General features: G+C 55.8%; 38 protein-coding genes and 1 pseudogene (1 of these 39 running past the window's edge). 18 read left to right on the top strand and 21 right to left on the bottom strand.

The features are described 5' to 3' along the window. Positions 1 to 143: 143 nt before the first annotated feature. From AC13RC_RS27455 to AC13RC_RS27435, 5 genes are all read left to right on the top strand, one after another. Positions 144 to 338, top strand: a complete 195-nt coding sequence (locus AC13RC_RS27455; protein WP_113355773.1) for a hypothetical protein — start codon at positions 144 to 146, stop codon at positions 336 to 338. Between the two features lie 83 nt (positions 339 to 421). Then, positions 422 to 1393 carry a cation diffusion facilitator family transporter gene (locus tag AC13RC_RS27450; RefSeq protein ID WP_488559147.1) on the top strand — a complete coding sequence of 324 codons (972 nt, stop codon included), beginning with the start codon at positions 422 to 424 and terminating at the stop codon, positions 1391 to 1393. A gap of 258 nt (positions 1394 to 1651) precedes the next feature. Beyond that, complete coding sequence (locus AC13RC_RS27445) at positions 1652 to 2218, top strand: HdeD family acid-resistance protein (protein WP_488559130.1); 567 nt, start codon at positions 1652 to 1654, stop codon at positions 2216 to 2218. A 73-nt stretch (positions 2219 to 2291) separates the two neighbouring features. Next, positions 2292 to 2921 carry a nucleotide exchange factor GrpE gene (gene grpE / locus AC13RC_RS27440; RefSeq protein WP_488559129.1) on the top strand — a complete coding sequence of 210 codons (630 nt, stop codon included), beginning with the start codon at positions 2292 to 2294 and terminating at the stop codon, positions 2919 to 2921. Positions 2922 to 3002: 81 nt separating this feature from the next. Beyond that, positions 3003 to 3635 (top strand): DUF1345 domain-containing protein, encoded by a 633-nt coding sequence (locus AC13RC_RS27435; RefSeq protein WP_488559128.1) that lies wholly within the window; start codon positions 3003 to 3005, stop codon positions 3633 to 3635. A gap of 388 nt (positions 3636 to 4023) precedes the next feature. Here AC13RC_RS27435 and AC13RC_RS27430 read toward each other — a convergent pair whose 3' ends face one another. The 7 genes from AC13RC_RS27430 to AC13RC_RS27400 all read right to left on the bottom strand — a co-directional run bounded on the left by AC13RC_RS27430 (position 4024) and on the right by AC13RC_RS27400 (position 20299). Continuing rightward, entirely contained in the window at positions 4024 to 5976 is a 1953-nt protein-coding gene (locus AC13RC_RS27430) for a DUF3857 domain-containing protein (protein WP_488559127.1), read from the bottom strand. Between the two features lie 187 nt (positions 5977 to 6163). Beyond that, the gene (locus tag AC13RC_RS27425) at positions 6164 to 7915 is read right to left on the bottom strand and encodes a rhomboid family intramembrane serine protease (RefSeq protein ID WP_488559126.1); all 1752 of its coding nucleotides are present in this window, start codon (positions 7913 to 7915) and stop codon (positions 6164 to 6166) included. Positions 7916 to 7964: 49 nt separating this feature from the next. Beyond that, a complete protein-coding gene (locus AC13RC_RS27420) occupies positions 7965 to 9443 on the bottom strand; it encodes an HlyD family type I secretion periplasmic adaptor subunit (protein WP_488559125.1) in 1479 nt (492 codons plus the stop codon). Beyond that, on the bottom strand, positions 9440 to 11632 hold the full coding sequence (locus AC13RC_RS27415; protein WP_488559124.1) for a type I secretion system permease/ATPase: 2193 nt from the start codon (positions 11630 to 11632) through the stop codon (positions 9440 to 9442). Before AC13RC_RS27415 ends, AC13RC_RS27420 begins: the two co-directional genes overlap by 4 nt. A gap of 44 nt (positions 11633 to 11676) precedes the next feature. After that, complete coding sequence (locus AC13RC_RS27410) at positions 11677 to 12336, bottom strand: hypothetical protein (protein ID WP_488559123.1); 660 nt, start codon at positions 12334 to 12336, stop codon at positions 11677 to 11679. A gap of 190 nt (positions 12337 to 12526) precedes the next feature. Further along, positions 12527 to 12940 (bottom strand): hypothetical protein, encoded by a 414-nt coding sequence (locus AC13RC_RS27405; protein WP_488559122.1) that lies wholly within the window; start codon positions 12938 to 12940, stop codon positions 12527 to 12529. A 138-nt stretch (positions 12941 to 13078) separates the two neighbouring features. Next, complete coding sequence (locus tag AC13RC_RS27400; protein ID WP_488559121.1) at positions 13079 to 20299, bottom strand: DUF4214 domain-containing protein; 7221 nt, start codon at positions 20297 to 20299, stop codon at positions 13079 to 13081. A gap of 762 nt (positions 20300 to 21061) precedes the next feature. On the opposite strand from AC13RC_RS27400, the gene AC13RC_RS27395 reads away from it, so the two are divergent. Next, the gene (locus AC13RC_RS27395; RefSeq protein ID WP_488559120.1) at positions 21062 to 21325 is read left to right on the top strand and encodes a hypothetical protein; all 264 of its coding nucleotides are present in this window, start codon (positions 21062 to 21064) and stop codon (positions 21323 to 21325) included. Between the two features lie 212 nt (positions 21326 to 21537). On the opposite strand, the gene AC13RC_RS27390 is transcribed toward AC13RC_RS27395, so the two are convergent. After that, positions 21538 to 22176 carry a hypothetical protein gene (locus AC13RC_RS27390; RefSeq protein ID WP_488559119.1) on the bottom strand — a complete coding sequence of 213 codons (639 nt, stop codon included), beginning with the start codon at positions 22174 to 22176 and terminating at the stop codon, positions 21538 to 21540. A gap of 361 nt (positions 22177 to 22537) precedes the next feature. Here AC13RC_RS27390 and AC13RC_RS27385 point away from each other — a divergent pair, with 361 nt between their 5' ends. Continuing rightward, the gene (locus AC13RC_RS27385) at positions 22538 to 23407 is read left to right on the top strand and encodes a helix-turn-helix domain-containing protein (RefSeq protein WP_488559118.1); all 870 of its coding nucleotides are present in this window, start codon (positions 22538 to 22540) and stop codon (positions 23405 to 23407) included. Here AC13RC_RS27385 and AC13RC_RS27380 read toward each other — a convergent pair. Together AC13RC_RS27380 and AC13RC_RS27375 are read right to left on the bottom strand one after the other, a co-directional pair. After that, positions 23394 to 25094 (bottom strand): ATP-binding protein, encoded by a 1701-nt coding sequence (locus tag AC13RC_RS27380; RefSeq protein ID WP_488559117.1) that lies wholly within the window; start codon positions 25092 to 25094, stop codon positions 23394 to 23396. The two genes, AC13RC_RS27385 and AC13RC_RS27380, sit on opposite strands and share 14 nt — an antisense overlap. Further along, positions 25091 to 25618 (bottom strand): putative pterin-binding protein, encoded by a 528-nt coding sequence (locus AC13RC_RS27375; protein ID WP_488559116.1) that lies wholly within the window; start codon positions 25616 to 25618, stop codon positions 25091 to 25093. The genes AC13RC_RS27380 and AC13RC_RS27375 overlap by 4 nt, the downstream gene beginning before the upstream one ends. Positions 25619 to 26259: 641 nt before the next feature. On the opposite strand from AC13RC_RS27375, the gene AC13RC_RS27370 reads away from it, so the two are divergent. Next, a complete protein-coding gene (locus tag AC13RC_RS27370; RefSeq protein ID WP_488559115.1) occupies positions 26260 to 30264 on the top strand; it encodes an NACHT domain-containing protein in 4005 nt (1334 codons plus the stop codon). Between the two features lie 382 nt (positions 30265 to 30646). After that, positions 30647 to 33964, top strand: coding sequence for a DEAD/DEAH box helicase (locus AC13RC_RS27365; protein WP_488559114.1), 3318 nt, complete (start codon positions 30647 to 30649; stop codon positions 33962 to 33964). Positions 33965 to 34037: 73 nt separating this feature from the next. On the opposite strand, the gene AC13RC_RS27360 is transcribed toward AC13RC_RS27365, so the two are convergent. The 5 genes from AC13RC_RS27360 to AC13RC_RS27340 form a co-directional block, all read right to left on the bottom strand. Then, on the bottom strand, positions 34038 to 35009 hold the full coding sequence (locus AC13RC_RS27360) for a hypothetical protein (RefSeq protein ID WP_488559113.1): 972 nt from the start codon (positions 35007 to 35009) through the stop codon (positions 34038 to 34040). Positions 35010 to 35059: 50 nt separating this feature from the next. Next, complete coding sequence (locus tag AC13RC_RS27355) at positions 35060 to 35263, bottom strand: hypothetical protein (protein ID WP_488559112.1); 204 nt, start codon at positions 35261 to 35263, stop codon at positions 35060 to 35062. Between the two features lie 213 nt (positions 35264 to 35476). Further along, positions 35477 to 36655: a T6SS phospholipase effector Tle1-like catalytic domain-containing protein gene (locus AC13RC_RS27350; protein WP_488559111.1), complete on the bottom strand. Its 1179-nt coding sequence runs from the start codon at positions 36653 to 36655 to the stop codon at positions 35477 to 35479. Further along, the gene (locus AC13RC_RS27345) at positions 36652 to 37938 is read right to left on the bottom strand and encodes a hypothetical protein (protein WP_488559110.1); all 1287 of its coding nucleotides are present in this window, start codon (positions 37936 to 37938) and stop codon (positions 36652 to 36654) included. The genes AC13RC_RS27350 and AC13RC_RS27345 overlap by 4 nt, the downstream gene beginning before the upstream one ends. After that, positions 37935 to 39668 carry a hypothetical protein gene (locus AC13RC_RS27340; protein ID WP_488559109.1) on the bottom strand — a complete coding sequence of 578 codons (1734 nt, stop codon included), beginning with the start codon at positions 39666 to 39668 and terminating at the stop codon, positions 37935 to 37937. The genes AC13RC_RS27345 and AC13RC_RS27340 overlap by 4 nt, the downstream gene beginning before the upstream one ends. Positions 39669 to 40040: 372 nt before the next feature. Here AC13RC_RS27340 and AC13RC_RS27335 point away from each other — a divergent pair, with 372 nt between their 5' ends. Further along, entirely contained in the window at positions 40041 to 40952 is a 912-nt protein-coding gene (locus AC13RC_RS27335; RefSeq protein WP_488559108.1) for a DUF4365 domain-containing protein, read from the top strand. A gap of 87 nt (positions 40953 to 41039) precedes the next feature. On the opposite strand, the gene AC13RC_RS27330 is transcribed toward AC13RC_RS27335, so the two are convergent. Then, positions 41040 to 42035 (bottom strand): HNH endonuclease family protein, encoded by a 996-nt coding sequence (locus tag AC13RC_RS27330; RefSeq protein ID WP_488559107.1) that lies wholly within the window; start codon positions 42033 to 42035, stop codon positions 41040 to 41042. Continuing rightward, positions 42035 to 44404, bottom strand: coding sequence for an AAA family ATPase (locus AC13RC_RS27325; protein ID WP_488559106.1), 2370 nt, complete (start codon positions 44402 to 44404; stop codon positions 42035 to 42037). Before AC13RC_RS27325 ends, AC13RC_RS27330 begins: the two co-directional genes overlap by 1 nt. Here AC13RC_RS27325 and AC13RC_RS27320 point away from each other — a divergent pair. Further along, positions 44393 to 45958: an ATP-binding protein gene (locus AC13RC_RS27320; protein ID WP_488559105.1), complete on the top strand. Its 1566-nt coding sequence runs from the start codon at positions 44393 to 44395 to the stop codon at positions 45956 to 45958. The genes AC13RC_RS27325 and AC13RC_RS27320 overlap by 12 nt on opposite strands. A 165-nt stretch (positions 45959 to 46123) precedes the next feature. Here AC13RC_RS27320 and AC13RC_RS27315 read toward each other — a convergent pair whose 3' ends face one another. The 3 genes from AC13RC_RS27315 to AC13RC_RS27305 all read right to left on the bottom strand — a co-directional run bounded on the left by AC13RC_RS27315 (position 46124) and on the right by AC13RC_RS27305 (position 50161). Then, positions 46124 to 47680: an argonaute/piwi family protein gene (locus AC13RC_RS27315; RefSeq protein ID WP_488559104.1), complete on the bottom strand. Its 1557-nt coding sequence runs from the start codon at positions 47678 to 47680 to the stop codon at positions 46124 to 46126. After that, the gene (locus AC13RC_RS27310; protein ID WP_488559103.1) at positions 47677 to 49455 is read right to left on the bottom strand and encodes a toll/interleukin-1 receptor domain-containing protein; all 1779 of its coding nucleotides are present in this window, start codon (positions 49453 to 49455) and stop codon (positions 47677 to 47679) included. The genes AC13RC_RS27315 and AC13RC_RS27310 overlap by 4 nt, the downstream gene beginning before the upstream one ends. A gap of 358 nt (positions 49456 to 49813) precedes the next feature. After that, complete coding sequence (locus AC13RC_RS27305; RefSeq protein ID WP_488559102.1) at positions 49814 to 50161, bottom strand: hypothetical protein; 348 nt, start codon at positions 50159 to 50161, stop codon at positions 49814 to 49816. A 652-nt stretch (positions 50162 to 50813) separates the two neighbouring features. Between AC13RC_RS27305 and AC13RC_RS27300 the strand changes: the two genes are divergently transcribed. The 6 genes and pseudogenes from AC13RC_RS27300 to AC13RC_RS27275 all read left to right on the top strand — a co-directional run. Continuing rightward, a complete protein-coding gene (locus tag AC13RC_RS27300; RefSeq protein ID WP_488559101.1) occupies positions 50814 to 53603 on the top strand; it encodes a restriction endonuclease in 2790 nt (929 codons plus the stop codon). 187 nt (positions 53604 to 53790) lie between these two features. Next, entirely contained in the window at positions 53791 to 54564 is a 774-nt protein-coding gene (locus AC13RC_RS27295) for a phospholipase D family protein (RefSeq protein WP_488559100.1), read from the top strand. Positions 54565 to 54682: 118 nt separating this feature from the next. Then, on the top strand, positions 54683 to 55147 hold the full coding sequence (locus AC13RC_RS27290; protein ID WP_488559099.1) for a hypothetical protein: 465 nt from the start codon (positions 54683 to 54685) through the stop codon (positions 55145 to 55147). Positions 55148 to 55206: 59 nt separating this feature from the next. Next, positions 55207 to 55608, top strand: coding sequence for an SMEK domain-containing protein (locus AC13RC_RS27285; RefSeq protein ID WP_488559098.1), 402 nt, complete (start codon positions 55207 to 55209; stop codon positions 55606 to 55608). Between the two features lie 38 nt (positions 55609 to 55646). Continuing rightward, positions 55647 to 56216 carry a hypothetical protein gene (locus tag AC13RC_RS27280; protein WP_488559097.1) on the top strand — a complete coding sequence of 190 codons (570 nt, stop codon included), beginning with the start codon at positions 55647 to 55649 and terminating at the stop codon, positions 56214 to 56216. A gap of 77 nt (positions 56217 to 56293) precedes the next feature. After that, positions 56294 to 56668 (top strand): annotated as a pseudogene (locus tag AC13RC_RS27275) (IS66 family transposase); the annotation flags it as partial. Positions 56669 to 56689: 21 nt separating this feature from the next. Here the strand turns inward: AC13RC_RS27275 and AC13RC_RS27270 are convergent. Further along, the gene (locus AC13RC_RS27270; protein WP_488559096.1) at positions 56690 to 57067 is read right to left on the bottom strand and encodes a hypothetical protein; all 378 of its coding nucleotides are present in this window, start codon (positions 57065 to 57067) and stop codon (positions 56690 to 56692) included. 336 nt (positions 57068 to 57403) lie between these two features. Here AC13RC_RS27270 and AC13RC_RS27265 point away from each other — a divergent pair, with 336 nt between their 5' ends. Continuing rightward, on the top strand, positions 57404 to 57671 hold the 5' portion of the coding sequence (locus tag AC13RC_RS27265; protein WP_488559095.1) for a type II toxin-antitoxin system Phd/YefM family antitoxin. 23 nt of this gene lie beyond the right edge of the window; 268 of the gene's 291 nt are visible here — the first part of the coding sequence; its start codon is at positions 57404 to 57406; its stop codon lies beyond the right edge, outside the window.

Raw genomic sequence — 57671 nt, 5'->3', positions numbered from 1 at the left:
CTGATCTTTTGGAACTGGCACGACCGTTGCATCAGTCTCGTTGCAACAATCCAGCTGGCCGATGCTACTCTTTACCATTGGCAAGATTTGGGCCAGCAGCAAATTTGCATGAGTTTTGAGGTGGGTTGAAGAGGAGATCCCCCGTGCAAGAATACGATCTTTATATCAACGAAAAGAAGCCGGCCATCGGCCTCTACGTGCGCGCCGGAGCAAGTCTTCCAGACTTTGCCGATCCGAAAGAGTGGATTTTTGACGGCATCGCAGCAGCAGATCTCCTGCCGCCGAGTGTCATCGAAGGAGTAGCTGCGGCCGGCCACGCATTCCGTGACATGGATTAATGCGATCCGATCGTTGATATGATTTGCTGGCGTCCACTTTTTCATAGGAGACGGCGGTGTCCGCAGCGATTTCCGATCCGCGTATGCAAGAGCGACATTCCGCCCGAACAGCCGTATACGCCGCATTGGCCGGCAACATCGCAGTCGCAATAACGAAGCTCATTGCTGCCGTAGCGACCGGCAGCGCGGCGATGTTCAGCGAGGCTGTGCACTCAGTCGTCGATTGCGGCAACGAAGGGCTTATTCTTTATGGATATCATCGCGCCATTCGAAAGCCGGACCTCGTTCATCCCTTCGGTTTCGGTCGTGAATTATACTTCTGGAGTTTCATTGTCGCACTGTTACTGTTTGCGCTTGGCGCCGGCGTTTCGATCTATCAAGGCATACGGCACGTGCTGGCTCCGCAACCCATTGAATATGCTGAGATCAGCTACATCGTTCTAGCCCTTTCTTTCATGTTCGAGAGCGCGTCCTGGGTTGTCGGCTGGCGGGCCTTCGCAAAGGCGCGCGGCGGCCTGGGCTTTTGGAAAGCGTTCCGCCAAAGCAAGGATCCGCCTGCATTCATGGTGCTGTTCGAAGACAGTGCTGCTCTGATCGGCATTGCAATTGCCATGATCGGTATCGCCGCAGCCGAAAAGCTTCAAATACCGGCACTAGACGGAGTAGCATCTATTCTGATCGGCATCGTTCTCGCGATAACGGCGATTCTTTTGGCGATCGAGAGCAAAAGCTTACTCATAGGAGAACGGGCGACCCCGGCTCTGGTCGAGGCCATTTGCAATATTGCGCAGCAACAACATGGCGTCGTGCACGCAAACAGCGCACTGACGGCACAACTCGCTCCCGATCAGGCGATGGTGGCACTTAGTATTGAGTTCGACCCTACCCTATTCACCGAGCAGATCGAGGAATGCGTAACCTTGATCGAGGAAAAGGTCCGCTTAGCACATCCCGAGGTCGTTGCCTTGTTTGTCAAACCGCAGACGCTCGAGCAATTCGAAAGAGCTCGCAGGAAACGGTTCGGCAATTATCTGTTTTCAACGACGCCGCCATAGGGCTGGGATGTCCAGATCAGCCGTCTCGTTCGCAACCGAGAGCTTTTTCCCACTTGCTCATCTGACATGTTGTCTCGGCAGGCTTGGACAATATGTCCCCTTCGTCTTTTGTCGCTAGACCAAGTTGCTGTTTTTACACGTCATTGCATCTGGCACATTCGTTGCCTCTATCCAACATGAGCTTGCAACGGCGCCCGCTCGCCAAACTTGAAGCCGGATTCGAAATCCCTGCCGTCCACGCGGCAAAGGAGGCTGCAGATGACGTCGATCAACGTGATTCCCGCCCGGCGGGAGACATTCGCCAATGCACACATGAAGTGGGGCTGGTTCCTCTTCCTCGGTGTCGTCTTTATCGCCCTCGGCGCCATTGCTGCGGGCAACCTATTCTATGCAACGATTACAGCCGTCTTCTATGTCGGCATCCTTATGACCATGGCAGGGACATTGCAGGTTCTGCATGCGTTCAGCGTCAGGACGTGGGGTGGATTCTTGCTCTGGCTCGTCAGCGGCTTATTCTATGCAATAGCCGGTGCAACTGCCTTCGCCAATCCTGCGCTCGCCTCGGTGATCCTCACGTTGCTGCTTGCGGTGCTCACCTTGTCGGCTGGCGCGCTACGACTGCTTATTGGCATTCGCGCGAAGCCGACAAAAGGCTGGGCATGGATCATCGCTTCCGGCGTGATGACGGCTCTTGCGGGATTGATTTTTCTATTTGGGTGGCCGGTCAACAGCATCTGGCTGCTTGGCCTGCTTTTGGCGATCGACCTAATCTTCCAGGGCATGATGCTCATCGGCTTTGCCTGTCAGCTCGGAACAATACCATGAGTGCTACACCCCTAGGTTCGAGACGCATGTTTCGTTCCCAGCCTCCAGTGACAAATCGTGACAGGATATCGAGATGAGCAACGACAAACGGCAACCTCACGAAAAATCGGCAAAAGCCAGGCAGGACCCGCGCTCGCCGAATGAACCTGTCGAAGGAAATGACAGCCAGCAGGCTGTTGCTACCGACGAGCCTCCCCTCGGGATGGCCTTGTCCGAAAAACTGGAACGCTTGGAGGCGGATAATAAAAGCCTTCAAGATCGCCTGCTTCGCGCTTTGGCGGAGACGGAAAATGTGCGCCGGCGCGCCGAACGTGATGTGAACGACGCGCGGCAATATGCTGTCACCCAATTCGCCCGCGACATGACGAGAGTGGCCGAGAACCTCGCGCGCGCAGTCGGCAGCATTCCAGAGGAAATTGGTCGCGATGACGGGCCTGTAAGGACGCTGATAGAAGGCGTTGAACTTACCGAAAAGGAGCTGCTGCGCTCGCTAGAAAAGCACGGCGTCTCCAAACTTGATCCGCTCGGCGAGGCATTTGATCCGAATTTTCACGAAGCAATGTTCGAGACAGAAGATCCAAGTGTTCCCCATGGCACTGTCACGATGGTGGCTGAACCTGGCTATGTCATCGGAACCCGTCCTCTTCGGCCCGCAAAAGTCTCGGTTTCCCGCGGCGGTCCACCCCGTGGAGCTCAAAGCTGACGGTCTGCTGAGCTCCAATACCGTCTGCGAAAATCCACCACGAACGCGGAAACTTCCTCAGCTTGATCGGCCCTTGCTACAATGACCATTGGTAACAGAATTGCTCCCATACGCTTCCTGGTATTTGTTGTGCTGCTGATCCTTGCGGATGTGATTGCAGCGATGGCGCATGCCGACTGGAACATCGCTCTCCTCATCGGATTCGATACTGCAACATGCGTTTTCATTGTTGGCACTTTTCCACTACTCAATGACAGTCCTGAAGAGATCCGGGAGACTGCGAAGCGCAACGACGCGAACCGGGCAGGCCTCCTGGCAATCACGGTCCTGCTTTGTCTTATCGTTCTGATTGCGATAGCCAGCCTGATCGCGCGACATGCCGCTGCACATTGGACAGACATCGCATTGATCGTCTTCACCCTCATGCTGTCCTGGCTATTTGCAAATACGGTCTTTGCGATGCATTACACCCACCTCTTTTACTCGCAAGCTCAAGGACAGGATTTGGGCGGGCTGCAGGTGCCCAATACGCCCAAGCCGGGCTATTGGGACATGTTTTACTTCAGTTTTACGTTAGGAATGACCTTTCAGACTTCAGATGTGACCGTAACGGGGCGGCATATACGCAAAGTCGTCTTGTTTCAGTGCATTGCGGCATTCATGTTTAACATGGGTATCCTGGCTTTCACGATAAATGCGCTGGGGAGTCTATAAGGAAGTGTCAGTCTTGGCTGTCGGAAAGAATGATTAATGCAAGAATACCTTGCGAACCGGTCCGTGCTTCTTGCTCATGGCGGATTCCGCTGCGAACAACTCCGTCGAGTTCATTGTACAATCAGTGCTCTTGATGAGAATCGAACCCCTGTTTTCGTGTCGCATCCCACATTATCAATGACTTAGGCATCCAATCCGGCATAGTCGGATTTACGGAACTTGCTGAGCTGTTGAATTGCAGCATGATTTAACCCGGGTCATGGACTACCCGCCTTGGATGCCTAAACCGATTCGAACCGCCAGCCCCATGTTCTCTCGGTTCCCTCGTGACATCCGCACCTTAAACCTCAGCAGGAAAGCGAACACCGTCCAACGACGTAGGTTGATCTCACGAATGGCTTTTTCCGTTATCGACATTCACTTCCTTTGGATTGGGATCGGGATTGGCCTGCGTATCGTTCGTTGTGACAATTGCAGTAAAATCGTTCTGTGCAGCGTAAATCAGCCGCTCGAGGTCCTTGTAAGATCCGGCTGCTACCTCTTTGAGCTTTAGGACCAGTCGACGGTGAACTATGAGTTGGTCATCCTCCTTTTCATACATCGAGATGTAAGAGCCGACGTCATTTTGAACGTCGACATTCTTGGGAGCCGTCGCAATCTTGAGTTCCGGTGGGAGGACCAAACGGTAGTTCCAATTGATATCCCGGATAGGCAGCGCCAGGGGCGTATGCCTCTGGGCGTCCCTGCTTAGAAATGCTCTCAACGCATCCATCGAGTCGAAATTCGGCGGTGAGGGCAACACGAAAGCGCCCGCTTCTGGATTGATTCCATAAGGGCTGTGCCAATCCATCGTCAATCTGAACGGACGATCCGTATCGTAAGCGTCGGTCGTATCTAATCGACCAAAGCCGCCTTCGGCGGTCACACGGAGCTTACGATCCATGCGGCGGTTGTTTTCATCGGGGTCCTGCAGAACAGATCGAAGAGACTCCTCGATACTTGGCGACATCGTCGCCGTCGCCTCGCCGGTCACAGTTCCGTCCGAGGCGACGTGGATCGTGCCTTCGGTGACGAATTGCGCGGTTTCAGGCGTGATTTCGGGTGTATGACGCACTTCGCCGTGCGCGCTGGCGATGATGGCGAGTTTGCCGCTTAATCCCTGGTCAAGCACGCCGAACGGTGTGAAGGGACTCGTCGGATTGGCGAAGATGTCGAAGTCAGGCAGATAGACGATCGCGTGGTTGATTTCGTCAGGTGACCAGAGAGGAAGCGGTCTGGCGCGGTCGCTCCAGTCGACAAGGGCCGCCTCGGAGCGAATACCTGCTGCCTTAAGCAGTGCCTGCATCAAAGTTACATGGTCTTTGCAGTCACCGTACCCGTTTTTCAAGACCGTTGCCGCGGAATGGGATTCCCAACCGGCATTATCGCTCATGTAGACCGCGACATAGCGAATGTTTCGAGCTGTCCAGCCGTAAATCGCACGCGCCGCATCGATCCCTTTGCGGTCGCCGACGATGCGCTTGGCGAGCGCGTCGATTTCTGGGGTGACGACCGACTTGTCCCTGTTCAAGCGATTGTAGAGCGAGCCAAGCTCCTCGTAATTTTGCAAGGATGTGGCGAGAAACAGCGGCTCGAACTCCGCAAGCGCGGCCATATGCTGTTCCTTATCTCTTGCCGAGACGCCCTGTAAACGCACATCCGCAACGATATGGCGCATTCCATTCGTTGTCGTATCGGAGACGACAAAACCGCCTTGGCTGGCGACGGCAAGCGGAAGAGCTGCGGGAACGTCAATCACGACATGCTCGCTGGCATTTTGGAACGGATTGAGCCACGCAACCGGATTGAAGCCCATCAGTGGCATCTTGGGCGCCGTCTCTTCAATTTCGTAGTGGACGTGGCTTCCAATCGTAACCTTAGGCATGACGACCGTGGTGGTTACTGACGACACAAATCCGGGTGCATCGCGCGAAGCGGCACTCGGGCGGGTAAAAATGGCGTCAGCAGCCGGCTTGTGACGAACCCCATCGGCGTCTTCGACCCAGCCGCTTACGAAGCGGAAGGAAACGTTCCGAGGATCATAAGTCATCGCCAGTTGCGACGCATCCTTCACCTGTGCCTGCTTTTGCACAAAGGAGTCGATCACCATCGTCAACTTGTAGGAGTAGTCCTTCGCGACCTCGTAACGCAGACTTTCGACCCGCTCGAGAGATTGCTCGGCACAGGCCAAATCACCTAGGATCAGCAACAGGCCTGTAGCGCAAAAAAGCGCTTGAGCAGCGCGCGCGATCATCTGTTTGCCGCGCGCGTTGGGGAATTTCCAAAACAGGCCGCCATCCATTGAAATAACCCTTATCCCTAAAAGCGATTGCCACACCAATTGGTAAATCCTACTGACAGACGGCCGCGGCCTGAGATCCAATGCTGGATTGTTGGCTCTTAAGCATATCGGTAAATCGCTACTTGAGTTCGCATTGATTTTGAAGCTTGAGAGGAGACGAGAGCGCGTCACCAATAAGCGCGGTGTCTCAATGCCGATTAAGCTGCGCCAATTCACCCTGTGCGCCCTCGTACTCCATGAATGTTTTCGGACACGAGAAGAGGGCTGCACTGAACTTTGGAATGGCCTCGGCTGTCTGCCCTCGCAATAGATGCCATTCGCCAACATAGAATATGGCCTCACAAAGACTGTCGTTGTTTGTGGCTTTTGCCGTGACCTCGGCCGGTGTCAATTCTCCAAGGAAGAGCTGGTAGACCGGATAGGGCCACTTGCTTTGATCCATCTTGTCGGCCGCTATTCGGAGGTTCGATGCTGCCTGGCTGTCGTTACCTCGCGTTTGCGCGAGGAAGCGCCAGAGATGGTAATACGGTGCAGCATCTGGGTTCAGTGCAACCCTTGCTTCGAAGTCATCCGCGGCGCGTTGATATTGCCCCTGAAAGTATTGTAGGAAGGGATCCGCAAGATAACCGGCGCGTAGCTGACTGATAGGCCAGATCGATCCCGCCGCAATGATTGCGAAGCCAATGCCGGCGATGAGAGCAGCCGCACTGAAGCGCGGATGTAGCTGGGTGCGTGGCCAGGCCTTTAGCAAACCGAGGGAGACCATTCCTCCCGCAACTGCTCCGCCAAGATGGGCTGCATAGTCGATGTTCATGCCACCGGCGGTCTGGCCGACGAGCGGCAGGATGGAAGGTACGAGGATCTGTATCGCGCCCATCCGCAAAAGCTCTGGTAACGGACCGGAGGGAAAATGATAACTCGCCACCATGACGGCCACAAACAGACCGATAATGCCGCCGGATGCCCCGACACCGACGATGTTGTCGGGGTTGATCAGAAGCGAAGCCACCGAGCCACCCACTGCACTTACGCAAAACAGAGCCGCAAACCAGCGCCAGCCGATCAGGCGCTCGAGTAAAATCCCGGCCCGCCATAAGGCGAAGCAGTTGAAGGCGAGATGAAGGAAATTGCCGTGCAGCAGGGAAGCCGTCACCAGCCGCCACCATTCGCCATAGTACAGGATCCGTTGACGAAAGGTGCCGCCAAGCACCAATAAAGTCTGGGTATCGGGCGTATCGCCCTTTGCCGGAATGACTCCGTATTTAAGCTCTACTAAATAGATGCCGACCAGAATGGCGATCAAAGCATAGGTAAAGATCGGCGGCCCCTTGAGATTAAAGACCGGTTCTGCCGCATCGTCCGCCTCAGAAGCGACAGCGAGGCCTCCGCCTGCCAAAGCCTGCTGCTCACGATCCTTTGCAAGAAATTCAACGCTTCGATCGTATATCCAATCCGGATCGGCTCGCAGCAGCTTCAACGAAATGACAGCCGGAGTGGCTCGTCCTTGCAAGAATCTGGGCAGCCAGCGGACTAGCCCGCGCCTCGTCAAAGTTCGTGCTAGTGCTGGATCCAGATCGACGTAGAGCTGATCGACGCGTTTACGTTGATGTCTGCGGATATTGCGAACAGATCGCCAAGGGATCGTCCCGTCGAAATAGGTTTCGATGTGAATCCCATCTTGCGATATAACCAGGCCAGGCACGCCTCTGAGAGCTTTGGCAAGCAAGATGACACCGACGAGGCCAAAAAACGCGGCCAATGGCCAGCAGAAGATTGCACTCAGGTGTGTGTGCCCTGGCCTGTCGGGGAGGAGCGGGACACCGGCAGTAGCGGCGGTGATGACGAAAATAATAAACGATAGCCAAACGACCTTAGCCTTGTCGTAGGCGACTTCCATTTTCCGCGGTGCCTGTGCATCCGCAGCGAAACTGTCAAGCAAGATCGTATCTTGGTCCATCATCTTCCGTTGTGTACCCCTCAACAGCTCTCTATCTCTCCTGCATCGCCTGCGAGGTTACCTCCACAATCGGCGAGAACAGGTATTCGAGAATGCGACGTTTGCCGGTCTTGATCTCGGCGGTTGCGGCCATGCCCGGTGAAAGCGGCACAATGTGGCCGTCGACGCTCATGGTGCCGGCGTCCAATTCCACGGTGACGGGAAAGACGAGGTTCTGAACGCGCTGGACATTGGTCGTCGGCACGGTCGCCTGCAATTGCTTCGTCGGGTCGCCTTCCACTTGGTTGGCATCGGGTTCCGGGATCGCGTCTCTCGCAACGGCCGTGACATGACCACGGATCACGCCATAGCGCGTGAATGGAAAGGCCTCGACCTTGACCACTGCCGCCTGCCCCACGGACACGAAACCGATATCGCTATTGGGAAGATAGGCTTCGACCTCCAAGGTCGAATTATCCGGCACGATGCGCATAAGTTCGACACCCGTCGTGACCACTTGCCCCACGGTATTGATCGAGGACGACTGCACCGTACCGTCGATCGGGCTTGCGATCGTCATGGATTCTCGCCGCTCGTGCGCCTTGACGAGCTGCCGTTCGAGTTCGTCGGCCTGTCTCGAAGCCTCGCCAGCTTTCTCGACATTGTCGGCAATAAAGGTGCGCAGCGTCTTTTCGCCATCGCTGGTCGTCACGGCAAGGGACGCCTTCGCTTCCTCGAGCTGTCCGGTCTCCTCTGCGAGCGTCGCTTCCTCTTTCTGGCTCGTCTCCTTGGCGTCGATCACCCCTGCCTTGGAACCGGCATCCTGATCCACCAGTGTCGCCCGGATGACGACCCGTTCGTTGAGTGTATCGACCAGCCGCTGCTGTGCCGCCATTGTCTGCTGCAGCCTGGCGACGGTCGCTTGGGCTTGCCCGTGTTGGGCCACGATATTGGCGAGGCTAGCCGCAAGCTGGGAGAGATCGGCCCTAAAAATCGACTGCTCGCGCTCACGAATGCTCGGCGAGACATCGGACGCAAGATCGAGGGGCGCATCCGGGATGGGCTTTTCTCCTTTCCAGATACCTTTCTCCTGCCACTGTTCAACTGTTGCAAGCACGGCCTTACGGCGAACCATTTCGCCCCGATAGGCCTGCAGATTGACCGCGATCGCCTCTTCATCGGACCTGAGCTCGGTGTCATCGAGCTGAACGACAATGTCACCGGCCTTCACCTTTGAACCATTGACGACCGGAATGGACTTGACCTTGCCCACTTCGATCGACTGGATGACCTTGACGCGGCCGGTGGGCTGGATCTTGCCTTGTGCCGTCGAGACGATGTCGAAGGTGCCGAGATAACTCCACAGAAGCGTAGATGCGACGACCACGGCGATGAACCAGATGAAGGCGGTGCGGATCGGCGAGGCCGGTGTCTCCAGGATCTCAAGTGCGGCCGGCAGGAACTCGTTCTCGGTCCTGCCGCGCCGCAGCGGCTTTCCCGGTCGTTTCGGAGGGCGGATGACAGGGTTCATGGCTGATTGAGCCCCGTCTGCAACTGCCAGAGATGGGCATAGAGCCCATTCGGCCGAGCAAGCAGGCTGTCATGCGTGCCCTCTTCGACGATGCGGCCGTCCTTCATGCCGATGATGCGGTCGCAATGGCGCACTGTTGCCAGGCGATGGGCAATGATGATGACCGTCCTGCCTTTGACGATCTCTCGCATATTGCCGAGAATGATGCGTTCGCTCTCATAGTCGAGCGCGCTGGTGGCCTCATCAAGGATCAGCATCGGCGGATTGGTGGCAAGGGCTCGCGCAATCGCCAGGCGCTGCCTCTGGCCGCCGGAGAGATTGGCGCCGCGTTCCTCGATCAACGTATCATAGCCCTTCGGCAGCTTGGCGATAAACTCGTCGGCGCCTGACAGCCGCGCCATCTGCATGGCGGCTGCCCGCGACATCGACGGATTGACTAGGCAGATATTGTCGTGGATCGTCCGGTTGAACAGCATGTTCTCCTGCAGGACGACACCGATGTTCGATCGCAGCCACGCCGGGTCGACCTGAGCGATATCCTGGCCGTCGACGAAGACCTGACCGCGGGTCGGGATATAGAAGCGCTGCACCAGCTTCGTCAGCGTCGATTTGCCCGATCCGGATGGACCGACAATGCCGATCACCTCGCCCGGCCTGACGGAGAACGAGATATCCCGCAGCACCTCCGGCCCGTCGGCGGTGTAGCGGAAGTTGACGCCTTTGAAGGAGATGGCGCCTCTCGGCTTCGGCAGGCTGACGGAGACTTCCGGCCTTGGCTCCGGCGGTGCGTTGAGGATATCGGCAAGACGGGCGACCGATACCTGGACCTGCTGGAAATCCTGCCAGAGCTGCGACAGACGCAGGATCGGTTGTGAGACCTGGCCGGCGATCATGTTGAAGGCAACGAGCGCGCCGACCGTCAGCTCGCCATTGATAACCGCCTGGGCACCGAAGAGCAGCAATGCCGCCGAGGTGATCTTGTTCACATACTGGATGGCGTTCTGGCCCTTGGCGGCCAGCATGGTCGTGCCGAACGACGACTGCACGTAGCCCGCCAGTCGCTCCTCCCATTGCGCCGCTACAACCGGCTCGACGGCCGACGCCTTCAAGGTCTGCACGCCGACGACGGTCTCGACGAGGAGCTGCTGGCTATAGGCGCCGCGCTCGAACTTCTCGTCGATCTTCTCCTTCAGGAACGGCCGCACCAGAAAGCCGATCGCCAGATAGAAGGGGATGGAGGCAACGACGATCCAGGCGAGCTTTGCCGAATAGGAGAACAGCACAACGATGAAGACGATGGTGAAGATGAGATCGAGGCCGGAGAACAGCCCCTGCCCCGTCAGGAAATTGCGGATCATCTCAAGTTCGCGCACGCGGGCGATCATCTGGCCCGTTGCCCGCGTCTCGAAATAGGAAAGCGGCAGGTTCAGCATATGGCGGAACAGCCGCCGCCCGAGCTCGACATCGATGCGGTTGGTCGTATGCGACAGTGCATAGGTGCGAAGATATTGCAGCACGACGTCGAACAACCCGACGGCCGCCAGACCGATCACCAGCACGATCAGGGTCGAATAGCTGCGATGAGCGAGAACCTTGTCGACGACGACCTGGAAGAACAGCGGTGTGACGAGTGCGAAGATCTGGACGATCAGCGAGGCGAGCAGCACATGGGCGAAGGCATGGCGATAGCGCCAGATGGACGGCAGGAACCAGCGGAAGCCGAAGTTGCCACGCGAGGCGCCTGGCCCCGCCAGACGCCGCTGCAGCAGGATGAAATGTCCCGAAGTCTCGGCCAACACCTCATGAGCACCGAGATTGCGGCTGGAGAAATCCGTCGGATCGATGATGCGCCAGCTATTGTCGGGGGCTGCTCCACCAAAGACAGCAAAGCGACCGTCGGTCAGGCAGGCAATCGCAGGTGCCGGCAAAGTCGCCAGCCGCGCGTCCGACTGGATCTCCAGATGCTTGGCCTTGAGCCCGATAAGCTTGGCCGCACGCAACAGGTCACTGCGTCCCGCCGGCTTCGACAAGGCGAGATCGCGGGCCAAGGTGTCCGGGTTGGAGGCGATGCGAAAATAGCCGGCAATCGCCGCGATCGCCGCAAGACCGCTGTCCGGGCGTCGCGCCTCGTCAGCTGATGGCGAGGATGCGGTTGAGGGCTCCGGTTCAACGAGGGTGGCTTGGTTCATGACGTTATGTCCGCCCCTCAAGGACCAAAGCGCACCGTGGATGCCTACCGCCCATCGACATAGGGAACCTCTATCTGCGCTGGGTCATAGCTGTAGACGTCGAGAGCCGTTGCAAACGGAAACTTCCATCGATCGTCTTGAAATTGCCTGCGGACCTTATGGATTCGGTCGTCAGCTGTGGTGATCCAGATGTCGGCTGCGGCCTCGTAAGGAAAGGAACGCCAGGTTGCACCGTAGTGAATTTCGCTTTCGTCGCCGTCGTGATCGCTGCCGATAAGGTGGCAGGCATTCCAGACTGGTCCGCGCTGCCGGACATTGCCCGCGGATCCGTATCCAATTCTCAGCCATTTTGTCGAAAACGCATATTTGCCGTATTCGAACTCGCCGATTTTCCGAAGCTCGTAATGTGGTTTCAGCGTTCCATCCGACTTGGCATTGAAAGTGATGATTGCAACGCGCGAGCTGCGCCAAGTTGCACCAAAAGCATCATTGACACGCTTGCAAGAGATGTCTTCTTCGAATGCATCATTGTTACGCTGTCGATGCGGAGCTGGAGAACTGTCGCCAACCCCGCCGTTCTGCACAGCATACGAAATCGATGGCCAGACCGCGAATGCAAGGATGAGCGCGGCAGGGCGCGAAATCCTTTTCCGTGATACAAGGCGGCAAGGTGAAAAGCCCGGCCTCTGGCCCGAGATGGTCAAACCAGTTCTGACTCTACCGCTATGTTGTACAGCGAAACGCCGAAATCTTTCCTCTATGGTCGTCGCCTGCGTCGACGAGCCTTCGTTCCGCAGCGTACTTTGGAATGGCCGGCCTATAGATCGACAGCACAACGCGAGGAGCGAGAAAACACCTCCGCCGCACGATGCCGCAAGTAAGTCCCTAAGCTTCTCACTGGGCGGCATTTTGGTCAAAGCCGGAAGAATGGTGCCGTTTCGGCTTTGAAGGACGCGATCCGGTAAAGTGCAGAGCTCTCGCAATGCTCGCGGTCATGACATGGCCTTGCGTGAACTGAAGATAATCGTCGTATGGAATGGCGCCCTTGGCATAAGCGGTAAGGATACGGCGGCAATATTCAAAACGGACATTGGACGGTGCCACGTTCATCAGCTTGGAAAGCTTCTGCTGAACCTCCGGCGTGATGCCGGAATGGCTGCAGTGCTCGATATTCCAGTTAAGAGCCTCGGGATTGCTCAGCACGTTCTTATCATACTCGTATCCACCCTTGGTCGTCACAGGGGCGTCGTTTGCCGATGCAGAACAAGCCATGGAAATTGCAGCAAGAATCATGAGGTATTTTTTCATTCTGATCTCATCTGCTCGGTATCGATACGGTTGGCTCACAGATCGCGGCGAGCCAAGGACTGATATTGAGTGGGGGAAGGTTAGCGATCGGGATGCCAAACCCATGTTGGCTTGGCATCTCGAATTCGCTAGTGACCTTTATGCAGCATTCTGTTTCGGGATCGCTGGCTGATAGGCGAGCGTCGCATCCCCGACCAGATAGTGTGCCGTCCCGTCCGAGGTCTGGTACGAACTCGTTCCCGTGATCGCCGACCCGTCGGAGAAGGACTGGCTGCCGTCTGTCGTCGAGAGAAGGTTGATCAGCTTGATGCCCGCTTCCGACATGGTCTGCAGTTCGCCATCGTCAACGGTGCCATTCTGGTTGGCATCGCGCCAGACGCGGAACTCACTCCAGCGATCATCGCTGGCATCGAGCACGTTGTCGTGATTGGTATCGAAGGCCAGACGGAGACCATCGAGGTCGGATACCGAGCCACCATTGGCCGCAACCTGATCGGGTGTTGCCCATTCGGAGAAGGCAAGCTCCCTCGACTGGTCGATGAGGCCATCCGGGCCAGCTTGGCCGTCCTCACCGAGATCGATCGCCAGGAAGCCGTCTTGAGGCCCAACCCAGGCGGTACCATCTCTTGCTCCGTCGCCGTTCCAATCGAAGGTGACGGACGATCCTGTCGCCAGCGCATTGGTGTCGAGAGGTCGCAGGTCGATATGGCCGTCACCGTTCAGATCAAGCAGCACCGGGCCATGGCCGGAATGCGTCTGCGGCCAATAATCGACCATCTTGTAGCCAGTGCTTCCGCCACCGCCACCACTCTGATAGGCGTAACGCTGCCAGGCAATGTTCTTGCCAGAGCTATCGTATTGATAGTTCGTATAGCTGCCGTCGTCATTGTATGACGTCGCGGTATTGATGACGTTGTTCACGAAGTTCTGGACAAATCGTGTCCAGGGAACCGTATTATTAACATCGTAATCAGTCCGGACAAACTTTCCAACCGTGTCGCTATAGATGTTATCCTCGATCATCTTTCCTTGTGGCGTATAGGAATCGACGATCTGTGACCAGCTCTGGGTGTTACCCGGATCATATGCGTAAAGGACCTTGCTGCCATCGTCATAAATGACATTCTGATTGGTCATCTGGCCTGCGGTGTTAAATGACTGGTCGATTTCAGACCATGATTGTGCGTTGGTCGGATCCCACGTCCAGATGCCCTTCGTACCATCGTCGTAGTAAGCGATCTGCGAGACTCGTTGACCGCCGGCATTGTAGTACTGCTCAAGCCGGCTCCATCCTTGAACGTTGGTTACATCATAGTTTGTATCGACCCGTGTACCATCGTCGTTCTGAACCCGCTGAAACGTCATCTGGCCGGCGGTATTGAACGATTGGTCAATCTCTGACCAGGATTGGGCATTGGTCGGATCCCAGAACCAGATACCCTTTGTGCCGTCGTCATAATAGGCTGTTTGAGAGGTGCGTTGACCGCTTGTGTTAAAACTCTGGTCAAGTCGGCTCCACCCCTGAACGTTGGTCACGTCGAAGTCGACACTACCTGTACGCTGCCCCGCCGCATTGTAGTAATCGATGTGCTGCTGCGCGCCAGTCGGTACATAGAAGGCAATTTCTGTTTGAGTACCGTCATCGTTGTTGACCGTCTGATTGGTCATTTGCCCGGCGGAATTGTAGATCTGAATGTAACTCGACCATGATTGCGTATTGCCCGGATCGTAATTATAAACGCCTTTCGTTCCATTATCCATGTTGTTGATTTGCTGGGTTATGCGCCCGGCGCTGTCATAAGAACGCTGAAAACTCGTCCAATCATTTGAGCTTGTCACGTCGTAGTCGATGCTGGCGGTGCGGACACCCGCGGCGTTAAAGAAATCGACGTGCTGCTGGGCATCGGTTGGCGTATAGAAAGTAATCTCCGTCCGCGAACCGTCGTCGTTGAATTGCTTGTCAATCGTTCTGTTGCCCGACGCGTTGAAGGACCGCTCGACACGGGTCCAGGGGTTCGCATTCAGCGGATCGTAGTAAACGGCGAACGTTGGGATGCCCGCCTTGTTGGCATTGATGACGCTCGTCACTTGTCCGCCGGCGGCATTATAGTTCGTCGTCACCGAACTTCCGTCACCGGCGATCGCCAGCTGCGAGGTCTTCCGGCCTTGGCCATCGCTCGTCACGCGCAGCGTCAGGCTGCCCATCGCCGAAACGGTGTCGACGACGGTCTGCGTCACGGCGCTGCTGGCATTGAGATCGACCTTCGTCAGCGTGATCGAGCCGTCATTGTGGATGACGGAGGTTTCAGTATGGTCGATGACACCGTCATTGTTGGTATCCTTGGCTAAGACCGTGATCAGACCATCCGTGCTGGTCGTGATCGTGCCCTTGGCGATCACGCCGCCGCTTGCGTTAGTCTCGATCACCGTGGCTACTGTCGAGCCATCGGCCTGGAGCTGTGATTGCATGACGACCTCGAAAGTGCCGTTGCCGTCGTAATCATACTTCACCGTCTTGGTCCGGCCATCGGCAGAGCTGTCAGTCTCGACCTTGGCGGCAATCGCCTGCTTCCAGTAAACCTTGCCGGCCAGGAGATAGTTCGCCTTCTGCGCGGTGGCATTGTTCGTGACGATCGAGATGGTGGTGCCGGTGGTGTCGGCGGTGAGCGTCTCCACCTGGTCGACCGTGCCATCGCCATCGACATCCTTAGAAGTCGTGCGCACCATGCCGTCGGACGATTGCTGGATGGTCGTCTTCGAAGCGATCTTGTTGGTCGTCAAATCCGTATCGGAGATGACGGTCGTCCTGCTGCCATCGGCATTGTTGGTGTTGACGGTCACACGGCGACGATCGACCGTTCCGTTTCCGTCGAGATCCCAATTTGTGGTGGACTGCAAGCCGTCGGCCGTCGTGGTCGAGGTCGAGCCATCAGCCTTCACGCCGGCCGACTTATAATCAGTGACAGTCTGCGTCACGACACCGGAGTCGGCGGTCACCGTCTGCTGGTGCTGGTCGATGACACCATCGCCGTTGGCATCGCGGTCGATCGTGACCGTCTGCTTGTCGACGCTGGTCAGCGTGATGGTCTTGTCGATGAGCTTGCCGGATGCATCCGTGGTCGCGACGGTCTCGCGCTTGGCGCCGTCGGCCAGGATCTCCACCGTATCGCTGACCGTTTGGGTCGCAAGCCCGGTGCGCTGCTCATTGGTCGAAACGACGAGGCCGTCAGCATTCGTCGTGGTGACGAATTTCGAGATCAGCGAGCCATCGGCCTTCGTACTCGACACCGTGCGCGTCCGCGTGCCATCGGCATTGATGACGGTGACGTCCGTCGAGGTCTGGGCATAGGTTCCAGCACCCGTCGGATCCGACTGCGAGGTGATCGACAAGCCATTGGCGCTGGTCGTGGTCAGATAGCGGCTGGTCAGCGCCGCCCCGGTGAAGTAGCTGACGGTCTCGCTGCGTGAGCCATCAGCATTCAAGACCGTCGCATCGGCGCGGCCCTTGGTAAAGGTACCGGAGCCGGTCTGGTCCCACTTCGTGGTCACCGTCAGCCCATCGGCGGAAGTATCGGTCTGGGTTACGGCGCTCAGCACGAGCGTGCCATTGCCGTTGACGGTATAGGTCTTTTCGACAGTCGTCTTGCTACCATCAGCATTCAGCGTCGTCACATCCGCTATGGTCTTGTTTGCGGCGCCGTTTCCGTCGGTGTCGTAGCTGACCAGCGTATTGAAGCCGCCGGCGCCTATCGTGGTCGTTTTGGAGTGCGACACAGCACCCGCCGACGTCAGATCGGACAGGGTCTGCGTTACGCTTCCGTCGGCATTCTTGGTCGCGACGGACTTTTGATCCACCACGCCGTTACCGTCGATATCATAGGTCACCGTAACAGTCTTGCCGTCGCCGCTGGTCGTGGTCGTCGTCTTGTTGGAGATCACACCTGTGTTGGTGACAACCTCCGTCGTCGAGCCGTCCGCGCCGAGCGTGATCACATCGGTAGTCGTCCTGACCGCGGCGAGAACAACCGAGGGATTAGCAATTGCCCAGGCTTGCGCGCCGGCTGTGGTGTGCGCCTGTCCTTCGGGCGAATCTGCGCATTGCTGGGCGAGCTGCGCGCGGGTGGTTCCGGCGGCGATCGCGCTCGCCCAACCTTCGGCCGCTCCCGGCTCAGGTGCGCGACCAAGAGCGTTTTGGTAAAGTAAGGTGGCGAACTGAATATCGGTAAGTGTGCCGTATTTTTGCGCAAACTCGGTGGATCCGATCATGACAGCAGCGATCTGAACCGAGGTCGTGCCGGTACTTAGTGCCTTGGCGAAATCGGCGAAGCCGCCGGCGTCCGGATCACGGCCTAAAAGTGCATGATAAAGACGATAGAGCTCATTTCTGGTTGTCGCGCCGACCAGATCATCGGACACGACCGTCGTCTTGCTCAAGCCGTTGGCGGATGTCGTGACCTTGGTCAATTCGACGGGAGCCGTATTGGTCGAGCGGGCGAAAGCCTCCGTGCACGAGCCATCGGCGTTCAACGTCGTGACATCACTGAGCGCCTGCTCGTACGTACCATCGCCATCCAGATCGGATTTTGTGCTGACTGACAGGCCGTTGGCGGATGTCAATGTGACCGAGCGGCTGGCGAGCGTCGTCGTGCCGGTCTTGTAGGTCTCGATAGTCTTGGTCGTCAGGCCCGTCGCATCGATGACGGTTGTCGTCTTCAGGTCGATCTTGCCGTCGCCATCAAAGTCCACCTGGCTCGTGAGGGTCTTGCCGTCGGCGGTCGTGGTATTGGTCGTCTTCGACAGAAGCGTACCACCGGCCGTACTGACGGCATCGACCAGCGAGGTCGAACCATCAGCATTCAGCGTCTTGGTGGCAGTCTCCGTCCGATCGACGGTAGCATTGCCGTCATAATCATAGGAGGTCGTCGTCACCAGCCCATTGGCGCTGACGGTCACCTTCGTCTGATCGGTAAGCGCCGTGCCGGCATAATCCGATGTCGTAGTCGTCTTCGAGCCGTCATTGTTAAGGACGGTCGCCTTCACCGACTTGGTGTCAACGACGCCATCGCCGTTGATATCCTTCTGGACGGTAATCGTTAGGCCATTGCCCGAGGTCGTGGTCGTCGCCTTGTCAAGCAGAACGCCGGTATTGCTCTTGTCCGTCACCGTTTCCGTGCGACTGCCGTCTGTATTAATGACGGTCTGGTCGGCGGTAGTAACATCGACCGTGCCATCGCCATTCAGATCATCGGCGGTGGTCGTGGTCAGCTTGTCGGCGCTGACGATCACCACGGTCTTGCGATGGAGCGAACCGTCAGCACTGCCCTGTATCGTGGTCGTCGTCTGGCTGCCGTCCGCGGCAATAATTTGCGCTGAGGCGGTGTCGACATGGCCGTCGCCGTCGACATCCTTAGTCACCGACGTCGTCTTGCGATCGGCGCTGACCGTCGTCACCGTCTGGCTCAACAATGTGCCGTTGCCGCTCTTTGCCGTGACCGTTTCCGTGCGCGTCCCGGCATTCAGGACGATCGCATCGGTGAGCGATTTATCGAAGGTCCCGTCACCATTGAGATCGGACTGCACCGTCTGCGCCAGGCTATCGGCGGACGTCGTCGTCACCATCTGGCCAATCAATGTGCCGTTGCCGCTCTTCTTCGTCACGGTTTCGACCTGCGCGCCGCCCGAACCAGCCGTTATGACGTCGGTCGTCACGGCGTCATAGGCGCCATCGCCATTGGCATCGGTGCTGATGGTTTTCGACAGGCCATCGGCGCTGGTCGTCGTCAGCACCTTGCCGACAAGCGATCCATTCGGATTGAGGTTGCTATCGGTCTCGGTGATCGTTCCGTCGCTCGCAACCGCAATGACGGTCTGACTATCGGCGGCGCCGTCGCCATTGACGTCAGCCGAGATGTTCTTGGCCTTGCCGTCAGCACTGGTGACCGTGAAGCTCTTCGACAGCAGCACGCCGCTGGCGCTGGTATCCTGAACTGTCTCCGTCCGCGAGCCGTCGGATGCGACCGTCGTCACATCGGAATGAACGAGATCGGCTATGCCGTCGCCGGTCACATCACTCGAAGTCGTCGTCGACAGGCCATTTGCCGCAGTGACAGTGGTCACCTTGCTTCTGGCAGAATTGTCGCCATTCGTAGTGGTCACGACGGTCGTCACGTCGCCGTTCGAAGCAATCATCGTCTGGGTCAGATCGCGCTCGTCGATCGTGCCGTTGCCGTCAAGATCGCTCGTCACCGTCTTCGTGTGGCGGTCGGCGCTGGTTACTGTCGTGATGCTCGATAAAAGCGTTCCGTTGGCGCTGGTATCCGAGACCGTCCGCGTGCGCGAGCCGTCGCCAGGAACAACCGTGGCATCGGAAACGACTTCGTCATAGGCGCCATCGCCGTTGATATCGGTCTTCGTCGTCTTGGTCAGACCATCGGCGCTGGACAGAACCTGCACCTGGTTCAGCACGGCTCCAGAGGCGCTGAGCGCCCTGGTCGTGGTAGACGTGGAGCCGTCGGCATTGGTGACGAAGGTCTGACTCTGATCGGCCTTGCCATCGCCGTCCTGATCAATTGTCGCCGTGATCGTGTTGTGATCGGCGCTAGTGACCGTCGTCGTGCTGTTGAGGACCGAGCCATCGGCGTTGAAGTTCGTGACAACCCGCGTACGGGTGCCGGAAGCGACAGTGGTGATGTCCGTCTGCGAACGATCATAGGTGCCATTGCCATCATCGTCGAATTTGGTCGACACGCTGCTGCCATCGGCACTCGTCGTCACCAGATCCTGGAACGCCAGGCTGCCATCGGCATTATAGGCCTGAATCGTATTCGTCTTCGACTGGTCGGCGTTGGTGACGACGGTCGATTTAAGAATATATCCGTTGGAATCGCTGGCAAGAACGGCGTCGCCCACCGCGCCGGTCGAACCGTCGGACTTGGTATAGGTCGTTGTCCCGGTAATGGCCGAGCCGTCGCTGAAACTTTGGCCGCTGCCCTTTGGCGTCAGGTCGATCGAGGTGATTCCGAGTGAATCCAGCGAGACGAGCTGACCGTCGACCATGACCTTGAACTTCGACCATTGCGCATCGCCAGCATCGAACTTGCCATTGCCGTTGGTATCGAAGACATCCTTGATCGCTTCCAGATCGCCCGTGGCTGTCGGGTCCCACTGCGTGAACTCGAACTCCTTCGAGTTGCTGATCTGGCCATCACCATCGGCGTCGAACACCAGCACACCCGTACCGCTGCCTGCCCAAGCCATGCGGTGCTGATAACCGTCGCCATTCACATTCACGAATTGCGATGACGTTCCAAGCGTATTGATGTTCAAGCCATTGCCCGAGAGATCCAGGACAACTGGCATACCAACACCATTGCCCTGACCGTCGTCCGAGTTATCAGGACCAGTCGCACCGACGCTATCGGAATAAGGTGAACCCCACCTATCTCGGCTTGTATCCGATGAACCAGTTGGATTACTACCACCATATCCCATCGGTCCGCCTCGAGCGCCTTCATTGGGATTATCCCAACCGTCGTATCGTGAAGGACCGGTCGCGCCAACGCTGTCTGAATACGGCGAGCCGAAAGCGTCCCTGCCGCCGTAAGATCCTCCGGGGGACGCTCCATTTGGAGAACCTACTCCGCCCATCCCGCCGTTGTCCGACGAAGAGTCGCCAGAGGCTCGGCTACCTCCATAAGCCGAGGATCCCCCGCCTGCATGGGAGCCACCATATCCCGCGCCTGAATTTGATGGGCCACCCTGGTCGCCATTGCCGCCACCGCCGCCGCCACCATTTCTATAACCAGAGGCACCTCCAAACGAGGATGCGCCATAGAATGTCCATGGGCCGACAGCGAATGGCTGCAAGTCAGGAGGGGTCGGAGCCACAGCGGACGTCACGCTTGGAGGATTCATTGCCGGAGGCATCGGGCCCATGGGCGCGGTTGCGCTTGGAGGATTGATCGTTGGAGGGGTCGGGATGTAACTGATATTTCCAAGCATTGCATTAAGTGCGTCAGGAATGCTCGGTGTAATACCTGGATACGGGCTGACCGGAGGCACGATTTGCGAAGGACCTGGCGCGGTATTTTGATGATCCGATCCGGTTTCCGGACCTTTGAGGTGAAACGTCAACGTCACACCTCTTTCTGTTGCCCTGATGTCCGGCAATTGCCCCCTCGCCTGAATGGCGAAGTTCGTTATTTTTTCAATATCGGACATGGAATAGTTGGTGTGCTTGGCCAGAAGATGGGCAAAGGCACGAAGATTGAATTTGGCGTCATTGATATCGCCGCCGACCTGACGCTTGTAGTCGTAGTATTCGACCATCAGGTCAGCGTAGTGATTTTTATGATCTTGCGCTTGAAGGACTCTGTCTACGGCTAGCGCCACCAAATCATCCGGGGCCAAAGCCCCCTTCAACGCCGCGCCCCAAGGGCTGGGCGGCACGCCCCGCATTCCGTTCAAAATCGCCTTTCCAGCTGAATCGGTTTCTAACGCCAAACCCAAACCAATCGCCAACTCCTCGACGGCCTTTGCCATTTCGGGATAATCCTTGGCAAACACTGCATACGGAACATCGATCTCTATCGTGTCGCTCATTTAAGCTCCATGCATGCTTTGGTGATGAAAAAATCTGTTCCGAGGAACAGGTAACCCGGGGTCCTGTGCGGATAGATAACACCGCTTATCCGATACAAGCATTTGGACGGATCGTCATTGTTCGGCGTTCTGTAAGAGAGGACCGTCTTGCATTCACCTTCACCGATCCCGCAATCGCCGAATTTCCTGAGTTCCTCGTGTGCCAGCGGGACTCCAAGAACGTGCTCCAGTATGCCTTGCAGGCATTGATCATATGAAGGTGCTGTATCGTCGCAACTGGCTTTGATCGGCACAAGGCTTCTAACCGCGACAGTACAAAGCTTGGCATCCTGGTTCGTCCAAATGCTGTAATAGTCCGTATCAAAATTTTTGGAATCCACTCCATCGAACGACTGCCGACATTTTGAAACGATCTCTTGATACGAAGGATATGTATCAGCCGGTCGATTTGCAGGAAGCGGATCGAGCGCAAGAGACACAGACACTCCCACTAGGAGGAACAGGCCCGAGAACAGCGAGAGGAATCCTACTCTCGTCGCTCCTAATAAGCTTTCTGAAATAATTTTAGGCATTGCGATCATGGCGGATTTGAACAAACCTCCAGGGAAGGTGCGCCCTTTGGCGCCTGTAGCCACATTGCGGAATTAGCCGCTGCCCGATCCGCTTTATTGCGAACCAGCAGGAATACGCCCATCTCCAAATTGTGAGCTCATGCGCGCATTCCCGCTCTAACCATTTTTTTGTCGGGGGCGAAGCAATAAACTTCGCCGGGAAGACCCTGCTTTTGCTGTAATTCAGGTCCGACAATACAAGGTCTCCAATTGAATTAATGACGCAGCACCGCGCCTACGACGGCCCTTGGCTTCTCGTAATTCCCACATATACTCGCCGTGATTTGGAACGAAAACGAACCTGAGGCGTTCCGATCCGATCATAGTGCACATACTTTCACTACGTATACGCGCATTTATCATATTTACAATATGGGACACCTGTATGACGAGCGAATTAAGCGAAAACAATCATGATGTATCCGAAATACGCTCGGATCATCCAGAAGGCGAACCGGCCCTCGCTGCACAATGCATCGCTGCACTGCTAACACGGCATGGCATCCCGAAATATCGGTTCGCAGTCACCGTTTCCGAAATCCTCGGCCTCTCCTATTCAGCCGGAAACCGCCGCCTGACGACAAATGCCTCCTGGTCGCTTGAGGAATTGAAGCGCGTCGCTGAGCATTTTGGCGAGACGCTGCAGGAACTCGTCACATCAGAAAATGCCGATGCTCTCGTTGACGCCTCCATCGTCATCAACAACCACATCGTGCCGTGCCGCATCCGCCTGGGCAACATCGTTGGTCAGGTGTCGCCAGGAACACTGATTGCCGCCGAGATCGACGGATCGTGGCGGGTCATGCCGGCAGACGCCAGGTCCATCATACCGGCCCACATTGTGACCCGTCTCCTGATCGAGCCGACCGCGTCTCGTCGCCGCGTCGCGATACTCGACGATCACGCCGATACCGCGCAGACGATCGTAAAGTATATGGAGACGGCAGGGCTTGAAGCGGTCGCGTTCAACGATCCTCAGGCGCTCTACGATCAGACCGACTTCGACGCCTATGTCCTTGACTGGATCATCGAGCGCGACGCACGACGTCAGACGGCGCTGGAACTCGTCGAGAATATCCGCGCGCGTAACGCGCTATGCCCGATCATCATCCTGACCGGGCAGATCAGGACCGGCAATGTCGACGAAGAGAACATCGCTGCGGCCCTGGCGCAACACAATCTGAAGTTCTTCACCAAGCCGGCAAGCATGCCGATCCTCATCGCTGCCTTGAACGCAAGCTTCAAAACCGCATGATCGTCCGCAACTGCTGCTGGCGGATAGGTTTGCCCACCGCTGCATCGAAGGATGACAGGTCATGCCTGGGGCCATGATGGGCGGCTGACATGGCGATGAGTCTTGGCTTGTAGCCCAAGTCCATCTTGCGGATCTGCGCTGCCAGTTCTGGTCCCGTCATGATCGGCATGTCGAGATCGATGAAGATCACCGAATAGGTGTGCGCGGCCACATAGTTTAGCGCCGCCATGCCCGAGGATGCGACATCGGTTGCGAAACCAAGCTCTTCGATCACCGCTGAGAAGCCTTTCAGAAGGTCGATATGATCGTCAACGACAAGCACCCGCTTCTGAACATCCTTCGCCTCAAGTGAGAGTCCCTCGGCAAGAACCGCGGGAATTGCAAGGTCGAATATGCTGCCGCCGTCGGGCGGCCGGCTGACTGTCATTCGTGCGCCGAGCTGCCGCAGCAAAGTCTGGACGACCGATAGGCCGATGCCTCGGCCGGCGCCGAGACTGAACGGCCCCTTCGTATCCACGTCGCTTTCTAGAATTCTTGGCGGCAACCCCGGTCCGGTATCGGTCACGCGCAAGGTCAATTCGCTGGCTTTCTCGTCAAATGGCGCAAGATCGACCAGGACGAAGCCTGCCGGCGTATATTTCACGGCATTCGAAATCAGGTTATGCAACAATTGCGCAATGCGCTCGCTGTCGGCCACCACGAAGATGGCATCATCGGGACCTTTCTGCCGCAACTGCAAATGCTTTGCTTGCGCCATGTCTTGATAGTTTTCCACCACCTCGCGGACGAGTTCTCCCGCCTCGAATACGCCAGGCTGCAGTTCGATATAACCCGTTTGCGCCCGAGCGAGCGTCAGCATATCACGAAGCTGGACAGCGAGACTGTTTGCAGCCCGGCGAATGCGCGAAGTCAATTCGCCCCTCGTCTTTACATCTTGAGGACGCTCCAGGATATCCAATGCCGAAACGATGACCTGAAGCGGCGTTCTGAGTTCATGGCTGACCATGGCAAGGAAGCTGATCTTGTCTTCAACAGCCGCTTCCGCAGCGGCTATGGCGCGCGTCCTTGCGGCAATCGCCAACCAATAGAAGATTGAGATGATGACAAAGGACAGGATCGCGCAAATCAGCAGACCAGCGATCACGAGAATGATGACATGTCCAGCCTGGATCGTCTTGAAGGACTTTTCCTTCAGCTCGTTATCCCGATCCATGGCCGCTTTGGATATTCTATCCACGGCAAAGGATATATCTTCCAGCTCAGGCAAAAGTGCTTGAGCTTCACCCGACGAAATATCGGGTTTGATTGCGGGCAGGACGTCCGACGCGAACTTGGCCAAGGCCGCCCCGTCCTCCGAAAAGCCGGGAAGCGCCTTATAGCCGTCATTCAGCTCCGAGGGCCTTACGATGATATTGATGCCGGATATCAGGACATCGATGTGAAACGACAACGCGTCCGGTTCGGCGGCAGATCCGTCGGCAACCGCCTTCAGATCCAATCTCACGTCCTCGAGCTCCCTGAGCACCTGCGCGGTCGGCCAGTAAAAGTAAGAGGGGTTCCTGCCATTCGTGGAATCCCAGAGATCGTATTCGGCACTGATGGCCGCCCAGTTATAGGCGACAATCCCAATGCACACGGCGACGATGGCGGCTGGAATGCTAAACCACGCGAAATGGAATAATCTCATTCCACCTCAATCCCGCAAAGCTGCCAGACCAGGTACGATGCCGCGGCGGGTGTGTCCAATTCCCCTTTGAAACTATCGCGGGGATACATGACGAAAACGGGTCCGAAATCCCTGACCGTCAGGCGGGTTCCGTTCTTGCTGGCGGCGAGAATGGTGCCGTATTTCTCCAGGTAGGCGGCATCTACCTCCACGCTGAAATTATCGAGTGCCACAAGACGCAGCTTACTTCCTTTTGCCTCGACCTCGCTCAACACCTTGCCTAGCAGCGGCCCGACAAAGTCACTCACCGGCGTCCAAGGTGTCGACGTCGTCACTGTCGACGATGGCAATGCGAGAAATTCGCGTTCCGACATTTCGTAGGTATTCCTGGCGCCGTCCGTCACCTTTCCGATTTTACCGGAGATCGTCAAGAAAACATTCCGCGTGCATCCCTTCGGAATATGCATAGTGGCATTCGCCACGCCGGCGCTCAACCAAAGACCAATTGTAATCCATCCAAATGCGCGAACCACTTTCCCAGACATGCCCAACAATCCCGCAACTTTTTCGCAGTCTTGCACAGTTCCAATCAATTTCGAAGGGTATTCGCGTTTGCGTTGCGATTAACGTTTCAGCCAGAGCGGCGCGGCTGTTCCATGCTTCGCAGCTCGCGAAGTGTTACAATTCAGAGCACGTACATCTTTCGTATCAAACCGCAAGGAATATAGGAGCGGCTCGCTTTTGAGAAATATAGAGAGCACATTGCTCTTGAAAGGAATCGAACCAAAGCAAATGCTCGTGCATTATAAGCTATTGAAAAACATGTAATAAAAGCAAGTTCAAACGTCTCTCTGATACAAACCGCGCCGTTGGAGCGAAAAAACGCATAAGACCCGACAGCTATTAAAGTTTGCGGCTCGCTTCGAACAACAATGCCCGCTCGCTTTCTACAATCATCGTTAAATTCGCGAGAAGCAGTTCATTCTTTCTACTCGAGAGCCAAGCAACGAAATAACTGTCGCTAACATCCCTAGGCGACGAGATAAGCCGGTCCGATTTGGCATGTCCCCTGATACGAACCCACGGGGATTTCAATTACCCTTTATAGTCTCATCCTAAAGTAGTGACGAATCGCTTCCGCCGTGCGAAAGCATCTGTAGTTGTCAGTCTCAAAGATCGAATGAAGATGACCTACGATTTCAGCCGATTTTCTACACAATCTTTCGAGCGATTTTCCCAAAGCTTAGCGCTCAAGTATTTCGGGGCAAGCACTCAGATATACGGTGCCGGCGCTGACGGTGCCAGGGAAGCCACTTACACCGGACCTTTCGTTGGGCCCTCCGACGGCGGGAATTACGAAGGATATGTGGTCGTGCAAGCGAAATATCGTAAAGTTTCGGTTAGCGCCGCTGATGACCTTGCCTGGCTGAAAAAGCAGGCCGATGACGAGTTAAAAAAATTCAAAAGCCCCAGGCGGAAACTCACAAAGCCGGACTACTACGTTCTGGTCACGAATATCACGCTGACCCCCGGCGCTAAAGATGCAGACGGGCATCGTGGCGGGACCCTGGACGAAATGTTGACCCATCTTGAAGGATGGACTACGGATCTCGCCGTCAAGAAGGTGTTTGTTTGGCACGCTGACGTCCTGCGTGCATTCATCGACCAGAATGCCGAAATACGCACGACTTATTCAAGTTGGATTTTGCCCAGCGACGTTTTATCAGCCGCTCTTGACCAATTTAAAGCCCCGGAATTCTCGTCGGTTATCCGGCGATTGGTCAGGGATGAAATGAAGGATCAGCGGGGCATAAAAACGCAGGATTCTGCACAGTCACATGGCCAACCCATCTACATCGATGACGTGTTCGTTGACTTGCCACTGGATCCCCTCTCGTTGGTCCAGCGTGTGGATTTCGGAATCCTGCCCGATGATACGCTTTCGAGCAAGTTGAATACTGATGACGACAATCTGACATTCGATCTGGGCGACGATGATCCCGATGGCTTTCAGGACGTCTCCGTTTCTCCGAAGGAATGGAAGATCGTTGATCTCGTAATGACGAGACTGTCAGACCGGCTTTCTACCAATCCCATTTCAGGCGAGGATGCAAGGCGTGCAAGCTACCAGAGAGTTGTCATTCTGGGTGGGCCCGGCCAAGGAAAATCGACTATCGGCCAATTTCTCACGCAACTTCTACGCGCTCGTCTATTGGAGCACAGCAAATCTGCGCCACCGGAAGTGCTCAACGTCGCTCGCGCAACTCTCAAACGCGCGAAAGATGAAAAAATCGATCTCAGCGGTCCGCTTCGCTTCCCAATTCATGTTCCCCTTCCGCGGTATGCGGACACGATAAGCAAGGCGGGGGATGGTGCTCCATCTATTCTGAGATACGTCGCATCGCACATTTCGAGAATAGCGGACGAAGAGGTCAATCCTAAACATCTTCGAGAGTGGCTCAGATATTACCCATGCCTGATTGTTCTAGATGGTCTGGACGAAGTTCCGCGTACAAGCAATCGTGCCGATGTAATTCGCTCGATCGAGCGCCTGGTCGCCGATTTACATGAAGCCGAAGCGGACGCGCTCGTTTTGGTTACAAGTCGGCCACAGGGTTATGTGAACGATCTCGATGAGCGGTATTGGTCGCATTGGAGCCTCGCCAGCCTAAATAAGCCCAACGCGATACATTTCTCATCGCGCCTCGGCGATGTCCTGATTTCGGATCGCGCCCGTCGGGCAGAGGTACTCGCGATCCTTGGGGATGCAGCGGACGACCCCTCGACGGCACCATTGATGATCAGTCCACTTCAGATATCACTTCTGTTCTCGCTCGTAGTGACCAGAAACGATATTCCGAAAGACAGATGGACATTGTTCGAACGTCATTACGAGACATTACGCGATCGCGAGATAGCGAAGGGCGGACCAAACGGAGACCTCATAAGAAAATACCGATCGGAAATCGACCGTATCCACTTCGACGCCGGTTTCCTGCTACAGGTCCGAGCCGAAAATAAGGGAAATGCAAGTGCGCATTTTTCGCTCCCTGAGTTCCAGGCGCTCATAATACGAGACTTGAGTGAGTCTATTGTGGATCCGGGTGAAGCTCTGGCAGCGGCCCATCGCATCATGGAAATTGCGACGACACGCTTGGTTTTCCTTGGCGATCGGAACGAGGGCCAGATAGCCTTCGACGTTCGGTCACTGCAAGAATTTATGGCAGCAGCCCGTATCATGGTGAGCCCGGAAGCCAAAATTAAAGATCGGCTGACCGAGATCGCATTAAAATCTCATTGGTCACATGTCTTTCGCATCGCCTGCAGCAAAGTGTACGCGCAAACAGGACTCCAAGACTTCAGGGAAGACATCTTGGAAATTCTGGACAAGCTGGATACCGGCGATATTGGATCGGGTTATCGGGTCATTCGGGGCGGCGCTCGCCTCGCCATAAGCCTGCTAATCGACAGCACTGCGGGGGCGCGTCAGACCGACAGGGTAAAACTGATGTCAAGGGCTGTCCGTTGCCTTGAGGTCGATGACGAAGAAACTATCAGCGAGCTTGCGCGCGCTTCCGACGTCGTCACACGTCAACCCATCGAAATTGCGATCAATGAAAGCCTCAATGGCGGCGGCAATCCGCACCTTCTGAATGCCTTGCGTTTCCTTGTCATCGTGTCACGTCGAAAAGCGCATCCGCTTTGCAAATGGGCGACTGATAAGCTAGCGGGTCTCGAGATACCGGAAAATTTGAACGGTGCGCTTCTTTCGCTTTCGCTGCCAGCCGACGCGCCGGACGGGGCAAAGCAATGGTTCGTTGACTTGATGTGGCTTGAAGGACCTTTTCCGCCTCGACGCGGGGGCCGCACCGAGCCGCTGCCAGAGTTCCCGGGAAAGGCAATCGAGCAACTATATTCTGAGGGAAGCGACCTAGCCATAAGGGTCGCCGGGAAGAAACTCCAGGGTATGATAGTTTCATATAAGGAGGTAGAGTCGCTCAGTGGCGTTAGCCTGACGGTCCCTCCGGGTCTACCTGAAAAAAGTGGCTGGCACCTGCTTGCAACCGCAATCGAGTTCTCGACCGAGCCCACCTTGAATAAACTTGCGGAATGTATTCAGCGAGCATCGACAATCAACTTGGAAGTATTTCCAATCACAGAGTTGCCGTGGCCAATTGCAGCCTGCCTTCTAGCTATTCAACAAGGTATTTCAACTATCGAAGAAATTGCGGAAGGCATTCGAGTTGGGAAGTTTGGCAAACCTAACGAATGGCTCGACGCCGAACGCAAATGGCTCCAAGATGGCGTCGGGCCCAGTTGTATCCTAACCGGCCCAATCGCAATTCCGTTTTTTGATATCGAGATTTCATGCCCCCCTGTAAGAAAAATGCGAAGGACAAATACCACAGGTAAAGCACTGGAGGCGATGCTAAATGTTTCGCAGAACTGGGATCCCGGCCTCAAACTCAAAGCGATACCGATTATGTGCTTTTTGGCGGTATCAACGAAGGGCGCGGCAAAGGTCGCACGATGGATCGATGATGACGTTATAAAGCTAGAATGGAGTGGCGTCGCATTGCGCCATGCGGCACGCCTTGTCGGTCTGCTTCTTCAAACAAACGAAAATATCAAACTTGCAGCAAAGTTCATCGATAAAGTTCCTGGTTTGACATCTCCAATGCACTTCGGAGACGAGAAACTCGAGGGACTTGTTAAATTGTTGCAGAACCACACCTACGCCGAATGGGCGTCACTGTCACTATACGCCACCCTACCCTCGCATAAGGAGAATTTGGCTAAGAATCTCCGAAAAATCGACGCCCGCTATCTGATCACACCGAAAGGCGCCTCCCAGGAGCACGCAAGGGCATTGACTGTATTGAGAGCCATTAGCAACTCTCTCTCGGAAACCGAGCTCTCGATGGATATTGAAGCCCTCGTTCGCGTCGAGAGCGATAAGCCGTTTTCAAGCGTGCTTCGTAAGCTATACAATGGTCAGAGGGTCAATGATAAACTCGAACATCTCGTGTTTCTAGCAGCTGAGGAGGCTTTGACCAGAGGTTTGCAAAACCGTAACGAACTCATTGGAAGCATCGCTCAGCTCATCGCGTCTAGAAGCAGCAATCTCGTCGACGGCGACTGCCTAAGACGGTTGGGCTTACCGGATGATGTGAACAAGAGCGCGATGTAAGCTAATCACATAGGCAAACTAGAGCGCCACGGCGAACTCGATCAGCTCCATCAGTTTTGAAGGGATCCGACGCTCGGCTTGAAAGGACTCGAGCCTGCGGCCCGATCAAGCCCAAGAGCTAGACGATTGAAATACAAAAATTTCGGCGCAATCCGCTAGAATGTCATTTCATCGTCTCTGCTGGCACGAGCGTGGCCGTAGTCCACCGGGACCAAGATGAGATGGAACGGACAACAATTCTCTAGACTTGAGCTATGTATTCTCGCGCTTACTGAAAATGGTGGGCGGCACAAAATTGTTTATTTCTACGAATACCTAGCGCGAACGGCTGTTTTTGGTTCAATCAAAAGTTAAGCTGTCTCAATCAAAGTCCAGATTCGGGATGCCAATGCCAGCGGATCTACTTTCACTCCTTGAGGAGTCCCAGTCGCTTGATCTTCCGCCTATTACCCTCGGGCCGTTAAAGACTCGTGTGGGGTACATAAGCTGCCTTATCCGTCCAGCACAAAATGTCCAATCGAAGCCCGGAGGTGGTATCAGGACCTCCCCCCGTGTCGAAGAGCCTCTATTCGTTCTGTCGAACGGAGAGAGAATCATCATCACTATAAGAAAGAATATCACGCGACCTCCCGACGTCGACGGCGTTCTTCTGCGCACGGATATTGGTTATCGATGGGGATCCCATCGTCTCATTGACGAATTGGTCAACGCCGCGGGTCTCAAAGGGTGGCCAAGCGTCGTCAAATCTCGCTCCTTGCTATGGGATGGCCAGTTTTCATTCCGAAAGGAACTGCCCGACGAGGACGGTTTCGTTGCGGACGACAAGAAGGGTCTTCGTCCTCCTCAGCTCGGTGCCCTCCATGCGATAGGTGCCCACTGGAGTTTGTACAGGCAGCCCGCCACGATCGTCATGCCGACCGGGACCGGCAAGACCGAGACAATGCTTTCGGTCCTTGCGGCATATGTGCGAGGGCCCCTGCTCGTTGTCGTCCCTTCCGACGCGCTTCGCTCTCAGACCGCCCGAAAATTCTTGAGTTTTGGTCTGCTCCGGTCCCTTGGGGTCCTACAGCCGAATGTTCCCAACCCAATCATCGGTGTCCTTACGAAAATCCCAAAGACCCCCAGCGACCTTGAGATCTTCGATCGTTGCAACGTAGTGGTCGCCACGATGGCATCGATCGCCGACAGTGGCGCCGAGCAGATGTGGGCCCACATCGTCGACAATGTTGGTGCGGTTATCATCGATGAGGCCCATCACGTTGGCGCTCGGCGCTGGGCAGCGTTGAAGGAGTGTTTCTCAAGCAAGCCGCTCTTGCAGTTCACCGCAACCCCGTTTCGTCGCGATGGGGCGCTTGTTGAGGGGCAGGTCATCTACAGCTATCCGCTTAGAATGGCGCAGGCTGACGGCTATTTCCGGCCCATAACGTTCGAGCCGATATATGAACCCAATCCCTCGACAGCCGACCGCTCGATTGCGGAAGCAGCTGTTGCACGGCTTCGGGCCGACTTGAAAGAAGGTTATAGCCACCTGATGATGGCTCGGTGCGAAACCATAAAACGAGCTGAGACCGTCTTTTCTGTCTACGAAGAAATCGCTCCGGATCTCAAGCCGGTTCTCATTCATTCCGAGCAACCCGATCGTCAAGCGCGGATCAATCGCCTGGTCGATGGTGAAAGCAAAATCGCCGTTTGCGTCAACATGCTTGGCGAAGGGTTCGACCTACCTCAATTGAAGGTCGCCGCAATCCATGACCTGCACAAGAGCCTTGCGATCCTCCTTCAGTTTACGGGACGCTTCACTCGCTCGTCCGGCAAGAAAATCGGAAACGCGAGCGTTATCGCCAATATTGCCGAGCCCAATGTCTCCACTGCCCTGGAAAGGCTCTATAGCGAGGATGCGGACTGGAACCAGCTTCTCAGTGAAATGAGTTCCCAGGCCGCCCAGGACCATGCCCGACTGATCCGGTTCCTTTCCGAAGCAACGCGCCTCGATACACGCGACGATGAGGACGACGCCATAGTGTCGGACAAGCTTTTGCGGCCAACATTCAGTACCTTGTTTTACGAGGCCGCGCATTTTACCCCGAAACGCTTCTACGAAGGCCTGCCTGAAGGACTAGAGCCCTATCGGGTATGGCTACATGAACCATCGTCAACTCTGTTTTTCGTGACCAGAGACGAGCCAACCGTAAAGTGGGCGCGATCAAAGTCCGTTCGGGACCGGATCTGGTCGTTGTTCGTTCTGCATTTCGACAAAACCCACAACCTTCTCTACTTGTCGTCAACGGACCATAAGTCGGCGTGGGATCCTCTGGCGAAGGCAGTCGGCGCCGGGCGTATGCTCACAGGGGACACGATCTTTCGCGGAATGGGCCGTATCAACCGACTGATTTTTCAAAACGTTGGTGTTCGAAAGCACGGACGCCGCAATCTCTCATACGCATCCTACACCGGTGCTGAAGTGGTCAGCGCACTCGGCATGGCGGAGAAGTCCGGCTCGATAAAGGCGATGTTGAGCGGGCAAGGCTGGGAGGACGGCCGGCAGATCAGCATAGGATGTTCCGCAAAAGGACGTGTCTGGTCGAGAGAGCAAGGGACAATACCGCGGTTCAACGACTGGGCGGAAGGCATCGGCGACAAATTGATGGACCCGTCCCTCGACATGTCGAAGCTCATCGACAACGTTCTGCTTCCCACAGTCGTAACCGCAGTTCCATCGACCGAATTGCTCAGTGTCGAATGGCCGCTTGAGATGCTTCGCATGGCGGAGGAGCGCATCGCATTCAAGACGAAAACGCGATCTGAACTGACGCAAATCACGTTCGAGCTCAAGATCGGCGGCCGCGATCAGCGCCGCAATGCTATCCAATTCGACCTGATTGAGGCATCGGACGGCAGCTGGGGCACCTTCGAGTTCATACTCGGTGGCACCAACTATTTCTCGGTGACACAAATATCGGGGGATGAGGTCATTGCGATAATCGGCCGAATCGAAAGTCCTCTTGCCGAGTACTTTTCTAACTATCCGCCGCTCTTCCGCTTTATCGACCTGACGGAGCTCGATGCCAATCTTCATATCACGCCGCAAAACCCGTATAAAATGAGTGTACCCGATGATCGGTTCGAATCTTGGGACTGGGCGGGTGTCGATCTAAAAAAGGAATCAATGTGGAAAGATGGCGAGAGTCGGAAAGACTCCATCCAAGCGAAGGTGGCGCAGCATTACCTCGATGGAGGTTTCGACATCGTATTCGACGATGACGATAGCGGGGAAGCCGCAGATCTGGTCTGCATCAAGCTCGAGCCAGACGCGATTCGCTTAGCACTAGTGCATTGCAAGTTTTCGGGCGGCAAGACGGCGGGCGAGCGCGTGAAGGACGTCGTCGAGGTGTCATCGCAAGCCGTGCGCTCGGCACGCTGGATTGGTAAATTCGAATCCCTTCTCCAACATATGAGAGGGCGCAACGATCAGAACAAGCGAGGCGGCCGCCCGACGCGCTTCATCAGCGGAACATCGGCCGGTCTCTCTCAAATGGCGAAACTCGGCAGGGTCCTGCCTGTGCGTACCGAGATCCTGATAGCTCAGCCAGGCCTCTCAAAGGCGGCGCGTACTCCCGATCAGTCAATTGTCGTGGCCGCGACACTGACATATCTCAAAGAAACGGTTGGACTGGATGTGCGGTTAATCTGCAGTCCGTAAGCGCGGGCGGAATGCTTAAACCCTGTTGCGCGACGGCCGGTAGAAGGACTGCGCTCTATATTGCCAATGCGTCTCAGTCTTCTTTCTCGAGAGAGCTCTCTCCGGCCCACTTGACCTGGCGCCTGGCTAGCTCGTTTAGAAAGGCCCGGTATTCGGGAGGAACATCCATAAAGCCGCCCTCCTTCAGATGCATGGTGCGGATGTATTCGCTGAAGGCGGCAATTTGGAAGCGGTGGACTTGATCGACCCGATTCGCGCGATCAAACTCATCTTTCGTGATGGCGCCGTCAGCCTTCATTTGCGCAAGGTCAGCGTCGGATAAACGCGGAACATCCCTGGGAGCATCGATCGGCAGCAGATGGCCGCCTACCTTGAAGCGAAAATATCGGACTTCACGCTCCTCCTGGTCGTCAACCCAGAGCTTAATTCTCAGCCTAACATCACCATAGTCGCAATCCGCTGGAATTTGAATCATCAAGGGCGGCCTTACATCCCTCGATATCTCCACTGTCATCAGCGCTCCTCTCGATGAAACCGGCTCGTTGAGATCGAAGTAGTTTCCGGCGGTTGGATGAATGCTGTCGCCGATGCGGATCCACTGGTCCCCATTTAGGCAATAGCAACCGTCGGGCCCGATGTAATCCGCGGTGATGCCGAGAAGCGTGAATGGCACGTCGCCGCGGGCAAGGCGAACTTTCAGGGAGAAGGAGAAGTTCTCGTTTGCCGCATAGTTGTTCGGATCGGTGCTGACAAAGTTGACCCGGTCTATCGGAATGACTTTTAGCGATCTTTTACTTCCACCGCTGGACGCTGGTTGAGCAATCTCCAATAATCGCCTGACGACCGCGATACCCAAATTTTTAAGGTTCTCTCTGAACTGTTGCAGACCGAATTGGTCGATCTCGATCGGAGTTGGAGCGAACTCCCTCAATTCAAGGAGTTTCGTGAATAGCGGCTGCGGCAGGCCGTCGATAAGATTGTGAACGAAGACCCACCTTCTCATCTGGGGACTGGATTTCAGAGCCTTTTGAAGGGTCCTTTTCAAGCTTGTTCTTCAGAAAGGCAATGCCAACGGTACGCCCGTTTAAGGCGCCGTTAGCATTGATAGACAGTGTCGTCGCCCAGGCGATAGCCGTCCATGCCGCCATCACCCAAGGGTCCGTGCGCTCTCAATTCCGCGAAATCGCTTCCATGGACTTCCGACATCAGTTTTCCGAAGAAGAGCTGGAGCTGCTCACCGCCCGATCGACGCAATTTGAGTTCCAGAGCATCGGACCAAGATGCGGCATCATCGGCCATGGATATCTCCGCATCTCCAGAGTAACAGTTGGATATAGTCGTCTCGGCGGTGAATTGATTGAGAAGGACCGCTCTCCGACGTCGCAATTATTCCGCCGCCAGAGTCGGCCATAAAGTCAATCCTAGGTCTGCCGCCTTGCCCTGACATTTTGTTGCAGCACCTCTATATCAAAGTTAACTCGCTTTGACTTCGCCCTGCGGCCGGGCCCGCACCTAAGCCTTAAACCCCTCGAAGCCGGTAGCGACAGGGTTAATGACTGTCGTGCCCTTTGGCCAGACATCCGACGCTTTTCGGGCACCGGCTGGAAGCGGGTAGTCTCGCAGAGCCCACACGCTGTCATGGACGATCGGGTCTGGTCCAGGTTCTCGGCGCCGAAAGAAATTAACCCGCCAACTCTTGCGGCCTGTCGAACTATCATAATGCCGCTTTGGCACGAATTCGGCCACCCACCATTTCCAGGTGAGGGAGTCGTGAATTGAAAGATCATGAGCCTCTGAATCGGAAACGATTTTCTCAAGCAAATCCGCTTTGGCAGCGGCGTCGAGTAGGAGACCATGCTCTTCCGCTTCCTCAAGCATCCAGCGAAGCGCTATGCACGATAGGCCACTCTCGGCGTCGGGATAGCCGCCGCCGACGTCACCGTGCGCGCCGGCAAACCATATCTGGCGGACATCCTGATCTTCACGTATCGCGACAAGGTTGGTGCGAAAAAACGCGCGTCTCTCGTCAAGCGCCACCGCATGACGGAGGATGGCGATATCGGGATTGTCATGCGTATAGGGCAATGCCGTAGGCGAGCCGATCCACCCAACAGAACTCACCGTATCCCAAACACCGACGAAATGCGGCCGGCAGTCACGCGTGGAAAGCTCGGCTTTGAAGTCGGCGGCAAGCTTGAAATATGCATCGCGTCCTTGCTTGTTATCGCGTGCTTTGTCGATCGCCCAGAACATATCGACCAGATAAGGAACCATCGCGTCATTGCCCGGCATCAGAAGGCCGCACATCTTGATCAGAGCAGCGAGTGCACGTGCAGTGTAGGCGCCGCGGCTGAAACCAAAGACGAACAATTTATCGCCCGGCCGAAAATGCGTCATGATGAACACGTAGGCGTCGACGATGTCGCGCTTCAGCCCGTAACCGAACGCAAGTCCGGCGAGCTTCGCCATCTTAATACCGAAGCCGGTGATAAAGCCCGGCGGAGCCTTAGTCCCAACGCCAGGATGATAGTAAACGAGCTGCTGATCGCGGTCTTTCAGTAGAATTCGGCAAAGTCTAGCGACGTTGGTGCGGTCCTGTGAGAACTCATTGGATGTCCCATCACAGCATACGACAAGGTTTCGGCCGCTGGGCATCGGTAGCAATTCGGGAAGCGCTGGCATCTCGCTCATGACAGATCCAAAGACGTTTCGTGGTAGAGCTCATTTTCTTTCAAACTCTGGGTGCTGAAGAAGGCGCTCTGACGATCAAGCTCCTGTACCAGCGTCTGCCGGGGAACCTCGGTGCGCCGTTCCTCGTCTCCATGCTTGTGAGCCATCGTCGACATCAAAGTTTGAAGGCGATACGGACTATCTTCGTCGGATTTGTGGTCGAACAGGTCCCAAAGCGTCTTCGGCGTGGCGTTCAGGCTTCCGTGATGGCCGACTTTGTAGAGATCGACCTTTTTGAGCTTTTCCCGCACGGCCGGCTGGCTCAGTGCATACGACCAGTTTTCGATCTGGGCATCGCCCGGGAAAAGCAGGCTTTTCGATCCACACTGAAACAACAGGATCAAACTCGTATTGTTCAGCACATTGTCGAGAATACGCACCAGTCGCAACATCTGGTCGGCGCGAAGACGCCTTGCTTGACTAATGATCCAGCGGGCGTCGATTGGAAATTGCGATCCCGCCCGCTCGACGGTGAAATCCGGAAAGAGCGGCGCGACCTTTCCTCCTTTTAATGGAGTGAGCGAGCCAGCGGCATTGGCCATCAAGTGCCAGAATTCATCCTGATCACGGCTACGCTGCTTGGTGATCTTCTCCGACTGCTCGATCGAGGGTGGCCCAAGAATGTCGATCTTCACGCCCGGAAGCAGATCTTCTAGCGCAGTGTGATCACCAGCCTTCGCGTACTCCCGGGTCGCAGACATGGTCATCAAGTTTTCGACGGCCTCGAGATTGGCAAGATTGTTCTCGCCCATGAAGGATAGCTCCCGTCGCAATGAAGGCGACAGGTAGCGAACGCGCTTCACTTCGCTCAAAATCGCGCCGGCCGCCTGCTGCATCGCTGCAAGGGAGGAGACATGGTGGGCTGCGAGCGACATGCCAGGCGGCAATGGGCCCCTTGCATCGACGCCCAGATCCGGATCCTCCGTCCATGGCTGTAAGACGAGCTCGGGCTTAAGGTCGGCGATTGTCTTTCCTGACGATGGCCGTTGTTTCTTCGTCGTGAAGCCGGAAATATGGTCCTTGTGTCGATGAGTGGCGACGACCGCCAGCCGTTGATTCTTTGTTCGCTCGGCGATGTCGTTGGCAATAAGCTCAAGCTGGTTCTTGGGAACGCCGTCGGGCAGCCCGGTCGAACCGAAATCGATCAGAACATGCCGTTTGTCGTGGGGATACTCGAACGATAGGAGGAAACAGTCTCCGAAACCGACCTGGTAAGAAGTGATGACCACGCGGACTGGTTTCATCGCGCTCTCTCCTGCACACCGCTGCGCGCCAGATGCAAAGCGGAGAAATAGCCTGCTTTGTCCTTTTTCTGATCCAAGAAGCCCTGCTTCCATAGATAGGTTAACCGGTCCCCTTGACGCTTTCTGTCACCGCGATCCTGCAACAGATGATTGGCGATCTGATATTTTAGCTGACCGTATTCGTCGAAGACCAGCGTGCCGCCGCCGAGCAGCCGCAGGGACCGCCAGAACTCTATCTCCGCGGGAACGTCGACCTTGAAATCCTGTCGGAGCTCGCCGGCAGTCACGGTCAGGACTTGTACATATTCCGCGATCGTCTCTCGGAGGACGAAACCGTCGGGTGCGATGCGCACGCTCGGGCGCACAGATTGCACTTCAATATAGCCAATGTCACCGATCTTGAGAGCCTTGCGGTTCTCCCAGACGAAGCGAAAGACTTCCTCATTGTCGCGCAGCATCGAATCGAAATGCGTCCGACTATAAATCATCTCGTCATCGCATCGTAACCAGCTACCGTCCGCGTCGGCGCGCGGGCTGGGGGAAATGCCGAAGTCCTTGAAGTTCGAAAGGAGCGCCTCTCGATAGCCATAGCGGTCATCGGGAACGACTTCCCGGTCGACAGTCAGCAGAGCCGAGAGATAATCGGAAAAGGAAAGATCGACCGGCGGACAGTAGTCGATCGCGCGTATGGCCATGGTCAGCAGATGGTCCGCGGCACGAGCACCTTCCTCGATGACCAGTGACCGATCCTTCTTGCCGTCGACGATGGTGCCGACGCGGCTAAGGCGGCTGATCCAAATATCGAGGAATGACCGCAACATGGCGGCAACAAGCAGCTCACCGCGATTGTGGACCTCCTGCCACTGCGGGTCGTTCATATAGTTTTTTCCGGGCGGCAGCTTGATCGAATGACGCAATGCCGAGCCGCGCACCCCGCTCATTTCCTGGCCCATTTCGTCCGCCAAGCGGAAGAGTACCGAATTGGCGAGACGATCCTTTTCGAGCAGCTCTTGATCTATCAGGGCAGCGCCTGTCGTTCCGTCGAGCGCAGCACCGACGACGTCAGGCAACGCGAAGACAGAGAGCAGCGCGACGACGTCAGCGAGGCCCTCATGAAAGGCGCCCTGGTCAGGGGAGGACGGTTCCAGGTATCGCGATCTCAAGCCATCGAGAATCGCATGCGTCGTCTCGTGCGCAATCACATCATGTGACAGACATGAGAAAACCGTATGGGTGCCGCCCTCCTTGTCGGGGAAACTTTCGAAATAGCCAAACAGCAATGAACGGTCGTCGCGCGAGTAGAAGGCGTTCGGCTCGGCAAAGGCATGCGGAAGGATATTGAGCTGGTGCCCCTCGCAGCCCCACTGCACCCGGCGACCGAGTGCGAATTCGAAGCGTGCCAGAATACGCATAGCAATGGCGTAAACATTCTGGGCATGAAACCGCGGATCAGACAGGAGAACATCGTCGGGAGCGTCTTGAAATGGATCGCGATATTCTCCGTCCAAACCCGACGGCAGATGTGCCGGTTGATAAAGGGCATTGGCAGTAACGTCGTAGTCAACGACTGCCACCCGATAACCACGCGGGCCAGACAAAAGCTCTTCTGCCGGCACATCGATCGAGGCCGTCACGATCCGGCCGTCGATCTTGACGGAGGGATCCTGGGCGATGATCGACAGCTTCCGCGTACTGCGCAGGCTGTGGCGTGTCCCCCTCACATTGCGCATCACTACCCCTCAGCGCGTTGTCGATGCAGCATGGTGGCGATTGACGTAAAAAGCAACCATATGACGAAATACTGAGCCGATATGTCGGTGCTTGAAGCGCCAGCACAGCTCCTAGGCCTCGTGGCGATCAGCTTCCGGCCTGATTTTTGGCAAGACCGATTGACGTAAGTCGTTGCTGCTCTTCGAGCGTTAGGCGTCCGGTCCATGAGGCAACACCTTCGGCGGACCTCATTCGAGGATGAAGGAGAGGTGGGTGGAGACCTTGTGCAGTTAGCCTCGGCTGTTACAGCTGTCGTGCAATTTCGATTTCAAGCCCTTGGCAATTTGATAAACACGATAGCTCGGATACGGTTAGGGGAAACGAGGATGGGAATGAAAACGCAGCGCCAGGGTCAAATTGGCGTCAACGTCGTCGAACGGATCGTATTGACTGAGTGGAATTCACGATGGCAACCGCTTGATTCCCACAATGACGACGCCGTCGATGGTCTCATTTTTCTTGAGCGTGGTGGCGAGATGACCGGCCAGGTCATTTTCGTTCAGGTCAAATGTTTCAAGAAAAAGGCGAGTGTCGACGGCGACTTTCGCCTACCGATCGACAGCAAAAAGCTTGACCGCAACATGCAGGCATGGCGGCGTATTGTTGGGGCGGCCATCCTTGTTTTCGTCGACCCGACATCGCTCGAGGCACGATGGGTCAATGTTCGGGATCCTCAAACCAGGACGGCCGCACAGGTCATCGTACCCCACGGCCAGCTGTTCGACGCAGACGCCAAGAAGGAGATTGCCCAGCTCACCGGAAGTCTGCATCGTGATCTCCTCTTGCGTCATATCGAAACCGTCAGCGACGATTTTCCTCATTTAAGAGGAAACCAGCCTTTAAAGGCCCCCAGCCGGCAGTTCTATCGCGCGCTTCGCGATGCCGAGCTGAGAATTGGGGGCACCGGGCCATCGGTTACGTTTGATCGGCACGGTTGGCACCACATCACTCGCAGCGATCGCCCCGAACTCGTCAGATATCAGTCTTACGTGCTCCTCGGCTGCATCACGAAAATTATCGAAACGACGCCTTTTGACGAGTTCAAACCGTTTCCATCGCGCGATTATCCAAGCGACAAGCTTATCGCAGCACGTGCCTCGGTCGCGTTCCCCTTCAGGCAAACAGGTATCGTGAAAATCGTCTTGAGCGTAGACCGTGAAGGCACCCGCTATCGGTTCCACACGATCTATGAACCACGCCGGCGAAGGAATGTGCTGGGTGCGCGAAAACCGTCCTCCCCATAAACCCGAAGGTCGTATCTCAGGGGCCAGCGCGGTCTCGCGCGCGAGTAATCTACGTCCGCGGACGATCTGATGCAACCTTGATGTGTCTCACCCCGATAAGCCAGCACCGACCCGGAGCTTGAAATCTCTGATATAGGCAACCGCAAGGGCCGAAAACGGAGCCTCCGGTGAGGCAAGCGCAGCCATCTCGTCAAGGATACGGGATTGCAGATGTGACAGGCTCGTCACTGCGTCAACAACTTCCGCAAAACCGCCGAGGTGATCACTCGAAAGCTTTTGGACGACCGCGCCGATCTGAACGACCAGATACTCAAAGAAGCGCAATCGGTTCAAAAGCTGGGTTCTTTCTTGAACCATTCGCAGACGATTGAGGCCGTAGACCTGGATCGAAATCGCGCCTTTGACGCTGAGACCGAGTGCTGTCGCCTTTGCCGCAAGAGCGGCGACATCTTCATCGACGGGCGCCAGCTGCTGCCCTTGTGCACCGATCGCCTTCGGGAGAACGAGACCGGACCCGTGGCCATCCTTAATCCAATAGTGGAGATGTTGCTCCGGATCATCCCTCGTCGGATCGAGCAGCAACGGTTGCTCAAGCGAAAGATCGGCGGATTCACCGAGAGCCCTCGTGCCGCCTACCGGAAAGCAATCCTTCTTCCCCGTCAGCATCGTCTTGTGGAGAACCTCAACATCGCTCACCTGCTTGGGCGTCTTCTGTTTCCGGCGCCGATTACAGTCAATGCAACTCGGAAGAAGGTTCGTCCACTCCATCCCAAGCCACCAGTAGCCGTCATGGTCGCTTTCACCCTCCACCGCTCCTTTAGGTCGGTAATGTTCGACATCGACGGGTGCCTGTCCAGCATAGTAGGATTCGCAATATGCGCACTTGCCATGGAAAAGCTCTTCCAGCCTACGCTTGACCTCGTCCTTCTTGTAGGCCTGGAAAGAGAAGGCCTCTCGCTCCTTACCCTCGGGAGGTGCTTTCCCCATGTAATCGCGGACCCGCTCAAGTTCAGTGAGCTTGTCCTTGCCGCGTGCAGTCAACACGCTCGGCGCCGGATCGGTTCCCCGTTTTACCACACGCATCAGATACCTTCCAAGGCTCGCAGGATATTCTGCCTCGCAGTCTCTTCCAGAGTTCGCAACTGGCTGATTGAAGCCCCTTTCCGATTGTCCAGATAGTCTGCGACCGCTTTCAACACCAGACGCTGCACCTGGGTCGTCCCCAGAGGCAGCGCGAGAGCAACCTCGTTATCCAATCGCTTGAGAAGCTTGTCTTCATCCTCTTCAAGAACGTCACCCCCCTCTCTTCTCGAAAGCAGCGTCCCGAGCGCGGCGAGTTTCTGCTCTGCGATGGGGGAATCCGTGCTGAACATCGAAAAGAGGTCTGATGTCAGCAATTGCTCGATCGTCATCGTCTCGACGTTCGGAAGATCGGTCCAAACCTGCACGAAGCTCGGCATTGCAAGGGCGGTCCCCTCGTTGCGCAGCCGGCTGAGAACGACGACTTCACCATCATGCATGCCTCGAATGCAGAGCGGGTCGTGGGTGGTGGCGATGATCGTCGCCTTCGGAAAAACCCGGCGCAGAGAGCCCATAATCCGCATCTTCCATTTCGGGTGAAGGTGCGCTTCGATCTCGTCTATTAGAATGACCGCATCGATTTCATCGAGAGGCACAAGATCACGGTCCGATTTGGAAAGAGCACCTTGAAAAATGTCGCAAACCATTGCGAGGACAGATCGGTAGCCGGATGAGACGAGTGCCAATGGCGTCTTGATTTCGTCGACTGTGTCGTCGCCCACCCTGGTGACGATGAGACAGCGCCGGTTTGCCGGATCCTTCTCGATATACCCATAGTCACTTTCTATAGATAGAATCTGCCGGAGCGCTCTCGCAACCATGCCAAAGCGGTTATCGTCAAGATCGAGCAGCCATGCTTCCGGATTGGGGAGAACGATATCCTGCTGGAATAGCGTTCCAACGTGCCCGAATCTGCGGGCGCGTCTTACGCTCTGACCATAATGGCGAAACGCACCATAAGCAAAAACCGGGGGCAACTTCAGTTCGTCGCCCTGCTCGTTGAAATCGTGACTTATATCCAGAACCTGCCTGGTCCGTCCTTCAAAGCTCAGCTCTATGGTCGCTTGGTAGGGTGCTGCTGCCGCAACGGCGCCCATCATTTCCGGATTGAGAATGAAATTCTGGGGAGCTTTGGTCAAGGCGCCGCGGATTCTATCACCCGCGAGTGCAATCGCGACCGCTTCGAGCAACGAGCTTTTCCCGGTCGCATTTTCTCCAAGGATCAAAAGCGAGGATGCCTCAGGTTTGATATCGGTGCCGATGCCGGCAATCGCCGGCGGTAGCATCAGGTCCAGTTGTTCGAGCGACTTGAAGTTACGAACTTCGATAGCCACGAGCGGGCCAGCCTTCGCACGTCGAGCTCTGGGAGTGCTCTTAAGATTGGGAGGCGCAGGCGAGCGAACAGCGTCAATCGCGTCATCGAGTGCCTTTCTTCCGATATCGGTATTGTGGGCCTCGCGGAGAGCTTCGATCACGCGCCCGCGTTCGACCCTGAGAGTCTTCTCGATCCTGCGTGAAACCTCTCCGGCCAGACGCTTCAAAAGAAGGTACCAGGTGCCACCATATTCCATCTGCTGAAAGTCGGCGACCGATGACGCGATGCCCCTGTCAAATTCCGAACGCGCCAGATCTAAATACTGTTGAAAGGCGATCGATCGAGACGAGACGAGATCGCCCCGATTGAGGTCGAACAAATCGATCGTGGTCCGCCCTGCGACCGATCTATCTTGGAGAAATCCTGAAAAGTCGGGGCTCAAATGCTTGCCAAAATCTCTTTCGCGACACGGATCGAGAAGGAGAGCCGTGTCATGATGCTTCCATCGCCAAAGGCCTAGATTCTCCTTGGCAAAAGCATCCATCTCATCAGGGGTCGGCAGCCGACCGCGCCCCTTGCTGACGGGGAATTGACGGTAGCTTAGTGCGGAACATGCTTCGCAAATCAGATAGTGATTCCCCCAATCTGTCCTCAACCACACATAATAGAGGTGCGAAAGCTCGCTTGCCGCCAGCGGTGACGCTTCCGCTTCGGGACGAAAGAGATGGATGTTCAGCGTAGTCCTGGACTCGCAGAATGCGCATTTCGACCGAAACAGACCATCGAGTGTGGTAAAAACGTCGATATCGGTTGTGAAACGCGAGCTTGGAGCCGTGCTTTGCGACTGGATTTTCTTGTCTTGACGAAGAAACGCGGAAAAGGCCTCTCTGTCGTTCCTGGCCTCTTCAGACCTGAACTTTGACGGGGGCGGAGTGTCTGCCCGATCAACAAACTGCATAGGTTCCCGCGCTTCCTTTACACTACCTTCAGTACTATAAGTGTCGTTTAATAACCTGTAATGCTTGCATTTATACCGGAGGGGTGCGTGAAGCAGCAAGTCGGAATATTGGATGCTATTCCCGCCAAGCGGATGTTCTTGTCGATCATTGCGGACTACGATTTGAATAAGTCGATCTGCGAACTGATCGATAACGCGTTCGATGTATGGACGCGCAGTCACCGGGCGGCGCCCATCTGTATCGATGTCGCACTCGACGAGGACGAGCGGAAGATCACGGTAGCCGATAACGCAGGAGGCATCCCACCGGAGGAGCTCAGAAATATCGTCGGCCCCGGCCAGTCTGGATCCTCGCCGGAAGACGAGACAATCGGCATCTTCGGTGTCGGGACGAAAAGAGCGGTAGTCGCTCTCGCCAGGCACGTTCGCGTTGCAACCCGCTATCATGACGATAAAACCTACCAGATCGAATTCGACGACAGCTGGTTGCACGACGAAGACTGGACACTGCCATATTATCAGGTCGACCCCATCGAGCCGCGCACGACCATTGTCGAACTCTCGGGCCTACGCGTGTCCATCGAGCAAGATCCGCAGACCCACTTGAGAAATCACTTAGGAGCGACCTACGCCAAATTCATTGCGTTGAAGGATGTTACTCTTCGAATGAATGGCGAACCCGTATTGGCCCGTTTCTTCGACAAATGGTCTTATCCGCCGAATTACGAGCCACACCACTACCATGGCACGTTTATGTCTCCAAAAGGACGCGAGATTGCTATCGACGTACTTGCCGGACTCAGCAACGAGTCGAGCCCCAGTTCCGGAGAATACGGTGTCTATATGTATTGTAACGATCGGCTCGTCGCTCCGGCGATGAAGAGCTACGAGGTCGGCTTTACAAGAGGCTTGGCTGGCCCCCCGCACCCGAAGGTCTCGTTGACCAAAGTCATCGTCTCCCTGAAAGGCGATGCAGAGGAAATGCCCTGGAACAGCAGCAAGTCCGACGTCAGCACTAAGCATCACACGTTTCTCGCAATCCAGAACTGGTTGGTCCGGGTTGTCAGCGACTATGCGGGCGTTTCCCGCGCCTGGCAGGGTAAGTGGCAGACTGAGGTATTCCCCTATAAACAAGGTCAGATCATCGACAAGCCAATCATCGATTTCAAGAACGCCAAGAAGTCCTTCCTGCCGGACCCCCCAAAATCCAGACCACGATTGCCAGAGCGAGTTGCGGTAAAGAATGCCGACGTCGCAAGATCAAGCCCGTGGACAGTCGGTCTATTTGAAGGGATCGTTGCCGCCAAGGAAATCGCGAAGCAAAATTTCAAGCAAGCCAACTGGCTTTCCTACAATCTCCTGGACCTGACGCTGACGAGCGCGTTCAAGGAATTCCTTGTTCACAGCCTCGACCTTGACGAAAGGGCACTGCGAGAACGCCTTGCTATCGACGGTCCTGGTTACGAGCTCTTGAAGCGGGACATCCCACTTGGTGAAACTCTATGGGGCCGCGTCGAGCGCTTCAGGCGGCGGCGAGACGATCTGATGTATTCCAGGGCAACTCCGACGATTTCCGTCGCGGATCTCTCGGACGCGACCGACGTTGTCAGCGAGGTGTTAGTCGAACTGTTCGATCTTAAACTCGATGCATGATCAGGCACTCTCTTTCGAGCCGTGAACCGATCCGCCTCAATTTTCACGCCCACCGTCTTCTTTGCGACAGCGTCCGGCCAAGCGCTTCTCCCGTCGCTCTTTCAGCGAGCCCTTGAGTGTGCTCGTACTCGGCGCAGGCTAACCACGCTTGGATCTGCCACGCCATCAGACGTAATACTTGAAAGGCTGCTTTTCCTCTCCCTTCGCAGATCCCATCGTCAGCACATCGCCGACCATCTTTGCGAAGCGCACGGTCACGGGCAATCCGTCATTAAAATTGCAGGAATTATAGTTAATCTTTGTCAGCCCCATGATGTCTTTTAGAACGTCACGAATGTCTGGCTTCTCGTTCTTGCTTCTGGTCACCGTGATATGAAGAGGGTTGGGCGTTTCCGGACCGATATAGGTATCAAGCTGCGGCACATATCCGCTTGTCCAGATGTAGGCCGTTTGGGCATCGAGCATTAGCGCGGTTCCCCGCAAAACAGGATAGTCCCCGTCGCGGAAAAGTTTTGTTTCTCCTGAGGTCGTGCGAATCCTGACCCCTACGATATTGGTCTCTTTTGGTGCAGCCTCGACAAACGCCTGCCACTCCTCGTCGTTGAAGTAGGTCTGGCCGTGGATAAAGAGCTCACTCGGCGCCTGTCCGTGCTCTCCGATATAGCTGTCGAGCACAAGCTCCATGAGCTTTTTTGCGGCGTCGCGCTTGAGATGATATTCGTAGTCTCCAGTCTTCCAGGGCCCATTGGCGCCGCGAAACACGACCCCGTCGCCTTCGTTGAGAAACATCTGGGCCGCACAACAGGAATGCCCATTGGGATCATTCGGCAGGCTCTTGTAGACCATTCCGAGGTAACACACACCCGGACGCACGCTTGCAAGACGCCACGGCGGTTTGGGCTGCGTTTTATAATATAGTCCGGTCGCAAGGTTCCAGGCGACCGTCGCTCGATCCTGCGTTTTGCGCGCGGGAAATCCCGCCTTATTCAGGAAAGCCTCCGGCGCCAGGGTCGTTTCCCGGACGAGTTGTGTCGGCGCAATCTTCAGGAATTCTGCCTTGATCCTGCGATGAAAGTCAGGAACATCTTCGAAGATTGCCTCGTCGCTCTGATCGATGACGCCGGCACTGGCAAAAAGCGGGAGGTTTTCCTTCTTCTTTTGTTTCTTGCCAAAATCGCCTTTCTCCATTGGCAAACCTGTCCGTTTCGAGCCAGGGCGGCAACGCTCGTAAACGATCTCGGGCAGGACAAGAATCCATATGTCGATTGCGCGCTCGTCGTTGCGCAGGTGCTTATTGACCCGATCGATGAAGAGCTTGGCCACTTTATCGACCATCTCGTGCGGGTTGAGTACAAGCGTTGCGCGCTCAATATCCCCTAAGGGTATCGATAGTGCGCTTACCTCGTCTGGGTCGTAAGTGATTCCGAACGCTTCCTCGAGCCCTGGAAAATTGGCGAGGTGGAGGCGATCTGCTTTCTCTCCCTTCCCAGGCGGTGGCACATTAACGGCCGACTGCAGCTCGTAGCTCCAGGCCCGAAAGCGGGCAATGCCATCGCTCGTTCCGACGACGCCAACCCTGATGTCGCGAATCCTGCGCGCCTTTGCGTGCGGTCCATATAGAAAAAGCCCGTCCTTTGGGTGAGCGCTGCGCTGGGCAAAGGCAAACTCAAGCTCCGGTTCGTGGAGATGCTCGACGACCAGTGACTTTTCGGGAAACTTCATTGCTCGCTATCCTCGTCGTAATCGGGCCGACCGAGTGTCGACGCATCACTCTCCTCCTCGTTGGCATCGAGAAGATCCGGAAGTTCGGTGCGAACGGGCGAGGAAAAAAGAAGGGGGGAGGCCTCAAGAACGATCTCGGCCGTCTGCGAAAGCGGCAGACGAATGAAGGCAGATTCTCCCGACAGCAATTCCAGAAACGCAAGCATACGGCCATACCATTGCTTGTTGCGCCAACCCTTGCAGATCGTTCGCCGCAATCGGTGCAATTTCTTGGGATCATCAATCGCAATACCGGTGGCCGATCCGTTATCAGTCGCAAACAGCACACGCGACTTCAGCCTGAAATGCCAGAACGGCCAGAATGAAGGAAGAGCCGTCACACCGTATTGCCAGACATGGCCCTTAGCCACGTTGCGAAGCATGGAAGACCGCCGATCTTCTCCCTGACGGCCCCACGGAAAGAGTTGCCGGATCGCCGCCTGGTCGGCCGACGCGTGAAACCCTACGCCATTTGAATAGTGATATTCGGCGAACCCGCGCCGCTTGCAAAAAAGGAGCCAGGCTTTTTTCAGCATGGCAACGATCAGGTTCGAAGCATCCTGCCGCAGCAGTCCGAGCTGGGGTGCGCCTTTTTCCGTGAAATCGAGGATTGGAATTTCGTGCTTCAACTTAAAGTGGCCGACATCGGCAAATGCCCGGTCAATTTCGACCTGCTCGGCAAAGGCAATGATCCCTGTCCCTTGCAAGGCGCAGGGATACTCGAACGCATCGATGGCCTGTTGCAGCCGGTTGCGATCGATAACACCGGAGCTTTCAAAGAAGCGGATGGCATCGGGTGCCTCTGAAATCCGCAACCAGTTTGAGGTCAACCGCTCGGGCTCGTCGACAATCGCAACAGCACCACGCCGCCGAAAGATCCCCCAGTTTGGATCGATTGCCGCGCTTTCGTTGCCACGCTCGACCTTCTGTCGCTGCAGTGTGTCGAGAAGCTTGACGAGCCCCTCGCCCCAGCCTCTGACGAAATCGACCGGTATCGCGTCGGCGAGACCTTTGATCTTTCGAAAAGCCTCCATCCGCAGGGGAATCACGAAGCGAGGATCGTCGATTTCCTTGGCAAGCTCCAAAGCGATCTCGATGTCGTCCTGGACGTTGCTATCGGCAAGCGTTGCATCGCTGCATAGCAATAAGACCTTGCAGGCCCTTTGTCTCAGTGCAGCGTTGATTTCGCGTCGCCATCGGTCACCCGGTTGGAGCGTCAAAATGTCGGCAAAGATCTGGTAGCCTTCCGCCTCGAGCTTCGGGGCAAGCCAGAGCGTGAATTCGTCGTCTACAGGCGAGGATTTGATGATAAAGATCGTATCGCGAACAGGAAGGCTCGCGTCTTTCGGTGATGCGACGTGATGAGGACGACGCATAAGCCTGGCAAGGACGTCCGGCATCGCCTTTTGCGGCGCAATCGCGTCCTTGACCGCCTCGGTTACCACCTTTTTCAAGACGGCAGCACTCTGATCCCAGAGTTGTCGATGGGCGATCTCTATATCGGGATACTTACGGAGCAACCCCTCAAGATCGTCTGGGCCGAAGATGTCACCCGTGGACTGCAGGGACGGCCCGATGATTTCCGCCAAAGTATCCTTGTTAGGCGGAGTCAGGGGAACCGACGTGACGAGGACGTATCGGGCCGGCTGCAACTTGTCGATCGATTTCCGCTCTTCGGCCATCTTCGAGCGGAGTTTGGAAAATCCGGAGCGGTGATAGTGCTTTGCTTGCAGCACAATCGACCCGTCGGCTCCGCACCACCGGCCATCCATTCCCTGATCTGTCCCGACAGTAAAAGCCTCGAACCGAAGCCCAAGCTCCCGACCGACCAGGTCCCTGCCTAGATTTTCAAAGTCTTCCCATTCCAGATTCGAGAACTGATGCTTCATGCAACCAAAATGAGAGCTGACTTATTCTGACGTCAAGCGGGATCAGCAGCCCGGGCCAAGCCCTCCACAGGGTTGAATACAAATAGGCTTCCCCAAAGTCACACGGTTCGGCCAGAGTTTCTGCAATGAGAACTGGTCTGAATGAGAACTGGTCTGTCAGCAGCATCCAAATCTGGCTAGATCAGCGACCGGTTTTTTGCCGGCATCAAGGGGCCCGCAGTCCCGCGTCCACCAGGTCGTCGAGATAACTTTCGCGCGAATCAGGCATTTGCGGCCTGGTCGCGTCAATGATGGCTGTCAGGACGTGGCGTGCCAGGCTGCGCGCCTCGACGCGCTCGCGGCTGGAAATATCTCCCATTTGCCTCCCGTGCAGGAACGCGCTTCGAAGACTAAAGAGCTTGTCGTATTGCTCCCCAAAGCCCTTATCCCCAAGTAGACCTGTCACACGCAGCTTCAGTCTTTTCGATGCACCATATTTGTGTGGGTCCGGCGTCACGCGCTTGGACTTGTCATAGTCCGAGTGCAAACCGAGTGCCGCTTCGATGACGATCATATGTGCCAGGAACTCGTCGATACCATCTGAGAAGAAAGCGCGCGTGAAAAAATGGGCGATAGGCGTTTCGAAAAGGACGGAGCGTCGTGCTCGCTCAACCGTCTCCCAATATGATTGGTTGAGCTCCAGGGCCTCTGTTTCAGCCTTGTCATCAAGACGCCAGACTGCGAGCGCGTCGTTGGACGGATGAACTCGAGCAGAGCACGTCGTGGCGCCGGAGGTCGTGAACCCAAACCCGTAAAGCCTATGAGGGTTGTCGATCAGAACCCAGTGCCTGGCTTTCGCATCGGGTATCTAATCGACAAGCAGATCAAGCACCTGGCCCAGATTCATCACCCTCTGCCAGCATGCGACATGCGGTAGTCGGAGCCCCAGACACAACGGTCCGGCGCAGCCTCGTGAATGGCCCGCACAAACGGGATCGTGTCATCGAAGGGTGCTCCGACAACAGAGTTGCGATAGGCTCCGGAAGCCTTGTCCAGGCGCCGTTGCGTACAGGCTAGAGGAGCGTCTGGAAACTTGGATCGTTCATCCCGCGCGAAGTTGGAAAGTGTCCCCAGAGGCCGCAATCGACGTATCCGCCCACTTGCATCTTGCTACTTTGCCTAGAATATAGGGAAAGACGATTCTGGTCCAAATGGGAAAGATATTGATGGCTGGCGCGGCGGGGCGGAACCGATCAAAAGGCGGGGTCGCGGGTCCGGCCGAGCTGGAAGCTTACGTCGCAAGCCTGTACGCAATCCTTGGCTATAGCGTGAAGACCAACGTTCCTCTTGGTGGTCAGCAGATCGACGTTCTCGTCGAGCGCCATCTCGAGGGCATTGGTGTCACGCGTGTCATCATCGAGTGCAAATACAAGACCAGCGGCTCGGTCAGCAACCAGGATGTCTTCGACACGATCAGCACATTTGGCGCATTGATGAAAAGCCACGGCATTTCGCACTGCGTGATGGTGACGAATACCAGCTTTTCGCAACAGGCACAGAATGCCGCAGACAACGACAGGCTTTTCAAGCTGGTCCGGCTTCCTGACCTGGAGGACGACCTGGTCAACGTCGCGGATTCGTTGCTGGCTCTGAAGAAGGGGTATGAGTCCGAACAGATATTCGATGAGTTCCTACCGCAATCAGCACAGGGGCGACTCCCCTACGGTAAAACCGATGGGCAAATAGAGAATATCCTGGATGCCACCATCGAGTGGATTGAAAACTTCGGCGAAGGGTTTCTCACCGTTCTTGGAGACTTTGGTGGCGGAAAAACCACGTTCCTACGGCGGCTCGAATACGAATACTCAAGCCTCTTCCTTCAGAAGAAAACGCGACATCGACCGCTCTATTTCACGTTGAAGGATTATTCGTTCTACGAAGGGCTTGATGATTTCATCACCGGTTCGGTCCGGCAAAAATATCAGCGCAACATGCCGCCGACCGTCTTCTGGACGCTTGCGCGGGAAGCAGGCTTCTTGTTTCTTCTCGACGGATTTGACGAAATCATCACAGGGTCGAGCCGGACCGATCGTGCCAATACCTTTTTGTCACTGCACCGATTGATCACATCTGGTTCGCCAGTCATTTTGACGTGCCGTCCAGCCTACTTCGTCTCGACGGAAGAGTTGAACGAACTCATACGCCTAGTCAATCTCAAGGAGGGGCAACGAAATGTCGGTCTGCCGGGACGCTGGGACGCACATCTTTTCAACATCGGAGAGACGACGACGCTTACTCGAACGAGTCAGTTTCTGTTCGATAAGTATGTTGACAACACCACAATTGAGCCACTTCTTGATCTCTCCAGCACCGTAGCAAACCTCGACGTCTTCCGGCCCGCCCAAATCGATGAATACCTAAAGAAGTTTGACGCAGACTTCCAAGAGGTCTGCAACAGTGGCTGGAAGGAGGTGAAGGTGGAGATCGAGAAAATCTACGACCTTACCGACCTCATGAAGCGGCCGATCATGTTGTCCATGATTAAGGATACGATCCTCCAAGGACAGATCGACATTCGGCGCCACAACGTAATAGGCGGCGCCTTTTCGCTCTACGATGCTTATACGAGTCTCAATTTGAAAAGAGATTGGGGGAAAAGCAAAGGCCGAAAGCTACTCAACGAGAAGCAGCGCCAAGAATATGCACAGCTGATCGCCCTTACGATGTTCAAACGTGCCTCCCTCGATGTTGAGCACTCAGAGATCGTTGAAGTCGCGAGAAAAACGCCCTCATCATTCGAACTCTCCGCAGATCTTAGCCAGTACAATCCGGAGCAGATCGCCGCGGATATACAGGTGACGACGTTCCTGTCCCGGCAAGCCTCTTCGTTCCGCTTCACGCACAAATCCTTTATGGAGTTTTTCGTCGCAAAGTCAGTTGTCGACAAGCTCTCTGAAAGTAGACTTGCAAGATCCTCGATTACTGAGCCCCTTACGCGCGAGATCATTTCGTTCATCGGGGAGGCAGCCGCAGTTAATCCCAAGCTTCTTTCCAATGTCTCTACGGTCCTGCGCGCCCAAGAAAATGCCGTGAAAAAGCGAGATGAAGGCGATCTCGTAAAGCGAAACGCAATCGGGATATTGCTCGGTGCAACCGATACCATCAGGACGGACTATTTCTCAAACAATCATGTCTGGGAGTTGTCTGTCAGGAAGCGCGCAATGGACGGATTGATTGTGCGCGCAACGACATGGACGTATTGTGGTTGGCACCTTGTGACACTCTCAAATTCCTCGATAAGTCACAGTCACTTCGATGGCTGGCGCGTCGAGGGCGGACACTGGGTTGACGTTTCGTTCAACGGGAGGCTTCAGGATTGTCATTTTGAGGAGGTTCAGATGTCCAACTGCAACATGGCCGTCTCAACCCAGAAGACAATCTTTCAGGCGTGCACGATCTCGGGCGGGGCATTGATGCTACGCGGCGAGTTTCAGTTAAACTCTTCGGAACTCAAACAGACAAGCCTTTCAGTCGACGTCGGTGTCGGTACAATTTCCCGCCTCAGTTTCTGCAAATTTGAGAATTGCGAAATCGCCGACGTCGCGGGTCCGCACTACCGACCAGTGATGATCGAGCACTGTAGCTTCACCGATTGCCAATTCGTCGGCTTTAGCCCGAGCACGAAATTCATCGAGCGCCTTCTTTATGAAGACCAGATTGTTTCGAAGCGCCTCACTGTCGATGAAGATATGACGATCATCCTCGATCGTTGCGCCGGCATATTGTTTATCGACGATACTGAGGACAGGGTGAAGATGGGCAAACAGGGGTTCAAGGCTATTGGCAATCTCTTCCTCGTTGCGCAAGGAACCATCCAGAGCAAAGTCAAAGCTAGAGCAGCTTTTGTTAAATCGATATCCGCGCGTTTGGGAAAACAGCACCCCCAGCTTCTCGAAAAGTTGCGGACTGCCCATCCGGGGATCTTTGTCGTGCCGAGCGCCGGCCAAAATCACTAGACAGAGACGGGCAATTTGCACAGCAACCGGAGCGCATTTGCGACAATTGGCACAAACTCGCCAATCACGGCTGAAAGCTGGTGAGCTGAAGGTTTTAAGAGCCTGCAATGCATCGGTTCAATCAATCCTCCAGCTGCGATCTCGCGATAACAGGAAAGCTCGCCTCGGCGGGTGGAAGAGGTCGAATTTGGAATTACTGCTGAATGGCATCAACGGCAATTATCCGCGTAACATTCTCCTCAAGGCCCTGGAAAGCACAGAGCGCGTCGATGCTGCAGTCGCCTACGCGACCGAAAACGATCTGTTGTTCAACTGGTGTTGGGACAACAAAATTCCGCTGCGGTTCTGGGGCCGGTTCGATCAAGATGTCCCTGTCAGCATTCCTGTCCTCACACCCTTTCTGGCCCATAAATCCGGAAACTACGTCTGCAAACTGGTCCGGTCGTTTCATCCAAAAGTCATCTGGTGGCGTGGATATGGCGCCTATATCGGTTCGGCAAACCTGACGCAGCCTGCCTGGTGGGGCAATGTAGAGGCAGGCGTCTTCATTTCTGACGAAGAGCTTTCCGAGAGCGGACATGACCTTCAGCTGGAGGCAATGTTCGACGAGATAGACCGCCATGCGGCGCCGCTAACGCAAGAACTCTACAATGCGCTGGTTGCCCGAAACAACGAATTGACGCGCCGCAAGCAGAGTAATCGGACAACTGACGAGGCTTTCCTGAAATCGACGCTGGTCCCCTTCTGGGAAGGCCTCGCCAAAATCAGCTCCCGAACCGCTCAGGAAACCCGTCGCCAAGCCTTCCTCGACGAATGGCATAGCACTCTGCAAATCATCCGAAACATCGGCGCAAAGATTTCGACCGACAAGAACCGGCCGTCATGGGCTCGACAAGTCGGCGCCGCTTGGCGCCCACGCAGACCAGTTTCTGCATGCGCATTACTACCAGCGAACGTTTGAGCGCGGCCGCGCCGACTATGAGACCCACTTCACGCGAAACCGGAAAGATACGGACGCGGCCGAACAGGAGGCGATCGGCTGGTGGCGAACTTTGAAGTCCACGCGGTCCGAGCAGACCATGCTGAATGAAACTGCGCCGTTCCTGCGAGCTGCCTTCTCCGAACCCCGCCTCACAAAGCTTACCGAAGACGAGTTCGTGGAGGTTCTCTCATGCATCCATGCTGCCAGGGAATATGCACGCCGAGCACCGAACAGGTTTGTTGGACTATCCGACGGGAAAAGCTACAAGGTCCCGCAAAAAATCGAGGCTTTAGCGCGATATGTGTACAACTCGCCCTCTCGTGGCGGTCCCTCGGTTCTCGCCACATTGCAATACGTGCTCCATGACGGCAATCCGGCGCAGGTCCCCCATCGCCTTTGGGACGCGATGCACGATCCCAAGCGCAAGATTGAGTTGATCGGGATCAGCACAATCGGCGAGATCGTAGGATGGGCGCTTCCGGACCTGTATCCTCCGCGAAACGGTCGAACCAGCAAAGCGCTGCGGTCGCTTGGCCACAACGTGACTGTTCACGTCGGCTGAGCCGTATCCGCGCTCGTTCATCATAATCTTCGATATCGGCTTACGTTCAGGAGAAAATAATGATCACCAGAGGTCATCTCATTGGTCAGGTCGTCGACGACCTGGCCGGTATCGCGGCGCAGGGAAAGCAGCGCGCCGCACTCCATCTTTTTAACTTCAACACCTACATCGAGGACTTCGCCAAGGAAGTCCTGAACAGGGTCCTTGATCTTGGCCTGATCAATCTCAACTCGGAAACCGCAAACAATCCTGGCCTCGACCTCGGGGATGCGAAAAAGGGCTGGGCGTTTCAGATCACTGGCGACAAGTCGCTTAAGAAGGTCAAAGACACACTTGAAAAGATCGACGCTGCCCAGCGTGCAAAATACCCTCACATCCGTATCCTGGTTATCGGCGAGAAGCAGGGGTCATATACGCTTACAGGTGAGCCCTATGCGAGCTTCTCCTTCGCCGAGACATGATCTGGGATTTCGACGATGTTTGCTCGCGGCTAATGTCCATGCCGACCGATACGTTCAAGGATCTTGCCGATTATGTCTCTCGCGAAACACGCCGTGTTTGTATCGAACTGGAGATTTCGGACGACGAGGGTGTTTTTCCGACCAACATCGATAAGCTGGTCGAGGCATTGCCCAAGTCGCAATTGACCGATGCCGCCAAGATAAACGCCTATATCGCGTCGGAGAGTATCTATCTCGACGATGATGTCGCGCTCGCCGCCTTTACCGAAATGAGCAAGCGCCTCGCAGCGCTGCCAAGATTGACCCGCGAGGTCTTCAAACTTCTGATTGAACGCCAGGATGATCGGATGTCGCACGACGTCTTCCGCATCAGCGAACCCAAGTTGCGTCGCATCTATCACGGCGACGATCTAGATGAGGACCTCGCCCTGCTTGTCGATGCGGGCCTGATCGACTTAAATGAACCAGACGACTATGGTCGGCCGCCTTATTACCGCATCCTTATCCCGGGTGATGACGGCTTTGCCAGCGTGTTCTTAGATTTCGCTCGTGAGAACGGCATCGACCTTCGCAAGCCGCTGGTGATTTTGGATTTCTCGGACTTTTAGGTGACCGGCATCCCTGGCATTGCTCGCATCGGGGCAAGAAGGAGCAGACCGATTTGTCTGCCGGAGTACCGAGAGGCACACCGCAGGCCATCCCGGCTTTCCGTCGACGGTTCGACAAAATTTTTACCATGCGCACCGGCTATGACGCGCTCGATGCATTGCTGGTGCGTCTGCACCGCCGCAAAGACGAATTGCTCAAGGTGCTCGAGCGGCCGGAAATCCCGCTTCATACCAATGCGTCGGAAAATGATCTGCGAACCTTCGTCACTAAGCGGAAAATCTCCGGCGGAACGATGTCTAGTGACGGCCGCATTGCGCGCGACACCATGCTCGGCCTGATGAAGACCTGCAAGAAGCTCGAGCTTTCCTTCTACCATTACCTCGGCGCCCGGCTCGGTATTGCTGGCCCGATCATTCCGCCGCTGCCCGGGGCCATCCTCGCGCGTGGCTGAACCCAGATCAGCCCGCTGAGGTCAGCTTGCCGGCGCCCGGCGATTGGCCGGATCCAATGCAGCATAATCCTCGCCGCTCAACGGCAAAAATGGCGTCTCCCGCTCGACTTGTTCACGCACGTCCTCCTGCGTGATCCGGATCAGATGCGGCGAAATATTCCATTGCGTGTGGTCGTCGACTTGAATGCTCACCGTCTTGCGATTGCGGCCGATGACGATGCCGCTGACCAGCGTATTGTCCGGCCCTTCGAATATCACGCGACCGCCGATCTTCATTTGCCGCAGCGCTCGCACGGTCTTCTCCAGATCCAGCAGCTGCAGCCGCCCGACGATGCGGTCGTGCAGCGAGATCAGCGCCGCTTCATCTAGGCTGTCGATATCGATCTCATCCACTTCCACTGTGCCCCTCCCGCCGCTGATCGCGTCTTATGCTCCATAGCCAATTATGGTAGAAGAGCAACAACGGGACAATTGCCCAACGCTTCGCCAGCGCCTCCAAATCAGCCCCTTTTACCCTATCCTTGGCAGATTCTCCATTTGTTAACCATATGAATTAACGTTGTTCTTTTGTCATAGTGAATCGAAATCAAACTTTGCTTCCGTTGCCCGGACGGCGGTTCTCTGCGTCGGTTATTAGCGATAGGTATCAAGTATCGATAGTGATAAGTACAAATGCCTTGTACGCGAGCATTCACGCTGCTACAGTAGCGTCAAAAGCCACTATCGGAGCGCACAATGCCCCAGACCAGCTACAAAATCAGCGATGCACGCAAGAATTTCGCCGAGGTGCTCGAACGAGCCAACCGGGGTGAGGAAATTGTTATCATGCGCGGCAACGAAGTCTACGCGCGGATCGGCCCGGCCGACGGTGGCAAACGCCCGTTCGGCCTGTTGCGCCAGCGTGGCCTGCCCGACAACCTGTTCGACGATGTCGATACTGAGCAGGCGGCGATCGATGCCGGCGACTTCAACGACGATGTCGGCGTCTGGCAGGGCGGACCGG

The sequence above is a fragment of the Martinezella sp. CNPSo 3890 genome, from assembly GCF_057784455.1.
The sequence above is the reverse complement of the archived record's forward strand: the minus strand, read 5'-3'. Positions and strand labels throughout refer to the sequence as shown.

What these genes read in the sequence shown, in the direction of transcription:
- AC13RC_RS27355 (WP_488559112.1), bottom strand. Translation starts at nt 35,263, where the DNA reads ATGGCCGATGATGCCGCATCTTGGTCCGATGCTCTGGAACTCAAATTG.
- AC13RC_RS27280 (WP_488559097.1), top strand. Translation starts at nt 55,647, where the DNA reads ATGCCGACCGATACGTTCAAGGATCTTGCCGATTATGTCTCTCGCGAA.
- AC13RC_RS27405 (WP_488559122.1), bottom strand. Translation starts at nt 12,940, where the DNA reads ATGAAAAAATACCTCATGATTCTTGCTGCAATTTCCATGGCTTGTTCT.
- AC13RC_RS27430 (WP_488559127.1), bottom strand. Translation starts at nt 5,976, where the DNA reads ATGGATGGCGGCCTGTTTTGGAAATTCCCCAACGCGCGCGGCAAACAG.
- AC13RC_RS27415 (WP_488559124.1), bottom strand. Translation starts at nt 11,632, where the DNA reads ATGAACCAAGCCACCCTCGTTGAACCGGAGCCCTCAACCGCATCCTCG.
- AC13RC_RS27400 (WP_488559121.1), bottom strand. Translation starts at nt 20,299, where the DNA reads ATGCCAGTTGTCCTGGATCTCTCGGGCAATGGCTTGAACATCAATACG.
- AC13RC_RS27290 (WP_488559099.1), top strand. Translation starts at nt 54,683, where the DNA reads ATGCTGAATGAAACTGCGCCGTTCCTGCGAGCTGCCTTCTCCGAACCC.
- AC13RC_RS27315 (WP_488559104.1), bottom strand. Translation starts at nt 47,680, where the DNA reads ATGAAGTTTCCCGAAAAGTCACTGGTCGTCGAGCATCTCCACGAACCG.
- AC13RC_RS27335 (WP_488559108.1), top strand. Translation starts at nt 40,041, where the DNA reads ATGAAAACGCAGCGCCAGGGTCAAATTGGCGTCAACGTCGTCGAACGG.
- AC13RC_RS27365 (WP_488559114.1), top strand. Translation starts at nt 30,647, where the DNA reads ATGCCAATGCCAGCGGATCTACTTTCACTCCTTGAGGAGTCCCAGTCG.
- AC13RC_RS27350 (WP_488559111.1), bottom strand. Translation starts at nt 36,655, where the DNA reads ATGAGCGAGATGCCAGCGCTTCCCGAATTGCTACCGATGCCCAGCGGC.
- AC13RC_RS27445 (WP_488559130.1), top strand. Translation starts at nt 1,652, where the DNA reads ATGACGTCGATCAACGTGATTCCCGCCCGGCGGGAGACATTCGCCAAT.
- AC13RC_RS27375 (WP_488559116.1), bottom strand. Translation starts at nt 25,618, where the DNA reads ATGTCTGGGAAAGTGGTTCGCGCATTTGGATGGATTACAATTGGTCTT.
- AC13RC_RS27420 (WP_488559125.1), bottom strand. Translation starts at nt 9,443, where the DNA reads ATGAACCCTGTCATCCGCCCTCCGAAACGACCGGGAAAGCCGCTGCGG.
- AC13RC_RS27450 (WP_488559147.1), top strand. Translation starts at nt 422, where the DNA reads ATGCAAGAGCGACATTCCGCCCGAACAGCCGTATACGCCGCATTGGCC.
- AC13RC_RS27370 (WP_488559115.1), top strand. Translation starts at nt 26,260, where the DNA reads ATGACCTACGATTTCAGCCGATTTTCTACACAATCTTTCGAGCGATTT.
- AC13RC_RS27380 (WP_488559117.1), bottom strand. Translation starts at nt 25,094, where the DNA reads ATGAGATTATTCCATTTCGCGTGGTTTAGCATTCCAGCCGCCATCGTC.
- AC13RC_RS27305 (WP_488559102.1), bottom strand. Translation starts at nt 50,161, where the DNA reads ATGATCGTCATCGAAGCGGCACTCGGTTTGCACTCGGACTATGACAAG.
- AC13RC_RS27345 (WP_488559110.1), bottom strand. Translation starts at nt 37,938, where the DNA reads ATGAAACCAGTCCGCGTGGTCATCACTTCTTACCAGGTCGGTTTCGGA.
- AC13RC_RS27385 (WP_488559118.1), top strand. Translation starts at nt 22,538, where the DNA reads ATGACGAGCGAATTAAGCGAAAACAATCATGATGTATCCGAAATACGC.
- AC13RC_RS27340 (WP_488559109.1), bottom strand. Translation starts at nt 39,668, where the DNA reads ATGCGCAATGTGAGGGGGACACGCCACAGCCTGCGCAGTACGCGGAAG.
- AC13RC_RS27330 (WP_488559107.1), bottom strand. Translation starts at nt 42,035, where the DNA reads ATGCGTGTGGTAAAACGGGGAACCGATCCGGCGCCGAGCGTGTTGACT.
- grpE (WP_488559129.1), top strand. Translation starts at nt 2,292, where the DNA reads ATGAGCAACGACAAACGGCAACCTCACGAAAAATCGGCAAAAGCCAGG.
- AC13RC_RS27435 (WP_488559128.1), top strand. Translation starts at nt 3,003, where the DNA reads ATGACCATTGGTAACAGAATTGCTCCCATACGCTTCCTGGTATTTGTT.
- AC13RC_RS27285 (WP_488559098.1), top strand. Translation starts at nt 55,207, where the DNA reads ATGATCACCAGAGGTCATCTCATTGGTCAGGTCGTCGACGACCTGGCC.
- AC13RC_RS27300 (WP_488559101.1), top strand. Translation starts at nt 50,814, where the DNA reads ATGGCTGGCGCGGCGGGGCGGAACCGATCAAAAGGCGGGGTCGCGGGT.